This is a genomic window from Burkholderia sp. BDU5, from assembly GCF_001522845.1.
GTDB lineage: Bacteria > Pseudomonadota > Gammaproteobacteria > Burkholderiales > Burkholderiaceae > Burkholderia > Burkholderia mayonis.
Genome location: NZ_LOWC01000173.1, coordinates 57,672 through 115,342 on the forward strand (window position 1 = coordinate 57,672; position 57,671 = coordinate 115,342).

The window sequence follows — 57,671 nt, forward strand, 5'->3', positions numbered from 1 at the left end:
TCTTCCGCACCGCCTACGACGTGACGCTGTCGCCGCTGCAACTGACCGCCGCGCGCTTTCACGGCATGTCACAGGCGCCGCAGTCGTTCCGGCTGCCGCCGAAGGCGGGGGCGCAGATCTCGCTGACGTTCGCGATCCGTTCGCCGCATGCGTCCGTCGCCGACCTGAAGCTCGATGCCGTTCGCCTGTACGTCCGCGGCGAGCCGCTGATGAGCGCCGCGCTGCGCGATGCGCTGTCGATTCGTGCATTGCAGGCGTACGTCGAGCCGGATCACAGCGGGCGATGGGTGGCGCTCGATCGGGTGCCTTTCGCCGCAGTCGGCGTGTCGCGCGAGGACAGCCTGATCCCTTGCCCGGAGACCGTGCATCCCGCGTATCCGCTGCTGACCGAGTATTTCGCGTTTCCGGAGAAGTTCGGCTTCTTCGACTGCGACCTGCGTCAAGCCGGGCGTCTCGGCGGGCGGCATTTCACGCTCCATTTACTGCTGAAAGACATTCCGGCCGATTCAGCGACGGCGAACGTGCTCGAATCGCTGAGCGCCGAGCACGTGCAGCTCGGCTGCACGCCGGTGGTCAATCTGTTCGAAACGTCCGGCAAGCTCGGCCCGCAGCCGAGCGCCGCGTCGGACACGCAGATGTATCCGCTCGTCGTCGACAAACAGAATGCCTATGCGTTCGAGGTCTATTCGGTCGATGCGGTGACGCAGGTCCAGGACACGCCGCAAGGCGACCGGATTACCCCCTTCCCGTCGCTTCATTCGCTGTACCACGGTGGGCACGCGACGCGGGCGTCGTTGTATTGGCGGGTGCATCGCGACGCGCTGATCGCGAGGAGCGAGCCGGGGCACGAGCTGTCGCTCGGCTTCGTCGACGGCGCGCTCGAGCCGGCCGCGCCGCCGCCCGGTCTCGATTTCGAGCTCACGTGCAGCAATCGCGATCTGCCGGAACAACTGCCGCACGGCGTGCCGGGCGGCGATCTGATGATGGAAGGCGGCACGCTCGCGAGCCGGATCAATCTGCTGCAGCGGCCCACGCGGCCGCTTCGTTTCCGGGAGGCGCGCGGCGCGCTGTGGCGATTGATCTCGCAGCTCTCGTTGAATTCGCTGTTGCTGGCGGGCGGCGCGGGCGCCGTGCGCGACATGCTCAAGCTTCACGACCTGCAAGAGTCGCCGGCAACGGCTCGCCAGATCGCGGGTGTCGTCGACGTATCGCAGAAGCCCGTGACGGCCTGGGTATCCGAAAAGCCGTTCGCGAGCGTCGTGCGAGGCCTCGAGATTCGCATCACGGTCGACTCGGACTGCTTCGCGGGCACCGGCGTCAACACGTTCGCGCAACTGATGGATTGTCTGCTGAGCCAGTACGTTGCGCCGACCGGCTTCACGCAGCTCGTGCTCGTGTCGAATCAAACCGGCGACGAGCTGTGCCGATGTCCGCGCCGGTCGGGCGGCGGATTCCTGATCTAGCGGACGTAGCGGGCATGGTGGCGGTCCGTGTGCGGCGGGCCGCCGCGCTCGCTCAGGCCGCGGCTGCCAAGTCGGGCGCGATCAGGGCGGGCGTGACGAGCATCACGCCGCGCGCAACCGGATCGCCGATCGATGCCGCGAAGGTCGGCTGCTGTGCGTCGATCGCGCGCCAACCGGCGACCGCGATCACGCCGAGCGCTAGTGCCGCACCGCTTTCCCCGTTCGTGATGCCGAGGTGGCGGCAGCGTCCGCGGGCGTCGCCGGGCCATGTCCGCTCGGTGACGCCGGCGATTTCGGCGCGGCGACTGCTGCGCTGATCCGCGTCGCTGACGAGTCCGCAGTCGGCCGTCTCGAGGCCGGACGCGGCCGTTTGCACGCGCGCCGCGTCGAGCAATTGTGCGAGCGTATCGGCCGGCGGCTTGGCCGCCGCGTCGCCGGAATCGAGGCGGCGAGCCGCGACGAGCCGGTGGATGCGCGCGGCGTCCGCCGCATCCGCCGACACGGGATGGGCGAGCAGCAGCGCACATGCACCTTCGCCCGGCACCTGGCCGTTTGGTTGATTGTGTCCGAAGAGCCCGCCGGCATTGTCGAGCGCGTGCACGGTCGTCTCGCTCAGCGACGAATCGCACGCCAGCACGATGTGGCTCGCGGCCGACGGCTCGTGATGGCGCGATGCGATCAGCTCGTCGATGACGATCCACGCCTGCACCGGGTCCGTGATCGTTCGCGTCTGCACGTGTTCGACGCCGGGCATCCAGCGTTCGCGCGCGACGTGCGCGTCGAGCCACGCGGCGAGCGTGGCCGCCACCGGCTGCCAGCGCTCCGGCAGCAGCAGATGCAGCTTGAGCGGCTCGGCGGCGCGGTTGGCGTCGCCCATCGACAGCACCGCGTGGCGCTCGAGCAATTCGTCGAGCGTGTCCGCGGCGAGCAGCAGCGCGCGCCAATGTTCGCCGTTCAGCGCAGCGCCGGCGCCGGGCGGCAGCAAGCCTTCGTCGAAACGGTCGAGCGAAACCGATGCCACGCCGCTCGCGAATACGCCCGTGCCGTCGGGTCGCCGTAGTTCGGGGTGCAAACCGACGGCGGTTTCGTCGCGGGCGGCGTCGTCGATTTCGGCGGTCGTCGCGCCCGTCGGGAGTCGCACGGCGCTGTCGAGCAGCGCGATCGTCCATGTGCGCCTGGCTTCTTCATCCGCAGCCTGCGAGGCATCGGCCGCAGGCGCAGCGGAGGCGGTCTCCCGTGGTGCGTCGGCCTGCGATTCGCGCAGCCGGCCGACGGCCTTGCGTCCCCACGCGATGCCCATGGACAGCAGCGACGGCAGCGCGATGCCGTACAGCAGCAGTTCCGTTCCGCTCGGCGGGTGGTAGGTCGCTTTCCAGTGCTCGTCGCCATGCTCGTCAATGCGGCGATCCTGATTTTGGCCGGAGCGGCGTTCCATGCGACCGGGCAGGGCGTCGCCGACATCGAGCAGGCCTACAAGCTGATCACGCCGATCGCCGGCGGCGCAGCGGCCTTGCTGTTCGGCGTCGCGCTGCTCGCGTCCGGCCAGAGTTCGACGCTGACCGGCACGATCGCGGGCCAAGTCATCATGGACGGCTTCCTGCACGTGAAAATACCGTGTTATCAGCGCCGCCTGATCACGCGCGGGCTCGCGTCCCGGTGCTCATCGGCGTGCTGTGGCTCGGCGACGGTGCGATCGGGCAGTTGCTCGTGTGGAGTCAGGTCCTGTTGAGCGTGCAACTGCCGTTCGCGATGTGGCCGCTGATCCGCTCGGTCAGCGATCGATCGTTGATGAGCGACTATGCGATCGGCCGTGGTGCGCAGGTCGTCGCATGGACGTTGTTCGCGTTGATCGGCGGAACGAATCTGTTGCTCATGACAGGCTTTCTGGGCTGACGCGAATGGCAATCGCATCGGAAGACGGATGCATTCGACGTTTTCGGCGGCCGGTCGATTGGATCGATGTGCAGTGTGCGGCGCTCGCTGATTGTAGCGTCGTACTTTCGGATGCCGAATGGATTGTCTGCAACGTTCGGTGCGTCATGAAACGGCGCTGAGCGAGCCTGCCATGACGGTTAAGACGTCGCCGGCTACAAAGCGACATCGCGCGCTTCATTGTGATCACCGAGATGCTGGCGACGCGCTGATGGAACGGCCCGGGTTTCCCGGGCCGCGTCGCTTGTGGACGGTCTGTTTCGTCCAATAGGCGCGGACTATGACCGGCAGAGCCAATCGATAGTTGTCGCGTTCGTCGAATCCGCGTGTAATGGACGATCCCATTGCACGACGCGCATCCATCCAGCTCGGAGACGGAATTGAAAATCCCGGCGCCAGTGAAGAGAGTGGTCGATTACAACGTGAAGGTCCGGGTGAAGACGGACGGCACGGGGGTCGATATCGCGAACGTGAAGATGTCGATGAATCCGTTCGACGAGATCGCGGTCGAGGAGGCGGTGCGCCTGAAGGAAGCGGGCGCGTCGCAGTTCGTGAGCCGCGAGGTGACGAAGCTGGACCGTCCGGAGCTGACGTCGGCGAGCATCATCGTGTCGGGTGGCCGGGGCTTGGGCGGCGGCGAGAACTACACGAAGGTGCTGGAACCGCTGGCGGACAAGCTCAGCACGGCGGTCGACGCGGGCTACGTGCCGAGCGACTACCAAGTGGGCCAGACAGGCAAGATCGTTGCGCCGCAGCTGTACATCGCGGTGGGCATTTCGGGCGCGATCCGGCATCTGGCGGGGATGAAGGATTCGAAGGTGATCGTCGCGATCAACAAGGACCCCGAAGCGCCGATCTTCAGCGTGGCCGACTACGGCCTCGTCGGCGATCTGTTTACGCTCGTGCCGGAATTCGCCGGCGCGTTGCGGTAACCGGCCAGACATCGACCCATCTGAAGCAGGAGGCCAACATGCCGAACAACGCCGCGATTGCGCCGCAGTCCTATCTGTTCGTCCCGGGTAGCCGGCCGGACCGGTTCGAGCGCGCTTTATCGAGCGGCGCCGATGCGGTGATCGTCGATCTCGAGGATGCGGTCGAGCCGGCCGCGAAGGAAGCGGCGCGCGAAGCCGTCGCCGCGTGGGCGTCCCGCAGCCACCCGGTGCTCGTGCGGATCAACGGCCGCGACACGCGCTGGTTCGAACAGGATGCGAAGCTCGCTGCGCTCGACGGGGTGGCGGGCATCGTGATCCCGAAAGCCGAGCGTCCGGACGATGTCGTCGCCGTGGTCGAGCGCGCGCGGCGCAAGGTGCCGATCTTTCCGCTCATCGAGACCGCGCAAGGCATGTGGTCGGCGATGGATGTCGCGAAAGCGCCGTGCGTGAAGCGCCTGATGTTCGGCACGCTCGATTTCATCGCCGAAATGGGGATGGACGACGATCGCGATCCGCTGAATCCGCATCGTGCGCAACTGGCGCTCGTGTCTCGCGTCGCGGGGCTCGACGCGCCCGTCGACGGCGTGACGCCCGACGTGCACGACGTCGGCCGGCTGACCGCCGACACGCTGAACGGCAAGCATTACGGCTTCGGCGCGAAGCTCTGCATTCACCCGGCGCAGGTCGCGGCCGTGCATGCGTGCTACAGCCCGAGCGAGCGCGAGCTGGATTGGGCGGCGCGCGTCGTCGACGCGATGTCGCGCGCCGAAGCGGGGGCGATTACCGTCGACGGGAAGATGGTGGATCGCCCGGTCATGTTGCGGGCGCAGCGGCTGCTCGCTTGCGCGGCATACCGTCGATCGGGAACGTCCGAGTGACGGTCGCGTCCTTCGCAGGCGGAAGTCCGGATGCATCCGCCGCGCGGTCTCGGCGTAGCCAGTCTGTTCGACATTCGACATCCAACATTCACGGTTCGTCGCTCGTCAGGCGACAATGAAGAGCATGCGGCCGACGGCGAGCGACTGTACGGCCCGAATGCATTCCATTTCCGGCGTTGTCCGACGCTTGGTGAAGATCGAAACGTCGATCGGAAATAGCGCATTCCGAAGCAATCGCTGCAACAGCGCAGACTCGAGCGATCCACGCACACGCCCGATTCGAATCACGCAAGCTGCGGGCCAAACGCGATTCCCGTGCGATGAAGCGCGGAGATCGCCATTCAATCAAAAAGCGCCGCCCGAAGCGGCAGCGACACTCCACGACATGTCACGGAGCCGCGGCCCGCGCGGCATCCCGATCGCCCTCGACGGTCGTCGGCGAGATGTCCTCGAGCGCATGCCGGCTCGTCTCGATTCGCAGCATCCCGATCGCGATGCACAACGCGACGAAGATAGCGCTGACCATCGCGATCACACCGCTCACGCCGAAGTGCTGGTAGAGCGTCAGCGCGAGATACGGCGTCGCGATCGACGCGGCGCGGCCGGTCATGCCCGCGAAGCCGGTGCCGCGCAGCCGCACCTCCGTCGGGAACAGCTCGGGAATGAAGCCGAACAGGCCGAGCGTCGTGATCGTGTAGATGCCCGTCACGAGGCAGAAGCCGACGACGACGATCGCCGTGACGTCGCGCAGCGACACGTAGATCCAGCCGAGCACGATGCTGACGACGGCCGCGTAGACGATGCCTTTCGCGCGGCCGATCCGGTCCGCGATCAGGTAGCCGCACACGCCGCCGACGGGCGAGCCGATCGACATCAGCATCACGAAGCCGAGCGACTTCACGACCGACAATCCCTCCGACACGAAGAACGTCGGCAGCCATGCAATGAATCCGTACAGGCCGATGTTGACGGCGATCGCGGTCATCGCGGCGACGATCGTGCGGTTGCGCATGTCGGGCTTGAAGAGCGCGTTGAACGGCGCCGTGCCGACGTTCAGGTCGACGATGCGTTTGACGGGCGGCAGTTCGCCGACTTGCGCGGCGACTTCGCGCTCGATGTCCCGCAGCGTCTTTTCCGCTTCGTCGAGCCGTCCGACGGATTCGAGCCAGCGCGGCGATTCGGGCATCCGGTGCCGCAGGAACCAGACGACGAGCGCGCCGCATCCGGCGATCGCGAACATGTATCGCCAGCCGAGATTCGGGATGACCCAATAGCCGACGGCGAGTGCGAAGAACAGGCCGCTGTTGATGATGATCGCGAGCAGCGACACCCACTTGCCGCGCGTCGACGGCGGCACAAACTCCGCGAGCGTGCCGGCCGCGACGACGAGCTCCGCGCCGAGCCCGAGACCCATCACGAAGCGCAGGCCGACCAGCCAGCGGATGTCGGGGGCGAAGCACGCGGCGAGCGACGCGAGGCCGAACACCGCGAGATTCAGCTGATACGAGTAGCGTCGGCCGAGCCGGTCGCCGACGTAGCCGGCAAGGCCGGCCCCGATCATCATGCCGACGAAGGTCGCCGACACGAAGGTCGCGCCGCTGCGCAGATCGGCGAAGCCCGTCTTCACCATCGCGGCGACGGCGCCGTTCGCGAGATAGAGATCGAACGCGTCGAGGAACGCGCCGGTCGCGATCAGGCCGAGGATTTTCCAGTGGAACCGTGAAACGGGCAGGCGGTCGAGTCGACCGGCCGCGTTGACGATCGGTGTCATGCGTGTCTCCTGATAGGGGTGATGCGTGTCGGCCGGCCCTGCTTCTGGGGCTGGGTCCCGGCCAGGTATCGCCGCTAGACGACGCGCTTGTCGCGCAAGCCGGCTATGCGGTCGTCGCCGTAACCGAGCTCGCGCAGGATCGCCTCCGTGTGCTGGCCGAGCGCCGGCACGGGCGCCATCGCGGGTTCGTCCTGCGCGGCGAGTCCGGGCGGGTAGAGCGCGGGCACCGGGCCCGCCGGCGTGTCGACGTGCGTCCAGCGGTGCCGCGCCTTGAGCTGGCCGTGCTGCCAGACCGCTTGCATGTCGTTGACTTGCGCATTCGCGATGCCGGCCTCGTCGAGGCGGGCGATCACCTCGTTGGCCGTCAGCGTCGAAAAGGCCGTGCGGATGATGTGCTCGAGCGCGTCCCGATGGCTCGAGCGCTGGCTGTTCGTGCAGAAGCGATCGTCGGCGGCGAGGTCGGGCAGGCGCACGACGACGTCGCAAAAGCGCGTCCATTCGCGTTCGTTCTGCAGGCCGAGCATCACGGTCTTGCCGTCGCCCGCCGGAAACGGACCGTACGGATAGATCGTCGCGTGCGATGCGCCGGTGCGTCGCGGCGGCGTCTGGTCGTCGATCGCGTAGTAGAGCGGATAGCTCATCCACTCGACCATGCTTTCGAGCATCGACAGATCGATGTGCCGCCCGCGCCCGGTGCGCTCGCGCTCGATCAGCGCGGCGAGGACGTTCGTATACCCGTACATGCCTGCTGCGATGTCGGCGATCGAGCAGCCGGCTTTCGCCGGATGCTCATCGGTGCCCGTGATGCTGAGAAAGCCCGATTCGCTCTGGATCAGCAGGTCGTACGCTTTCTTGTCGCGATACGGGCCGTCGAGCCCATAGCCCGAGATGTCGCAGGCGATCAGATGCGGATAGCGATCGCGCAGCGACGCGTAGTCGAAGCCGAGCCGTTGCATCGCGCCGGGCGCGAGGTTCTGCACGAGCACGTCCGCGTTCGCGAGCAGCTGATGCACGATATCGACGGCCTCCGGCTGCTTGACGTCGAGCGTCACGCTTTCCTTCGAGCGGTTCGTCCACACGAAATGCGACGCGAGTCCGGACACGCGCTCGTCGTATTGCCGCGCGAAGTCGCCGGTGCCGGGACGTTCGATCTTGATCACGCGCGCGCCGAGATCGGCGAGCTGACGCGTGCAGAACGGCGCCGCGATCGCATGCTCGAACGTCACGACGGTGATGCCGGTAAGCGGGCGCATGGCGGTCCTCCGTCAGAACGAGCGCGGCAGACCGAGGATGTGCTCGGCCACGTGCGACAGGATCAGGTTCGTCGAGATCGGCGCGACCTGGTACAGGCGCGTTTCGCGGAACTTGCGCTCGACGTCGTATTCGCACGCGAAGCCGAAGCCGCCGTGAAATTGCAGGCATGCGTTCGCGGCTTCCCACGACGCATCCGCGGCGAGCAGCTTCGCCATGTTCGCTTGCGCGCCGCAGGGCTCTTGCGCGTCGAACAGCGCGCACGCGCGATAGCGCATCAGGCTCGCCGCCTCGATGTTCACGTACGCGCGCGCGATCGGGAACTGCACGCCCTGGTTCTGGCCGATCGGGCGGCCGAACACGACGCGATCCTTCACGTATTGCGACACCTTGTCGATGAACCAGTAGCCGTCGCCGATGCACTCGGCCGCGATCAGCGTGCGTTCCGCATTCAGCCCGTCGAGGATGTACTTGAAGCCCTGGCCTTCTGCTCCGATCAGGTTCTCGGCGGGAATCTCGAGGTTGTCGAAGAACAGCTCGCTGGTCTCGTGATTCACCATGTTCGGGATCGGACGAACCGTCATGCCCTTGCCGATCGCATCGTGCAGATCGACGAGAAAGATCGACATGCCTTCGCTCTTCTTCTTCACGTCCGACAACGGCATTGTGCGCGCGAGCAGGATCATCAGATCGGAGTGCTGAATCCGCGAGATCCAAACCTTCTGGCCGTTCACGACATAGCGGTCGCCGCGCCGTGCGGCCGTCGTCTTGATCTTCGTCGTGTCGGTGCCCGTCGTCGGCTCGGTGACGCCCATCGACTGGAGCCGCAGCTCGCCGGACGCGATGCGCGGCAGATAGCGCTGCTTCTGCTCGGCGGAGCCGTGGCGCAGCAGCGTGCCCATGTTGTACATCTGGCCGTGGCATGCGCCGGAATTGCCGCCCGAGCGGTTGATCTCTTCCATGATGACCGACGCTTCGGTGAGCCCGAGGCCCGAGCCGCCGTATTCCTGCGGGATCAGCGCGGCGAGCCAGCCGGCTTTCGTCAGCGCGTCGACGAATGCTTCGGGGTAGCCGCGCGCTTCATCGACCTTGCGGAAATACTCGGCGGGGAACTGACTGCAGAGATCGCGGACCGCTTCGCGGATGTCTTGATAGGAATCGATGACGTGATTCATGAGTGTTCGGGGCGACGTTTGACGTTATCGGGCGAGCGACGCGCGGGCGGACATCGTCAGCCAGCCGTCGTGATCTTTTGCCCACAGTTCGACCGAGCTGCCGTCGGGCGCGAGGCGGCCGCACAGCGTGAACGCGTGACCGAAGAACGTCGGCCGCACGGCCCGGTATGCGTAGTCGACGACGACAGCCTCCGGCATGGCGTGCGACACGAGATCGAGCAGCAGCGTCGCGATCAGCGGGCCGTGAACGACGAGGTCCGGATAGCCTTCCGCCTGCTGCGCATAGGATCGGTCGTAATGGATGCGATGGCCGTTGAAGGTCAGCGCCGAATAGCGAAAGAGGAGCGCCTCGGTCGGCGCGATCTCGCGTTGCCACTGCGCGCCGTAGGGCGGTGCTTTCGGCAGCGGCAGCGGCGCGCCCGGTTCGGCGGGCTCGCGATAGACGATGTCCTGCGCTTCGTGGATGACGGTCGCGCCGTTCGACTCGATCACGTGCTCGACCGTGACGAACGCGAGCCGGCCGCTGTGTCCGTCCTTGTGCGTGAGCGACGCGACGCGCGACGTACGCGTCGCGGTATCGCCGATCGCGAGCGGCGCGAGAAAGCGCAGGCGGCCGCCTGCCGCCATCCGGCGCGGCAGGCCGAGATCGGGCAGGAAGCCGCCCGTGCGCCGGTGGCCGTCGGGGCCGAGTCCGGATTGTCGCGCGGCTGTCCAGAAGTACGCCCAGTGCCAGATCGGCGGTAGCGCGTCGCCGATGCGCGGGGGCGCGTCGCGGTCGAGCGTCGCGGCGAGCGCGGCGGCGGGAGCGGGGGAAATGAGGTCGGTGACGATCCGGACCGCGTCGTCGCGGCGGTCCGCGGGTGTAGCGTGCATTGTCGTCTCCATCGCCGGGCGGGCCGGGCTGCTTGGAATAGGATGGAGACGACTTTAGGTGAACCGGCGTCGCGCGGGAAATACCAATTGAATGTGCCTGACATAGGCGTATCCTATGGCTTTTCGATCGACCGGCCTTGCCATGGACGTCCGTCAGCTTCGCTATTTCGTCAGCATCGTCGAGTACGGCAGCCTCGGCAAAGCGGCGGAGAAACTGTACATCGCGCAGCCGTCGCTGAGCCAGCAGGTCGCGAAGCTCGAGGACGATCTCGGCGTCGCGCTGCTCGTGCGCAGTCCGCAAGGCGTGAAGCCGACGGCGGCGGGGCAGGCGCTGTATCGTCATGCGCGGCTCGTGCTGCGGCAGATGGATCAGCTGCGGCAGGAGGTGCGCGAAGGCGCGGGCGCGGAATCGGGGACGGTCGCCGTCGGTTTTCCGACGACGATGGCGTCAGTGCTCGCGATGCCGGTGTTCGAGCGCGTCCGCGCGCGCTATCCGGGTATTCGTCTGCAGTTCTTCGAGAGCATGAGCGGTTACATCAACGAGCTGCTCGCGAACGGCCGGCTCGATCTTGCAATCCTGTTCCGCGAATCCAACACGACGGGCATCACAGCGATGCCCGTGCTCGACGAGGCGCTGTACCTGCTCGGCGAGCCGGGCGGCGCCGTGTCGCCGCGCGCCCGCACCTGTGCGTTCGCCGCGCTCGCGGGCGTGCCGCTCGTCGCGCCGAGCGTGTCGAACGGGCTGCGACTCTTGCTCGAGCGGATCTTCGCGCGCGAGGAGGTGCCGCTCAACATCGTCGCCGACATCGATTCGCTGCCGACGCTGCTGTCGATCGCGCAATCGGGCGCCGCTTGCACGATTCTTCCCGCGTCGGCGCTCGCGTTGCGCGATGCGGCGAACCGGCCGAAGATGCGCCGCATCGTCGAGCCTGAGATACGGCGTCCGGCGAGCTTGTGCTGGTCGAACACGTCGCCCGTGAGCTCGGCTGCGCTCGCGGTGCGCGAGACGATCGTCGAGCTGATCGCGGAGCTCGCGGACAGTGGCGTGTGGGCGGGCATCTCGCTGCGTCCGCGTGCCGAGCCGCCCGCGTGACGGCTGATCGGGCGCGCGGCGCGCGGCGCGCGCAATCGCCGAGGCCGTGCAGGACGCACGGGTTTGATTCGCGATCCTGAAACAGGTGGACATTCGCGCAATCGATGCGTCGCATGTGCTTCGCTCCGCACGCCGCGTTCGACGGAAGCGCAGCGTGACCGCGCGCGTGCGCACGTCGAACGGCGAAGTCGGGCGGCGTCGACGGTCCGGACGAAATCATCGAGCCGAGCCGAAGGTCGCGAAGATGACGCGCGTCGGAGACGCGTTTTCCGAACCGTCCGCAAACGATCGCCCGTCACACCTGCCGTGGCGGCGCTATCGCAACGACGCGACGTGCCGCTCGACGATCGACGCGAACGTGCCGAGACAGCCGGTGAAGAAATGATTCGCGCCCGGCACGACGACGACCGGAAGCCGCTGCGGACGCGCCCATTCCATCACGCTCGCGAGTGCGACGACCGCATCCGTTTCGCCGTGAACGACGAGCGTGTCGCCCGGCACCGCGGGCGTGTCGTATCGACGCTCGCGTTGCACGGTGCCGAACGGAACGCCGGCGAGCACCGCGCAGGCGGGCGGCGCGCCGGCGTCGGTCAGCGTCCGCGCGACCCGCGCCTGAACGAACGCGCCGAACGAAAAGCCGGCGAGCGCGAAAGGCTTGCCCGGATGCTCGCGACGCATCGCTTCGACGATCGCGAGCGTGTCGTCGGTTTCGCCGTGGCCTGAGTCATGCGCGCCTTCGCTGCTGCCGACGCCGCGGAAATTCGGCCGGATCGCGAGCCAGCCGTGCAACTGAAACACACGGGCGAGCGCGCGAGGAATCTTGTGCTCGGCATTGCCGCCTTGCAGCGGATGAGGATGAGTGACGACGACGATGCCGCGCGCGTCGCCGGGCGGCGCGTCGACGAACGCCTCGATCCGGCCGGCGTGGCCGTGCAGCGTCGTTTGGGTCGTGTTCGGACTGAAGAAGTCCATGGCGTACGGATAAGGAGATGCGTCGGAGTGCGTCCGTGGTGCGGACGATCAAGGTCCAAAGAGCGAGCATCGGGCCGGGCTTGCGCGACCGTGACTTTTGACCTTGACCTTGACCGTGCGCCAGACGCCGCAACGGCGGCGAGGAGCGCGGGGCCGATCGGGACTCGCCGATACGTCGATGCTTTCATGTTCTCGGGGATGTCTCGGCAATGCGCCGCCCGATACGATTATTTTCGCGGTCCCGCGGACAATGCGGTAGGACGAGTTTCCTCTGTCCGGCATAGGCGATGCCTATGGAGGGCGTGGCTCACATTGCGTCGTGCGGACACGCGAGCCTCCCTCGTCTTGGGCTGCGGCGTCGCCAGACTTCCGCTGCGCGGCGGACGGCGGCGTGCGCGCATGGTTGCGGACAGCGAGGGAGGGTCGGATGCGTCGCTCGACGACGCCGCGTGCGGCGTGGCGCTCAACCGGGAAGCGCGGACAGAGTCCCGCGTATGCGACACACATTGTTTGCGTTAGTGAAACGGACTGTTAAGCGTGAGGGCAATGATCTATCGCGAAGAGCCGGGCATACTTTCGCGTGTCCCATTGTTCCCAGTCTGCTCGAAGAGCACGCTTTCGAAATTGAAACTACGCGTTCTCAAATCGTCGTCCTTATCGATTGTAGTCAGCGGGCTGCTGCTGGCCGCGTGTTCAAGCGCATCCGACATCAGCGCGACCGAAAAGCCGAACGTCTACACCGTCGATTCGAGCTCGCGCGGCATTCTGCTGTCGTGGGCCCGCGCGCACGAGCGGGCCGTTAACGAAGCGACGAGCTACTGCGCGCAGCGCGGGATGCAAGCGAGCATGAAGCGGGAATCGGTCGATCGCGGCAGCGGGCCTCAAGCGCACGCACAACTCGCGTTCGAGTGCCATCCGGCTTTCTGACAGGCGGATGCCGTTGCGCATCGCCGGCGGCTCGATAACAGGATCGTTTGTTGCTCAGTCGTGATGGCGCGTCATGCGAAACGGCGGCCGCGCTGCACGCACAGCAGAGTCCGTCGAATTTCGCGTGCATCCGCACGATGAAACAACCCGGGCGGACATGATTCGATCATGGCCGCCCGGTCGTTCGGGCATCGGCTTCGATACGCGTGGATCAGGTGAGCGACCGATGGCAGATCGTTTCCCGTCTCGGTGCGCGATTCCCGATACAAACGGCGAACAACGCAGCAGCCGGTCGCGTGCGCTAACGGATAGCGGCAATGAAAAAGCCCACACGGCTCGAACGAGCGGTGCGGGCTTTCTTGTCGCTTGTGCGTAGCGCCCATGGCGCAAGCAAACGTTGTCGTCCGACGCGAAGCGGAACCGGCGTCACACGACGAACGCTGCGCGATCCTTCCCGGCGATCCACGACGGCGGGCGGCCGCGGCCGCTCCACGTCGCGCCGGTTTTCGGATCGCGGTACTTCGGCTTGAGCTTGCCGCGACGGCGCAACGCGCCTGCACGTCCGAACACCTCCTGCGTCGTGAACTCGAATTCCTCGACGATTCGCTTCACTTCGGACAGCGCCGTGCTTCGCGCTTCCGTGCGGGCGGCGTCCAGTTTGATCATCAGGGCTTCTCGTTCAGCCAGAAGGTCGAGATAAGTTTCCATCGAAAAATTGCTCCCTTGCCGGTCGGGATTCGATCGCGTCCCGTATCGGCTGGCAAATGCATGGTTGTGTGTGATTGACGAATGACGATAAGTCGGCCGCCGATCGAAAACAGACGAAATCCGACGCGGCGATCGGCGAGTAAAACGAAAAATGCGACCGTGCTTCGGCGTCGATCGCGCTGCCGTCCGCGGTCAAACGGCGGCGTACTGCAAGCAGGCGAAGCGTCGGCCTGGTCTGCTTGCGGAGATGAAAAACCGGTATCCATTGGCGATGCCCGATGTCCTCGCGATGGCACGCCGATTCGACATCCGCTCGAGCGCGAAGCCCGTCGGACAGGGACTCGGAAGATCGTCATTTGGATGACAAAATTCTAACGGCCGGTGTCGATGCAATCCAGCGGATCGAATTTAGTTATTCATAAATTTCTGACATACATCGGATGTGCACGACGTGATGCATCGATGCCCCGAACGAAGTCGTCATCGATCGAAGCGAAACAGCGCGCGCGCCGAGTCGCAGAGAATGATGCGCCGTTGCGATGGGTCGGGGACCCAGTCATCGAGCGCCGAGCGCGTCGTGCGGAAATCGGTTCGATCGCGATGCTGCGTGTGCGGCCAATCGCTGCCCCAGACGAGACGATGCGGCGGAAATGCGCCGAGCAGCTCGCAGGCCGCACGCGTGCCGAATGCAGTGCCGTCTCCGGAATCGATGTTGCGATACGCGGCGGACAGCTTGACCCACACTTGTCCCGTGCCGGCGATCGACAGAAGAAACCGGAAGCCTGGATCGCGCGTGCCGAGATGCGGCGCCGGCCGCCCGAAATGATCGACGACGACGCGGCAAGACTGGTCGAGCAGCGCTGGAATGATCGCGGGGAGGTCGGCCGCGTCCCGGTGCACTTCGACATGCCAGCCGAGCGCGTTCGCCCGCGCGAGCAGCGCGCGCCAGCGGGGCGAGGTGAAATCCGGAATCGGCGAGCCGACGAGATTCAGGCGGATGCCGACCACGTCCGTTGCTTCGAGCCGCGCGAATTCGTCTTCGGCAGTACCCGGATTCACGACCGCGACGCCGCGAAAGCGCTGCGGATAGCGCGCGAGCACGTCGACGAAGAAGTCATTGTCGGTACCGAGAAAGCTCGGCTGCACGAGCACCGCGTGCGTGATTCCGCACGCGTTCAGATGAGCGACGTACGATTCGAGCGTCGCGTCATACTCCGGCGAGTGCCGCGCGGACGGAATTCGCGGCAGGCTTCGCAAGAACACGTGCGCGTGCGAATCGACGGCTTCGATCGGTGCGGCGCCGTCCCCGTACCACGCGTCGATCAGCGGATCGCACGCGTCGTGCGCGCGAGTGGCGGCGGTGCGGCCCGTCGTTTCGACTGCCGGATCGTTCGATGCCTGATCCATGAGAAATCCACGAAATGACGGACGCCTGAAAATGCCGGTCGACTCCTACAGCGCCGCTTCGCGGATCCGGGACTCGGGCTGCGACGCCTGGAAATCGCGCGCGCGCGTCTCGGGCAGGAACCAGACGGCGACGAACACGAGCCCGTAAGCGATGCCCGCGTCGATGCCGAGTGCGAGGCCGAGCGGCATCGACGTGCCCATGTGCCCGACGAGCACCGGGAAAATCGCCGACGCGACGCGTCCGAAGTTGTAGCAGAAGCCGACGCCGCGTCCGCGCACATTCCTCGGATAGAGTTCGTTGAAGAGCGCGCCGAGCGTGGCCGGGATGCCGGCCGCGAAGAAGCCGAGCGGGAAGCCGAGCAGCAGCATCGCGACGTTGTTGAGCGGCAGCAGCACGTACAGATTGACCGTCACGACGCAGCAGGCGGAGAACAGCATCAGGTTCCGGCGACGGCCGATGCGGTCCTGCAAGTACGCGCTCGTCATGCATCCGATGATGAACGCGACGATGATCACGGCGAGATAGGCGCCGGTGCCGAGCACGGACAGGTGGCGCTCGGTCTTCAGGTAAGTCGGCAGCCAGGTCGTGATCGCGTGGTAGCCGCCGTGCGCGCCGACGCCGATCAGGCCGCCGACGATCGTCATCCTGAGCACCGACGGATCGAAGATGCTCTTGGCCGGCTGCACGGGCGCCGCCGCTGCCGCCGCCGTGCGCGTATCGTCGCGCGCCGGCTCCGGAATGGCGCGCCGGATGTACAGCACGAGGAGGGCGGGCAGCACGCCGATCGCGAACAGCACGCGCCACGCCCATTCGGGCGGCAGCCACGAGAAGATCAGCGTGTAGAGCAGCACGGCGCCGCCCCAGCCGAAGCCCCACGCGCTCTGGACGATACCCATCGCCTTGCCGCGGTGCTGCGCACGAACCGTTTCGCTCAACAGCACCGCGCCCGCCGTCCATTCGCCGCCGAAGCCGATCCCTTGCAGCGCCTTCAGCACCAGCAATTGCTCGAAGTTCTGCGCGAATGCGCTCAGGAACGTGAACAGCGAGAACCAGCACACGGTGATCTGCAGCGCGCGCACCCGGCCGAAGCGATCGGCGATCGCGCCGGCGAGCAGTCCGCCGATCGCGCCTGCGGCGAGCGTCGCGCCGCCGATCAAGCCCGCTTGCCCTTTGCCGATACCCCATGACGTGAGCAAGGCAGGAATGACGAGGCTGAACATCTGCGTGTCGACGCCGTCGAGCGCCCATCCGGAAAAACATCCTTTGAATGTGCGTCTTTCCACGGGCGATATTTCTTTGTACCAGCTCACTCACGCTCTCCAGAATGATGTCGCTTTAAAAGATTGGGAAAAAGCCCGAATCATATCGCCATATTTTATCGATGGGTAAACGACATATGCATCACGAATCCAAGCGTTATTGATAAAAGAAAATTATGATTACGGATTCCGTTGCGGCGTCGATCTTGCAAGTGGGAATGCCCGTCAAGGCCTATGTGGATTTGCTTGCGTCGTCGTATGTCCGATTCGATATGGCTTGAGTGGTCTTGCGAAACGATCGATCAAGCCGTTTCGATTGGTTGAATAGTTGGGCGTTGGAAATCGGGCGGCGAGTTCGTCTATTTTGAATGAGGGCAGAATGAAATCGTGTATTCGCGAAGTTTGTATGTCGATTCGGCGATGCGACGGCGCGACGATCGAAGCGGAGACTCATCGAGCTGCGTGATTATGGAATCCAAGCATCTTCGTTATTTCCTGGCCATCGCCGACACCGGCAGCCTGACCCACGCGGCGATCCGCTTGGGCGTCGCGCAACCCGCGCTCAGTCATGCGCTGACGAAAATGGAGCGGGAGCTCGGCGTAAAGCTGTTCGATCGTTCGAGACGCGGTGCGACGCTGACGATGGCCGGCGAAGCGATCGTCGACGACATTCGCCTGAGCCTCGCGCGGATGGACGCCGCCGCGCGCCGCGCGAGCGAGATCGGTGCGCAGCGAGCCGGGCGGCTCAGCATCGGATTCGTGTCGGCCGCGCTGTTCGGCACGCTGCCGTCCGCGGTATGCGCGCTGCGTGCGGCCGCGCCGCGCGTCGATCTCGTGATGCGCGAGATGAGCAATGCGGAGCAGGTCGTCGCGCTCGAGCGCGGCGAGATCGACATCGGGATTCTCCATACGCCCGTCGCGATCGGTGGTCCGGTCAACGAAAAGCTGATTCGCCGCGATCCGCTGATCGCTGTGATTCCGAAGTCGTTTCCCCGACAGCCGGACGGCACGATCACGCTGCGGGAACTGTCGCGCGCCGGACTCATCTGGTTCCCGCACGAGCAGTTGCCGTCGATACGCGCGGCGATTCTCAGTGCGTTTCGGCTGGCGGGGCATCCGATCGAGGTCGTGCTGGACGCGAACCGCACGCTGACCGTGATCGCCTGTGTCGCGGCGGGCTGCGGCGTGTCGCTGCTGCCGTCGTCGATCCGGACGCTGACGTTCGAGGGCGTCGATTTCAGTACGGTCGCCGACGGACAGGCGCTGCCTGAATTTCCGTTGACGGCGATCTGGCCGAAGCGCTCGCGCCGGACGCTCGCCGACCGGTTCGCGGAGCTGCTGCCGCAGTTCCAGGCGAGCTGACGCTCGGGCGTGCGGCGCGGCCGTTCGACGGAACACATGTGTGACCTGTCGGCGACGCCATTGCGTTACATGTCGCATGCGATCGGCATCGATCATCCGGATGTCGAAATATTCGAATTATCTTATGTGTCGCGATTAAAGGGGAATTTGACATTTTAATTAATGAGATGACGCCGGCATAAGACGCTTATGGCAAGTGTCGTCGGCATGGTGAAATTGAATGGTCGAATAATTCATTAACATCGAAATTATTAATCTACGCGCACACGCAATTTATCGAGATCATTCGTTCGGGATGACGGAATCCGACTGTTCCAGCCGCATGAATCCCGTTTCGATTTTCCCGCTTTCGGTCGCGTAATGCAGCGCCGGTGCCGGATCAGTGCGAGCTGCGGCTGCGCCGATCGTGTTTCAAACGGTCATTCTGACGGCCGGAAAGAATCTTTAAATATTGTCAAATTTTCAGAAAATCGGATTATTCTGATAGTAACAATTACGATGACCATTCATCATCTATTCGATTATATTTTCGATGGAATCGGAGCGCGATTCTGAGATAGCTGCAATCGAGTAGACCAATCTAGTCGGCCGCAACCAATTAAAAACCGGGTCGACCGAATCTGATTTCCGACTTTGCCTCCCGCGGCGGCGGTGCGCGATGCGCAGCCGTTCGCCCGTGCTCGTCCGCAGCAATCGCGGCGCGGGCCGGGCGGCAAGCGTCGGTCACGCATGGCGCGCGCGAGGCGACGGGGCCGCTGCGCGCGGCGATTGGGCCATCGAAACACAACAAAGAGATCAACGGGCGATCGTGTGGAGAGCGAAATGCGCAAGCGTGTGGTGCAGAGGGTGAGCGGGGCGGCATTCATGTTGTTTTTCGCGGCTGTCTCGGCCGGGCAGCTGACCGGCACGATGCAGGTGAATTTGCAAGTCAGCCGCGGATGCGAGGTCGCGGGCGTTGCCGGAAGCGTGGATTTGGGCCGGCTGGAATTCGGCACGCAGGGACCGCTCTGGTCCGACTACCTCACGGCCGATGGCCGCGCGACGTCGAACGGTGCGGTGCGCATCGTGTGCAGCCCGGACGTCAGCGGCTTTCTGGTGTCCATCGACAGCGGTCGCAACGGCGACCAGTCGACCCGCTATCTGGTCAAGCGCGGCGCGGACGGGCGCGTCGTCGGCCGGATTCCGTACAACGTATACCGCGACGCGGCGCGCAGCGTGCCGTACGTGCCGCTTTTGCCGCAGTCGTTTTTCGTCGACGGGCGACAGGACGACGTGACGCTGCCGCTCTTCGGCGTCGTCAACGGCATGACGCGCGCGCTGCCGTCGGGGACTTACGAGGATTTGCTCGGGATCACGCTCGACTGGTGATCCGGGCAGGTAAGCAGCAACAGTTCATTTTCACCACACGGAAGGAAACTATATGAAGGCTCACTGGAAAGTTTGGGCGGCTGTCGCCTGCTTGTCCGCTTGTGCAGGCGCGCAGGCGCAAACCAGCCCGCTCACGGGGACGGTCAACTCGCAACTCGTGCTGACGACGGGCTGCGCGGTCGATACGGGCGGCGGCTCGGTCAGCGCGACGAACTTCGGCACGCTCGACTTCGGCACGCAGCCGAGCGGCTTCACGGGCCAGCTCGCCAGTGCGGCAAACGGCGGCGGCTCGACGACGACGCAAGTCACGTGCTCGCCGGACGTTACGTCGATCCAGGTGACGATCGACGGCGGCCAGAACGCGTCGAAGGGCGCGACGGTCGGCACGGGCACGCGTGCGCTCGCAAACGGCGGCAGCTTCGTGCCGTACGAAGTCTATGCGGACGCGGGCCACTCGCAGCAGTACGTCGCGGGCACGCCGCAATCGGTGTCGGTGCCGACGCCGGGCTCCGCGTTCGCGCTGCCGCTTTTCGGCGTCGTCAACAAGACGAGCTCGTCGGCGCTCGCCGCGGGCACGTACACCGACGTGCTGAACGTCACGCTCGGCTGGTAAGCGCGCGCGCCGAATCCGTTCAGTCCGGCCTCGCGGCCCGCGCGCAAGCGAGCCGCGAGGCGATCCCAGATTTCCGTTCGTCATGTCGACCTTACAACGAGTGGTTTTTCTGCTGTGCGTCGCGTTGCTGCCGGCTCCCGGCCGGGCCGACACGCTGTTGCCCAGAACCCAGGCCTTCACGGTCAGCGCGCAGATCGTCGCGGGCTGCGGCGTCGCAGGCGGCGGGCCGACGAGCGGCCTGAACTTCGGCACGCTCGACTTCGGCGCGCATCCGGCCGTGGCGACGGGGCAGGCGATTGCGGCGGTCGGCGGCGGCGCGCTGCAGATCGAATGCTCGCCCGGCTCGACGCTGAAGATGACGATCGACGGCGGCGCGAACCCAAGCGCGGGCAACACGCAGCGCAATCTGGCGAGCGGCGGCGCACGCGTTGCCTATCGGCTGTATTCAGATCCCGGGCGCACGCAGGCGATCGCGATCGGTCAGGCGGTGTCGCTGCCCGTGTCCGGGACGGTCACGTTGCCGATCTACGGCGCATTGACGTTGCCGGGCGGCAATGCGCCCGCCGGCATTTACACGGACACCGCGCAGGTCACGCTCAGTTATTAATCAATCAGGAATCCGTCATGAATGTATCGAGATCGCCTGGCACGCCAGCGCGCGCCGGCCGTATGCTGCGCCGCGCGCTGCTGTGCGCGGCGGCCGCGGCGTCGTTCGCCGTGCAGCACGCGCATGCGGCGGCGTCCGTGATGATCTGGCCGATCGATCCCGTGATCGAGAGCGACCAACGCGCGGCGGCGCTGTGGCTCGAGAACCGCGACCGCCGGCCGGTGACGCTGCAGGTGCGCGTGCTCGGCTGGCGCGAAGTGAACGGCGAGGATGTCTACGACGAGAACCAGCAGCGTATCGCGGGCAGCCCGCCGATGGCGACCGTGCCGCCCGGCAAGCGCCAGCTCATTCGGCTGACGCGCCTCGCGGACGTCGCGCCTGGCACCGAGGAAGCGTACCGCGTGCTGATCGACGAGATCCCGCAGCCGGACGACGACGCGCAGAACTCGGCGAACGAGGCGTCGCTCGGCGTCAAGTTCCAGATGCACTACTCGGTGCCGCTCTTCGTCTACGGCGGCGGTCTGTGGGCGAAGGAGAACCCGGACAAGCGCCGCGACCCGGCGACGGCGGGGCGGCCGGCGCTCCGCTGGCACGTCGCGAACGGCGGCGGCAAGCGGTGGCTCGTCGTGTCGAACCGCGGCCCCGTGCACGCGCGGATCACGCACGCGGCATTCGAATCGAACGGTGCGCGCGCCGACTTCGCGCGCGGTCTGCTCGGCTACGTGCTGCCTGGCGCGCAGATGCGCTGGGCGCTGCCCGACGGCCTGACGGTCAATTCCAATTCCAAGCTGGTCGCCACCGTCAACGGCGTGGCCGACCTCGCAATCGACGTGGACGGCGCCGCTTCGAACCGGTAATCCGCATCACGACACAAGCGACGACGTCGCGACGGGGAAATGCCTTGAAGCGGTACAACGAACACGGAACGAGAAGACTGCCGCGACGGCGCGCAGCGGCGTGGGCGGTGGGAATTGCGTTCGCGGCGGCGGGGGACGCGCGGGCGGGCGAGCCGATGACGCTCGCGGACAGCTTCGGCCGAGCGCCGCCGCCCGCCGGCGGCGCGGCGACGCACGGCACGCTGTACCTCGAGCTCGTCGTCAACGAGCTGTCGACGGGGCGGATCGTGCCGATCCGCTATCGCGAGGGTGTCTACTATGCGCGCGTAGGCGACCTCGCGCAGGCGTCGGTGCGCATGAACGCCGATCCGGACGCGCTCGTCGACCTGTCCAGGCTCGACGGCGTGCAGGCGGAATACGAGAGCGCCGATCAGCGTCTGAAGCTGACCGTGCCGCCCGACTGGCTGCCGCAGCAGGCGGTCGGCTCGCGGCGGCTGTACGACCGCACGCCCGCAGCCGTGAGCTTCGGGCTTCTGTTCAATTACGACGTCTACGCGAATTCGCCGACGCTCGGCACGAGCTACACGTCCGCGTGGACCGAAGCGCGGCTCTTCGACACGTGGGGCACGGTGACGAACACGGGCGTTTACCGGCGCGATTACGGCGGCAGCGGCGGCGTCGCGAGCAACCGCTATCTGCGCTACGACACGTCCTGGCGCTACTCGGACCAGGACCGGATGCTCACGTACACGGCGGGCGACGTGATCACGGGCGCGCTGTCGTGGAGCAGCGCGGTGCGCTTGGGCGGCGTGTCGGTCGAGCGCGACTTCAAGGTGCGGCCCGACATCGTCACGTATCCGCTGCCGCAGTTCTCGGGCCAAGCCGCGGTGCCGACCGCCGTCGATCTGTTCATCAACGGCAGCAAGACGACGACGGGGCAGGTCAATCCCGGGCCGTTCACGCTGAACAACGTGCCGTTCATCAACGGCGCGGGCGAGGCGACCGTCGTGACGACCGACGCGCTCGGCCGCCAGGTCGCGACGACGATTCCGTTCTACGTCGCGAACACGCTGCTGCGGAAGGGGCTGTCCGATTATTCGCTGTCGGTCGGCGCGATGCGGCGCGACTACGGAATCCGCTCGTTCTCGTACGGCAAGCTCGCGGCGTCGGGCACCGCGCGCTACGGTCTCACCGATTACCTGACGATCGAAGGCCACGCGGAAGGCGGCGAACGCTTCGCGCTCGGCGGCCTCGGGCTCGACGTCGGCGTCGGCATGTTCGGCGTGCTCAACTTCGCGGCGACGCAAAGCAGCCTCGCGGGCACCTCGGGTCAGCAGTACGCGTTCGGCTACAGCTATTCGTCGCAGCGGTTCAGCGTGGCGCTGCAGCGGATCCAGCGCACCGGCGGGTTTCGCGACCTGTCGGTCTACGATCTGCCGTCCGACGTCACGTATCGGCTCGTGCGCAACAGCACGCAAGCGACGGGCGCGCTGAATCTCGGCGCGATCGGCGGCACGCTCGGCGCCGGCTACTTCGACGTGCGCGGCGCGGACGGCTCGCGCACGCGGATCGCGAACCTGTCGTACACGCGGCCGATCTTCCGGCGCGCGACGATCTACGCGTCGGTCAACAAGACGATCGGCGACCACGGGCTCGCCGCGCAAGTGCAACTGATCGTGCCGCTCGGCGACAAGGGCGTCGTGACGGGCTCGGTCGCGCGCGACGAGAACAACGGCGTAAGCGAGCGCGCGCAATACAGCCGCAGCGTGCCGAGCGACGGCGGCTTCGGCTGGAACCTCGCATACGCGGGCGGCGGCTCCCACTATCAGCAGGCGGACGCGACGTGGCGCAACCGCTACTTCCAGGTGCAGGGCGGCGCGTACGGTTATGGCGCGGGACGCGGCTATGCGCGCTGGGGCGAGGTGCAGGGTTCGGTCGTCGTGATGGACGGCGCGATGCTGCCCGCGAACCGCGTCGACGACGCGTTCGTGCTGATCGACACGCAAGGCCGCAAGGGCGTGCCGGTGCGCTACGAGAATCAACTCGTCGGCAAGACCGACGGCGGCGGCCACCTGCTCGTGCCGTGGGCGCCGTCGTACTACGCGGGCAAGTACGAGATCGATCCGCTCGATCTGCCGAGCAACGTGCGCGTGCCGGTCGTCGAGAAGCGCGTTGCCGTGCGCGATCACGGCGGCGCGCTCGTCACGTTTCCGATCCAGCGGGTCGTCTCGGCGCAAATCGCGCTCGTCGACGCCGCGGGGCGGCCGCTCGGGATCGGCTCGCGCGTGCTGCACGAGGAGAGCGGCCAGACCGCGCTCGTCGGCTGGCAAGGCGAGACTTATCTCGAAGGATTGTCCGCGGTCAATCACCTGCGCGTCACGACGCCGGACGGCCGCACGTGCCGCGCGACGTTCGACGCCGACGTCGGCGCGGCGCAGATGAGCCGCATCGGTCCGCTCGCGTGCGGCGAATAACGACAGGGATTCTCGATGAAGCCATTCTGCAATTTCTTCGTGCGCACCGCGGCGGCGCTCGCGCTCAGTCCCTTCGCGGCGCTGCACGCGCACGCGTCGTGCTCGGTCGTGAGCGCGGCGCCCGCGTCGTTCGGCACGGTCACGTCGTTCGTCGTCGCGAGCCAGCCGCAGTCGACTTCGACGACGAGCAGCGGTCTGTCATGCTCGGGCGCGCTGCTCGGCCTCTTCGTGATCGGCGACCAGATCAACGCGACGATCACGTCGGCGAACGGCGGCAAGCTCGTCGGCTCGACGGGCGACTCGGTGCCGTACTCGACGTTCGCCGACCAGAACTACTCGATCAAGCTCGACTTCGGCGTGACCTACAACTGGGCGAGCGGGCAACTGCTGAACCTGCTCGGGATCTTCGGCGGTCCCGCGCAGACGCTGCCGCTGTATTTCCGGACGATCCAGGGCAGCAACGTCGCGGCGGGCACGTACACCGACACGCTGACGATCTCATGGACCTGGAATTACTGCAGCGGGATCGGCATTCTCGGCATCTGTCTCGGCCGCGACCAGGGCTCGGGCACGGCGGTCGTGCCGGTGACGATCACCGTGACCAACGATTGCGTGATCGCCGCGCCCGACGTGAACTTCGGCGCCGCGCCGACAGTCGCCGGCTTCGCGCCCGTGACGGGCAGCGTGTCGCTCACCTGCACGAAAGGGATGGTCTACACGGTCGGCCTGAGCAGCGGCGCGAACCCGCATGCGAGCGGCCGCCGGCAGATGGCGAACGGCGCGAACCGCCTGCAGTACGACATTTTCGGCACGGGCGGCGGTGTGGTGTGGGGACAGTCGACGAACCGCGCCGGCAGCGGCGCGGCGGCCGACGGCCAGGCGGCACAGCAGTTCCCGTATACCGCGCGGATCTATTCGGATCAGCAAACGCCCGCCGTCGGCACGTATACGGACAGCGTGGTCGTCGACGTGCGCTATTAGCCGCGAGCCGGCGCTTTTCGGAAATCGTTTCGGACATTCGAATCGAGCGGGGGACATGGAGGTGAGAAGGCAAAATGGATTAGTTTCTTTCGTTTTCGAACGACGTGTGGATTTGACGACGTGCGAAGCCCGAAATGGCCAAATCGGGCGCGAGAATATCGCATTGCGCAAGCGTTGATCGTCGACATTCGCGAGAGGCCGTCCCACGTTCGTTTCGGGCCGGTTGAAATGCGGACGGCGCCGCTCGCGACTGCGCGCCATCGAATCGAAGAATCGGAGAAAGCGCACGTGCGATGGGATAAACGACCCTACCCATAAACGGAACGCCGACAAGAAAAAGGAGGTGCGGGTTTTTTCCGGAAACGGAAGAGATGCGTATTCTGGCGAGGTTCCAAATGGGATAAAGGTATGAAAAGCGACGGCTTTTGCGGAGGCAAATTCTGTCGACGCATACTGGTGTGCATCTCTGCTGCAGCGCTCGCGTTCTGGACGCTGTCGCAGGCCTCGAATCGGATGCAGGACGGCATGCTGGTCGCGACGGCGCCCTGCAAGTGGTCACACCTGTACCCGTTGCTATGGGGCGGCAGCAATGTGCTCGTCGCGCTGGTGAGCTATGGATGGGCGCACCGCGATCTGAAGCGCTTGCAGGCGGCGCTGCGCGCGAGCCGGGGCTCGCTCGCGACCGCGAGCCACGAGCTGCGCGCGCCCGTCAACGGCATGCTCGCGCTCGTCGAGCTGTTGAAGGAAGGGCTGCGCGCGCCTGAGCAACAGCGGCTGCTGAGTCTCGTGCAGGACTCCGGGCAGTCGCTCGCGCGCGTGCTGAACGACATTCTCGATCACGCGAGCATCGAGGCCGGGCAATTCGCGATCGAGAAGACGCGCGTCGACGTGCGCGAGCTCGTCGACAGCGTGACCGCGATGCTCGCGGTGCGCGCGCATCGCAAGGGCTTGCAGGTCAGGCTGCACGTCGACGCCGACGTGCCGGCTGCCGTGCTGACGGACGGCAACCGGCTGCGGCAGATTCTCGTCAACCTGATCGGCAACGGCATCAAGTACACGGAGCGCGGCAGCGTGTCGGTGCGTGTGCGCGCGGCGGACGACGTCGACGGCTCGGTCGAGATCGCCGCGACGATCGTCGACACGGGGATCGGCATCGCCGCAGACGAACTGCGGCGGCTCTTCACGCCGTTCGTGCGCGCGCGCCGCGGCGCGCGGAGAACGGAACCAGGAACGGGACTCGGGCTTGCGATTGCGCGCAGGCTTGCGAGATTGCTAGGGGGGGACGTGACGCTGGCAAGCGAAGAAGGCAGGGGAACCACGGCGACGGCGCGCATCCGCTGCGGGGTCGTGGCGCGCGGCTATGCGCCGGATGCGCTCGCCGAGCGCGTGGTGTCGATCGATGTCGGCGATGCCGCGCTCGCGGCGACGCTGACCGCATACGCGCGCGCGGCAGGCATGCGGCTCGCCGCGCGCGGCGCGGCGGACGTCGACGCGGTGTTGTGCGACGACGCGCGCGTTGACGCGTCGAGGCCGCGAATCGGCTGGGTCGGCGTGACCGATGTCGCGGAGCCGGCCGGCTGGATCGACGGCGGGACGCACGTGCGGCTGAGCAGCAACCCGCTCGGCTGGCGCGCGTTCGTCGAGAGCTTGCGCGCCGCGCTCGATGCGCGCGATTCGGCGCGCGCGCGCGCGACGGAGGGGGCGCAGTCGCGCGCGTATCGCGTGCTCGTCGCCGACGATCAGGAGATGAACCGTGTGGTGATTCGTTATCAGCTCGACGCGCTCGGCCATCGCGCGCACCTGTGCGGCAGCGGCGACGAAGCGCTGCGCGCGCTCGAGACGAGCGCGTTCGACGTCGTGCTCACCGATTGCCGGATGCCGGGCATGGACGGCGTCGCGTTGACGACGGCGATCCGCGCGCATCCGGATGCGCGCGTGCGCGCGACGCCCATCGTCGGCGTGACGGCGCTCGTGTCGGAAGGCGAGTTCGCGCGCTGCGTCGCGGCCGGCATGACGTTCTGCATCGGCAAGCCGACGACGCTCGATGCGCTCGAGCGCGCGCTCGCCGATGCGATCGAGCCGTCGCCTCCGCTGCGCTTCGATCCGTCGCGGATCGACAAGACGCGCTTGCTGGCGGGATTCGGCGCGTCGCCCGCCGACGGCGCGGCGCACACGGAGATCCTGCTCGCATGCCGCCGCGCGCTCGAGCGCGACCGGGACACGCTGACGCGCCACCTGCGCGATGGCCTGTCCGAACGCGAGCTGCGCGCGTGGGGCCACACGGCGCGCGGCACGTACAGCCTGTTCGGCCACGCGCATGTCGATGCGCTGCTCGACGAATTCCACCATCTGCTAGGGGCGGGAGACGCGCGCGCGATCCGCGGCGCGGCCCGCGAAATTCTCGCGATGGTGAACCATCTGCTGCGCTGCGTTGCGCATCCGGCGCAATCGCGCGATCGCGGCGATCCAAAAGGAGGAACGTAAATGAGCGTTCAAGTGTTGATCGCGGACGACCATCCGCTCGTGCTGTTGGGCGTGCGTCACGTGCTGGCGAGCATGAGCGACGTGTCGATCGTCGGGGAGGCGCACGACCCGGCCGGGCTGCTCGCGCTGCTCGCGACGACGCCGTGCGACATCGTCATCACCGATTTCGCGATGCCCGACCCGCCCACGGCCGACGGCCTCGCGATGCTGACCGCGATCCGCAACGGCCATCCTTCGGTTCGCGTGATCGTCTTGACGATGCTCGACAACCCGGTGCTGATGCGGTCGATGCGTCAGGCGGGCGCGCTCGCGGTGCTGAGCAAGCGCGGCGACCTCGACGAGCTGCCGCGCGCGGTCGGCGCCGTGCGCCAGGGGCGGACGTTCGTCGGCACGCACGCTGGCGCGGCGAGCGGGCTCGCGATGCGCGCGGCGGACGCGCCGCCGCAGCTGAGCCCGCGCGAGATCGAGGTCGTGCGCCTGTGCGCGACCGGCATGACGATGACCGACATCGCGAACCGCTACGGCCGCAGCATCAAGACGGTCAGCACGCACAAGCACAACGCGATGGGCAAGCTCGGTCTCAAGTCCGACGTCGATCTGTTCATGTATGCGTCGGAGAACGGGCTCGTGTAGCGAGTGCGTGGACATGCACGTCGCATCTCGACATCCGGCGGATCGACTGCCCGCAGATCGTCGAAGGCGACAGCCCGGGATTCGACCGGATCGAGTCGCCGGTCCGCGAGTCGTCACCGACAGCCTCACGGCCGACGCGTGCAGCCGCTTGTTCGAACGGTGCGTGCCGTGCCCGCATGCGCTTTCTCTGTGCGCTGCGCGACGAAGGTCATACGCCGCTTCCGTTCAAGCGGCTCGTGATCGTCGCGCAGACGCCGTTGCGTTGATTGCGGCGGCGTGCGGCGTCGTTCCGCGCGGACGCTTGCGACCGCTCGTCCGATTCGCGAATCACTCGATCAGATTCGGAATCCGTACGTTCGGATCGACGTCCGCGTCGTAATCGACGCCGTCGATCTCAAAGCCGAAGAGGCGCAGGAATTCGGTCTTGTAACCGGCGAAATCGGTGAGCGTGTAGAGATTGTCGTCCGTCACCCGGTCCCACAGCGCGAGCACGCGTTCCTGCACGGCGGGATCGAGCTCGAGGCCGTCCGCGCGCAGCCGGCCTTCGGCATCGACGTGCGGATTGGCGCCGTAGAGACTGTCGCGGAACAGGCCGTCGATCTGCTCGATGCACCCTTCGTGCGTGCCGCGCGCCTTCATCGCCTTGAAGAGCAGCGACAGGTACAGCGGCATCATCGGAATCGCGGAGCTCGCCTGCGTGACGACCGCCTTCAGCACCGACACGCGCGCGTCGCCGCCGCGCGCCGCGAGCTTGTCGCGGAGGGCGAGCACGGTCCGGTCGAGATCCTTCTTCGCTTCGCCGATCGAGCCGTTCCAGTAGATGTCGTACGTGACCTTCTCGCCGAGATACGTGAACGCGCTCGTCTTCGCGCCGTCGGCGAGCACGCCCGCGGCGTCGAGCGCGTCGATCCACATCCGCCAGTCCTCGCCGCCCATCACGGCGACCGTGCCCGCGATCTCGTCGGGCGTCGCCGGCTGCAGCAGTGTTTCCTTGATCGCCTCGTTATCGGTGTCGATCCCGCGCAAGCGCACCGCGCGTCCGATCGGCTTGAGCGTCGACTGGAACGTCTCGCCCGTCTTCGGATGCGTTCTGCGCGGCGCGGCGACGCTGTAGACGACGAGGTCGACCTGGCCGAGGTCGCGCTTGATCGCGTCGATCGTCTTTAGCTTGATCTCGTCGGAGAACGCGTCGCCGTTGATGCTCGCCGCATACAGGCCGCGCGCGGCCGCTTCGTCGTGGAACGCGGCGCTGTTGTACCAGCCGGCCGTGCCGGGCTTCGCGTCGCTCGGCGCGCGCTCGAAGAACACGCCGAGCGTCGCCGCGCCCGCGCCGAATGCGGCGGCGATGCGCGCGGCGAGCCCGTAGCCCGTCGACGCGCCGATCACGAGCACCTTCTTCGGACCGTGTTCGATCGGGCCGCGGCCAGCGACGTGGGCGATCTGCTCGCGGACGCTCGCCGCGCAGCCGGCGGGGTGGGTGGTGACGCAGATGAAGCCGCGTACGCGCGGTTTGATGATCATGGCTGTCTCGCTAGGAATGCAGGGGACGGTCAAAAAAGCAGCGTGCATTCTAATCGAGCTGGGCGCCGGGTCGTGCGTTCGTGGGCGGCGGGCGGCGTGCGAGACCGCGCGGGGTTTCGAGCGGACGTGTTCGGTGCAGACGATACCGCATTGCTACGGGTCGTGCGTCGCAAGTCGCGCCGCGCGGCTCGCATGTCGCGCACGCGACGAGGCGCGCGTGGACGGCCCCGTGTGTTCAATCAAGCCCTGACGCGCCGCGCGGCACCGCCGCTCGCCGCACACGCGCGGCATGCGAGCAACAAAAAGGGCGGCCGAAGCCGCCCGAAGAAGCGATGTTGCGTCGTCTCGAATCGGTCGCGTGCTCAGTTGCCCGTCGGCAGCGTGAGCGCGCTCGTCAGGTCGCCCATCGGCTTCAGGCCGTTCGCGGCGAGCGCGTCGTCGCGCTGCTTGAGGCCGGCGAGGCGCGGCAGCGCGTAGCGGCGCGTGATGAAGCGCAGGATCGACGCGGTGTCGTATTGCGTGTGATCGACGAAGCCCTGCTTCGCGAACGGCGAGATGACGAACGCCGGAATGCGCGTGCCCGGGCCCCAGCGGTCGCCCTTCGGCGGCGCGACGTGATCCCAGAAGCCGCCGTTTTCGTCGTACGTCACGATGACGACCATGTTGTTCCACTGCGGGCTCTTCTGCAGGTGCGAGATCACGTCGGCGATGTGCTGATCGCCCGACGCGACGTCGGTGTAGCCCGGGTGCTCGTTCAAGTTGCCTTGCGGCTTGTAGAACGTGACCTGCGGCAGCTTGCCCGCGTCGATCGCCTGGATCAGCGCGGCGCCGTTCGAGCCGGCGTCGAGCAGGTGCTGCGCGCGGTTCGCGGTGCCGGGCGCCTGGTTCGCGTAGTAGTTGAACGGCTGGTGGTGCGGCTGGAAGTTCGGCGCCGTCAGGTTCGGCCCGTAGATCACGCCCGACGTGCCGCTTTGCGCGGCCTGCAGCGCCGCGCCCCACGCGCCGCTATACCATGCCCACGAGACGCCGGCGTTCGTCAGCAGATCGCCGATGTTCTGCTGCGTTTGCGGCGGCAGCGTCGACGGATTCGACGGATCGGCGAGGTTCGGATCGCCGCCCGTCGCGGCCGCGTTGCCGCTCGGCTGATACGGCGGCTGCATCGTGTTGACCGCGTAGAAATCCGGCGTAAGGCCACCCGACTTCACGAACTTCGGCGGGCCCGACAGCGCGGACGCAGGCGAATTCGACGCGAGCGTGAGCGTGACGCCGTCCGGATTGACGGCCGAGATCTGGCTTGCCGCCGGGCTCTTGTCGGCGTTCGGATAGTACGGCGCGCATGCGCAGATCAAGTACTGGTGGTTCAGGAACGAGCCGCCGAACGCGCCCATGAAGAAGTTGTCGGCGAGCGTGTATTGCTGCGCGAGCTTCCAGAGCGGCAGCTTCGACGGATCGGCCGTGTAGTGGCCCATCACGAGGCCGCCCGCGTCGGACCACGCGGCGAACCGGTCGTTCTTGCCGCCGTCGATCTGCATCTGGTTCTCGTAGAAGCGGTGAACGAGATCGCGCGTCGTCACGCTCATCGGCGTATTGAAGCCGTTCGGATCGTCGATCGCGAACGGCGCGTTCGGCAGGTTCGCCGTCATCGCTTCCGTCACCGCGGGCGTCACGCCCGCCGCGGTCAGGCCGTTCCAGATCTTCGGCAGCGTCGCGAGCGTCGTGCCGTCGCGATCGACTTGCGCCGCACTCGCGGCCGTCACGTTCTGCAGGCCGTTCGCGCCCGGGAAGTTGCCGTAGAGGTTGTCGAAGCTGCGGTTTTCCGCATAGATCACGACGACGTTCTTGACTGCCGACAGGCCGGGCGACGTGACGTCGTCCCCGCCGCACGCAGTGAGGCCGATGGCGGCCGACAGCGCGATCGGCGTCACGCGAATCCAATGCTTGTTCATCCGTTTTCTCTCTTGTCGCACGAGGTGTGTGGGTATCGAGGGGCCGGCCAAGCGCGCGCGAACGCGCGCGCCGCATGAATGTCGACTGACAGCCGGTTGCGCGGATTGTGTAAGGTTCGTTTGACAGCAACATGTTGTAATGCTTTCGCCGGGCTGTCGATTCGCCGTCATCGAATTGTCATTTGCATGACATACGCTCGCGCCTTTCCCATTCGACATCGCCGAATCGATGATGCGCCGCCCGCTGCGACACGCTTCCCGCAATCGTTCGCTTTTCCCCGCGCTGCGCGCGCTCGCGGCGGCGGCCGCGCTCGCGGCGGGCGTCGCCGCATGCGATGCGGACGGACCCGCCGCGACGCGCGCTGCGACGCCGGCCTCGCAGGCGAGCGCGCCCGCCGTCGTCGACCATCAGCCGCAGACGCGCGCGCAGGTGTATGAAGCGGTGAAGCAGATGACGGCGCTCGGCCGGCAACTGTTCTTCGATCCGTCGCTGTCGGGCAGCGGCAAGCTCGCATGCGCGTCGTGCCACAGCCCGCAGCATGCGTTCGGGCCGCCGAACGGGCTGCCCGCGCAATTCGGCGGCGACGATCTGCGTCAGCAGGGCTTTCGTGCGGCGCCGACGCTCAAGTACCTGCAGAAAGTGCCCGCGTTCAGCGAGCACTATCACGAGTCGGACGACGAGGGTGACGAGAGCGTCGACGCCGGCCCGACGGGAGGCCTCACGTGGGACGGCCGCGTCGACAGTGGCGCGGAGCAGGCGCGCGTGCCGCTCACGTCGCCGTTCGAGATGAACAGCACGCCCGCGAAGGTCGCGCGCGCGGTGCGGGCAGCGCCATATGCGGACGCGTTTCGCAACGCGTTCGGCCCGCGCGTGCTCGACGACGATCGCGCGACGTTCGAAGCGGTGCTGCAGGCGCTCGGCACGTTCGAGCAGACGCCCGACGTGTTCTATCCGTACACGAGCAAGTACGACGCGTATCTGGCGGGCCGCACGCAGCTGACGAGCGCCGAGTTGCACGGGCTGCAGGTTTTCAACGACGAGAAGAAGGGCAACTGCGCGAGTTGCCACGTGAGCCGGCGCGGGCTCGACGGCTCGCCGCCGCAGTTCAGCGATTTCGGCCTGATCGCGCTCGGCGTGCCGCGCAATCACGAGCTCGCGGTGAACCGGAATCCGAAGTTCTACGATCTCGGCGCATGCGGGCCCGAGCGTCAGGATCTGAAAGGGCGCGACGAATTCTGCGGGCTGTTCCGCACGCCGACGCTGCGCAACGTCGCGCTGAAGAAGACGTTCTTCCACAACGGCCTCTATCACTCGCTCGAGGACGTGATGCGCTTCTACGCGCAACGCGACACGCATCCCGAGAAGTTCTATCCGGTGAAGAACGGCGTCGTCCAGAAATTCGACGATCTGCCGAAGCGCTATTGGAAGAACCTGAACGACGAACCGCCGTTCGATCGCAAGCGCGGCGATCCGCCTGCGATGACCGATGCGGAGATCAAGGACGTGATCGCGTTCCTCGGCACGCTCACCGACGGCTACGACGCGCAAGCGAAGCCCGCGGGCGGTAATCGCTGAGCGGCGCAACGGGCGGGCGGTGTGCTGCGGCTGCATCGCGCTACGCGTCGCCAGCGCACGCAGCCCGTGCGGTTGTGTGGCTTGCATGTGGCGCGTGCGCGATGCTTGTCCGCGTACGTCTGCCGGTTTGCTGCCGCGAGCGGCGAGCCGATCGTCGGATGACGATTCGGGTCGAAGTCCGCGCGGCCGACGCTGAAGCGGATTTCGTAGCCGAGTCCGTCGAGCACGCGGCGCTTCGCGCGCTTGGTGCGCAACCGGCGCACGAACGCATCGACGCCGAGCTCGCGGGCGACACGACGAGCGCCGTGAACGTCGCCCGGTCGAGCCGCCCGGGCGCTCGTCCGGTGCCGCCCGTTTCTAACGAAACCGCCGTATCGCTGTCGCGATCCGCTCGACGTCGCCGTCCGAAAGATGGTGATGGCACGGAATCGTCAGGATTTCCCGCGCGAGCCGTTCGGTGTTCGGCAGCGACACGTCCGGTTGGCTACGCAGCCACGCCCGTTGCCGATGAATGGGAATCGGATAGTGAATTGCCGCTTGAATGCCGTGGTCGTCGAGATGCCGACGCAGCTTGTCCCGATAGCCCGACCTCACGACATAGTGATAGTACGCGTTCCCCGGCCGTCCGCCGCCGAGGTCCGTGCCGGTGGCGGTTCCGGCGAGCGCTTCGTCGTAGAACGCGGCAATGGCTTTGCGGCGATCCAGCCACGAATCCAGTTGCCGGACCTTGACGTTCAGCGCCGCCGCCTGCAGCGAATCGAGACGCGAATTGATGCCGAACGTGACGGCTTCGTCGCGGGTCTGCAATCCGTGATTGCGCACGCTTTTCGCATATTCGGCGATCTCCGGATCGGTCGTGACGAGCGCGCCGCCGTCTCCCAGGCCGCCGAGCGTCTTGAGCGGGTGCAGCGAAAAGGCCGCGGCATCGCCGGCCGTGCCGACTTGCTGGCCATCGATCGTGGTGCCAATCGCCTGAGCGCAGTCTTCGACGACGGCCACGCCGTGCGCGCGGCACAGAGCGACGATCGGCGCGATGTCGACGGGCCGCCCGCGCAAATGGACGGGGATGACGGCCTTGGTGCGAGCGCTCAAAAGCGGCGCGATCGTGTCAATGTCGACGAGTTCGTCGTCGCCGACGTCGGCAAGGACCGGCCGCGCGCCGACGGCGACGATCGCGCCGACCGTGGCGACGAACGTGTTTGCGCACGTGACGACCTCATGGCCGGGCCCGACGCCGAGCGCCCGAAGCGCGATCAGCAGCGCGTCGGTGCCGGAATTCATCGCGATCGCGCAGGCTCCGCCGCAACGCTGCGACATCCACGTTTCGAAGCGCGACACCTCCTCGCCGAGCACGAAATCGCCGGCTTCGAGCACGTCGCGCCAGCGCTCGATGAGCAGACCGGACAAGTCGCGCGCCTGTTCCTGGACATTGTTGCACTGGATCATTGCGTGTTTCCTCCCGATGTTCGTCTGACGGCAATCAGCGCGATAACGGCGGTCCCGACGGCGCTGAGCGCGGCGGCAATCGTCAACGTTTGCGGATAGCCGAGCGCTTCGCCGACGAGGCCGCCGCCGAGATAGATGAACGGATGCACGCCGCTCGTCACGACGGTGTCGACCGCCACGACCTTGCCGAGGTCCTTTTCGGGCGAGTGCGTTTGCATGGCGGTCGCCCATCCGGTAAGCCACGACGCTTCGACGATCCCGACGAACGTCGCGCCGAGCACCGCCATCCACGGCGCTTGGCCCATCCCGAGCAAGATCATCGCGCCGCCGAGGAGCAGCCCGCAAGCTAGCCCCAGCAGCTTTAGGTGGCGATGGCCCGCGACGAGCACCGTAACGACGGAGCCGATGCACGCGCCGAGTCCCGACGAGGCGAGGCATACGCCCCACATGGTTTCGCCGAAGCTGGCGCTGACCGCATAGGGGGCGACCACGAGGAAGATCGGAAAGCACAGCACGTTGACGACGAGCGTGGCGGCGAATCCCAAGAACAGCTCGGCGTTGCCCGCGATCACCGTGACGCCGTTCAGCGCTTCGCGAATGGAGAACTCGTCGTCGGATTCCAGCTTGCCTTTGTCAGGCAACAGGGTGGTATAAAAGGCGGCGCCGAAGAACGTAAGGCCGTCGATCAGCACGCCCCATACCGGGTCCCACAGGATGACCACGACGCCGAGCGTGGCCGGAAAGATCACGGCCACGAGATTGTCGAGGAAGTGCATCGCGCCGTTGCCGGCGACAAGCGCGTGCTTCGGAAGCAGATTGACGAGCAGCACTTGCGTGCACGGGCGCGACACGCCGATGCCGATGCCGAACGCCAGATAGACGAGCACGAGGCTCCACCACGGCGCGCCCGACACGATGAACGCCGCGGCGGCGACCTGCGCGATGCCTCGTGCTGTGTCCGTGGCGATGAGGACGTGCTTGGGCGACTTCCGGTCCGCGAGCATGCCGCCGGCTGCTGCGCCGATGACGGTGCCGATTCCGACGGCGGCCATGATCGCGCCGAAGATCTCGCCGCTGAAGCCGGCATGGATGACCGCGACGGGAAGCGCCGCCAGGCAGACGGCGTCGCCCGCCATCGACAACCCCTGCCCGATCAGCAGTTTTCGAAACGACGAGAAGCGCAACGCAACGCGATAGGGTGACGCTCGCTCGGCGAGTGAGCTCATTCGATTCCTCCAAGAACATAGACGCGTCCATCGGCGCTGCGCTGGGTCGGAAGCGCGTTCCCGTCGCACTCGACGCGGACCGTTCCGTTCGCGGGAACCGTGACTTTCAGCCGTCGCCCTCGAAAATGGACGGCGAACCGATACGCATCCCAATGCGGCGACAGCCGCGGTCGAAAACAAAGCCTGCCGCGTTCGATGCGCAAGCCGGCCAGGCCTTGGACGAGACCCTGCCACGCGCCGGCATAGGCGGACAGGTGCAGCCCGTTGCCGTAGTCCGCGGTCGGCGTGAAGTCCAGGTTGTAGCGGCTTGCTCGGGCGATGAAGTCGGCGCAGTCGCTCGTCTTGCCGATGTCCGCGGCGACCATCGCGTGCGGGCCGTAGCTGAGCGACGATTCGTGAACCGTGCGAGGTTCGTAGAACGCGAATGCCGCCCGCTTGACGTCGGCCGGGAAGTCGTCCGGGAACAAGGACATGAGGAGGATGACATCGGCCTGCTTCACGATCTTGGACGTGAAATTCCGCAACGCCTCCGCCGATTCTCGCTCCGATTCGTCGACGAATTGCGGGCCGCGTTTCTTCGTGATTCTGAGCTCCGTATCGGGAAGTTTCGCGTACCCTTCGAATTCTTCCGGAATGGAAACGCCTCCGACGCTCATCCACGGCAGATAGACGCGATCGCTGATCGCGAGCCAATCGTCCAACTCGGCTTTCGGCACGTCGGGGAAGGCTTCGTGTCCCGCCGACGAGATGGCGAGCCTGATGCACCATCTAAGCAGATAATTCGTGAAAAAGCTATTGTCGACGTGGTAATGATATTCGTCCGGGCCCATCACCGAATTGACGACATAGGCCTGCTTCGCGTCCGACCACTCGAACGCGGATGCGGCAAATCTCGCGCATTCGGCGATGATGCGATAGCCGCGCGTCGTCATGTAGGCGTCGTCGCCGGTGACTTCCCGGTAGCAATGCAGTGCGTAGCAGACGTCAGCCGAGATGTGCAGCACTTCGTCGACGCTCCATTCCCGCGTCGTCTTCGCGTCCGGATACGACAGCACGTAATGCGGCCCGTTTTCGGTTCCACGGTCGTTCGAAGCCTCCGGGAAGCGAGCGCCGGAGAATCCGGTCGATTTGGCGAACTCGATCGCTTGCTCCAGGCGATGGTATCGATAGTCGATGAGCGCGCGAGCGACGCGCGGATCGTTCCAGATCCAGAACACGCACTTGTGCAGTTCGGTGTCGAAGAATGTGGCGCCGGAGTGGTAAGTGCTCGTCAAGCCGCGCGCCGGTGACACGAATCCGCGCGGATGGCGATGCGATGCGATTCCGTGCTGCAAGAGCTGGAAAACGGCATATCGTATGCCGAGTTCGACCGGTTCGCCGCGCGCTTCGATCGTCACGCCATGATCTTCCCAGAATCCGGCCCAGCGGGTCCGGTGCACGTCTTCGGCGACCGCCGGATCGAACGGCGGCGCGGTTTGCGGCATTGACCAGGACGCGGAGCCGGAACATAGTTTCCAATGCGCGTCTATTCGATGGCGATCGGCATTGGAAAAATCGAAAGTCGTCGATATCGTGCAGCCGGGCCCCGGATGCTCCCATGTGGCGGACGCGCTGGCGGAAGGCGGCGAGCGCCGGATGATCACGTCGTAACGGAGCCTTTGACCGGCGACGGCGGCGATGATGCTGAAGCCATCGCTTTCGCAATGGCATCGTTCGAGATTGTAGTGACGAGCCGTCAGCCAAGAGGACGTGCCGAGGTACTCGTTGACCGCGAGCGCGTCAATGCCGTAATCGAGGCGCAATCGCCGCGGGGCGTCGCCGCCGCCGTCCGTCCGGCGCAGTTCGATGACGGTTGCGACCGACGCGCGGTCCGGCGCGTCGACGAACTGCCGCACGGTCAATTCGAACGTCGCTCCCCCGACATGCAGGCGCTCGGCGCTCGTCACGGATGCGCGGTCGAGCGACAGCACGACGGTCGCCGCCGCGCTGCCCGGACGGCGCGCGGGCTCGCCGGTGTCGACGTCGTAGACGTGAAGAATCCTCGGCGCCGGCAGCGACGCAATCTCGCGCGACACGCCGACGCCGGGTGCGTAGACGTCGCTCGCCAGCAACTGGATCCGCTTGCTCCGCTCCGAGGCGCCGGGCACGTGCGGACGCACGCCGATGAACGCATTGGCGAGTGTCGCCACGCACGACACGAACGCGGAGGACGCCGAATCGAGGTCGCTCACGATCTCGCGTCGTTTTCCGTCGGAAACGATCAGCATGGGCCGCCCGCAGGCGACGCGAATGACCAGTCGGAAACGCGCATGTTGATGAGATTGTGGTAACGCGGATCGCTCAGGACGTCGGCGCTGTCCTGGAACCAGCCCGATTGCCATTGATCGCATATTTCCAGTACGGCGTCCCGGATGGTGTACGCGAACTCGAAGCCAAGTTCCCGCCGCGCTAGGCTTGAGTCGAGCCGGTACGAGCGCACGTCGTCGGATGCGGTCGTCGTGATCGGAACGTTCGCCGAGAAGTAGCGGTCGACGACGTCTTTGACTTGCGCCGCGATGTCGGCCACCGTGTGGTTTTCGTATCCGACATTGACGGCGCGCCCGCAGGCTGCGCCGAGAGAATCGCGTCGGACGAGTGTCGTATAGAGCCGGCTGAGATCGCCGACGTGGACGTTGGGCCGGTACTGGCGTCCGCCGAAGACCGTGATTTCGCCGCGCGCGAGCGCGCTCGCCGTCAGGATGTTCACCGTGAGGTCCAGGCGTTGCCGGGGCGACCAGCCGCATACGGTCGCCGCCCTGACCGCGACCGTTTCGAAAGACGGCGAGCTCAGGCCGAAGAGGATGTTCTCGCCCTCGGCCTTGTACCGGTTGTAGTCGGTAATCGGCACGCACGGCTGGCGTTCGTCGACGACCGGCTCGTCGCTGATCCCGTAGACGCTCGCCGAAGACGCGTAGATGAAGCGTCGGCAGCCCTGGCGCTTCGCGCTCTCCATGAGATGTGGCAGGCAGTCGATGTTGATGGAGCGGCTCAGCGCCGGATCGGAGTTGAAGCTCGGATCGTTCGCCACGGCGGCGAGATGGATCACCGTCGTGACGCCTCGCAGCGATCGTTCGACGGTCCGCTTGTCGCGGATGTCCCCTTTGATCGCGTCGAGACGGGGATGACGGCCAAGCTGCTCGAGCCCGTTCGAGAAAAACTGCGCATCGAGCACTCTGACACGGTGGCCGGCGGCGAGCAACCTCGGCACCAGCCGCGATCCGATATATCCCGCGCCGCCCGTCACGAGCACAAATGTGGGTTCGGTCATGTCACGTCCTTACGAAGCCGTTGATGGGTACGGCGAGGGCGTCGAGCGTCGGAAGAATGGTGACGCGCGGATCGGCCGCCGCCGGCTCGAAGGCGTGACGGCGGATCTGGCAGGCCCGGATGCCGAGGCCGCATGCCGCATCGACGGCATGCGGCGCGTCGTCGACGAGCGTGACCGAGTCCGGCGCATGCTTGCCGATGAGGCGCAGGAACAGCGCTTCTTTTGTCTGATCCCGCCGCTGCTGCACGATCGCGTGCGGATCGAACAGTTTACCCGCCCTGCGCAGCGCGGCGTCGAACAGGCCGGGCGCGTTGCGCGACGCCGTGTAGAAGAGAACGCGTTGCTTCGCCGCTTCGATTCTTTCGAGCAATCTCAGCGCGTCGTCGAAAAGCCGGGTATGAGCGGCGAGCCGAAGAAATTCGCGCTGCTTGATTTTTGCGAGTGCGCCGCTGTCGGCCGCAGCGCGCGGATTGGCACGCGCGCGACCTTTCTTGAGGAGGAGAAGGCGAGCGGCGCCGTCCACGCGCGGGCGTCCCGCTATGTGCGTGACATATTCCGGGTAGGTGAGCTCTTCGGCTCCGATGCGGCGCGCGGCGTTGCGCCAGGCTTCGTAGTGCGGGGTATCGACGAGCGTTCCGTCGAGATCGAGCAATAGAAGAGTCGGCATTCCACGCTCCGATGAGTCACGCGCTTTCGGACAGGATGATATGCGCAATTCGCGACGTCGAATCCATGATCGCGTCGTCGGTCAGGACCATGCGACCGCCGTTGTTTTCGACGAGCGCGCGCTCCACGTTTATTCTCGGATCGGAGCTCGACCGGTAGTCGGCGCCCTTGAAGAACACGTCGGGCCGGAGCTTCGAAATGACGGATTCGGCGGTCGGCGAATGATTGACGATGGCGTGATCGCAATATCGGATCGACGCGATGAATTCCGCGCGAACACGGGCCGGAAATATCGGCCGATTGGGTCCCTTATTGACGTGCTCGTCGGCGGTGACCGATACGAACAAGCGATCCACGAGCGCGCTGGCTTGCTGCAGATGGTGGATGTGCCCGAGATGAACGATATCGAAACAGCCGTGACACAGCCCTACGATGAGACCATCCGCCCGATAGCTGCGGGCGAGGCCCTGCAATTCGGTGATTCTCTGTAGAACGGTCATATCAGTGTCGATTCTGAGAAATGAGACATTTCGCCATGATGTTGAGATGCTCGAATTTTCCCCAATAATCGGGAATCTGTCCGACTATTTGGAATCCGTTGCGCAGATGAAAGACGTAGGCGGCGCGTTCGCGATCGATGTTGCCGATGTCGAGGCACATATGGTTTTTTTCGAGACTTCGTGCGAAAGCCTCGATTTCCGCATAGAGCAGCGACGCGATGTCGCGCCGGCGATAGTCGCGATCGACGATCAACCAATCCGCCCACAGTACGTGCTTCGAAGGGATCGGCCCAGGGCCGCAGCCCATCGTTCCCACGATGCGGCCTTCATGAGTGGCGACGAACCGCGCTTCTTCGTCGCCGGGGCATTCCAATTCGCGGATGAATTGGAGGTTCGCGGAGCGAGTCAGGTCGTCCGGCGAGTCGATTTGTGAAACCAATCGGAGAACTGCCTGGATGTCGGCGGCTTCGAGGCGCCGAACGAGAATGGTGCTCTCTTTTTCAGTTGGCATGATATTCCAGTTCGTCGAGTGCGCGATCCAGTCGTTCGCACGCGTCGTCGATCATCTGCGGCGTGTGCGCGGCGGAAAGCGTCACCGGCTCCGGGCAATAGCTCAGAGGCATTAAAAATCCGTATAGCCTGTACTCGGTCGACAATCGGCGGAACAGTTCGTGCGCAAACGCTACAGGGTAGGTGCGCTCGATGTCTCTCATCGTGCGCGGACGTTCCGACGCGCCGATGTGAACGCCGATCCGGCCGCCATATCCGTCGATGTGGCATGGGATGCCGTGCCGGTCGAACACTTCTCTCAGGCCGCTTTCGAGCCGGTTTTCCAAAGCCGCGACATATCGATAGATGGTCCCGTCCGCGAGATGTTCGAGAACCGACAGTGCGGCGGAAACCGCCAGATAGCGTCCGGTATTCGTGCCGCTGATCTGCACGGGGCCTCTCGGTGCGATGACGTCCATATATTCAGCCTTGCCCGCGATTCCCGCAATCGGCATGCCGCAGCCAAATGCCTTGCCGTATGTCGCGATGTCGGGAGTGACGCCGAGCGCTTGCTGAGCGCCGCCGAGATTGGATCGAAAGCCCGTCAGGACCTCATCGAAGATCAGCAACGTTTCGTGCTTCGTCGCAAGCGCGCGCAGGCCTTCGAGGAAACCGTCGTCGGGCCTGATGCAGCCGATGTTCAGCGCGATTGGCTCCAGGATGACGCCCGCGACGTCGCCCGAGTAACGTTCGAACGCGTTTCGAGCCGCATTCAGATCGTTCCACGGCAACGGAACGGTCAATTGACCGAGTTCGCCGGGAATGCCGACGGTGCCCGCGACGCGTTCGAGTTCGCCGTTCTCCAGCATCGCTGCGCTTCGCGGGGACGAGTCGATGTTCCAGGCGAGCGTGTCGTTTAGACCGTGGAAGTGCCCCTCAAACTTCAAGATCAATCGCTTGCCGGTGACGGCGCGCGCGATCCGCGTCGCATACATGGTGGCTTCCAGGCCGGAATTGACGAGGCGCAACTTTTCCGCGCACGGAACCGCGGCGCAAAAGCGTTCGCTCAGAAGTTGATGACGCTCGGTCTCATATTGCTGCAGGAAGCCGCGCGACATGGCGCGAGTGACGGATTCCCGGATGACGGGGCTGTCATGGCCCAGAAAGCACGAGCCCCAGCCCATGATGTAATCGTCGCGCCATTCGCCCGAGCACGTTTGTATTCGGGATCCTAGGGCATTTGAAATTTGAAGGGGGCCGATCCCCGCCAGATGATTCCAGCCGGCTAATACGTTGCCGACTCGCGTTTCGTCGACTTCTCTTTTCATGGCCGATGGTGATCCGATAACAATATGGATTTAAATTAGTTGATATGTGTTGAAACGGCCCTCCGAATTTATGGAGCGGATGGCGGAAATTGCGCATCTCGGGTTGGCGGGCGAAGCCGATGGTTGGCGGAAATCGCGCAAGCCGTATCGGCGCGCGTGGACGAGTCGGGCTCGGGGGCGAGCGCAACTTGAAAAGGTTCTCGAATGTGTCGCGTCGTTGTTTTTCGCGCGATCGGCGAACGATTCCATGCGGCTAAAAGCCGCGCCGACTGGGCGCTCGACGCCATGCACCGCTTCGGTGGCGAACGAACGCGCGCGATGCCCTTCGCCAAGCTTCACGGCGACGTGGGCGTTCGGCCGTCAGCGCGTCGCCACGCTGTGGGCGCGCCAGGCGCGGCCGCATCGCGTCATTCGCGCAGCGCGTCGGCCACGCATGCGGCGCGCGCCGCCGCGTGGCTCGCGTGCGATGCGCGCGCGATGCAGTCCGCGTACGACGCGACATACTGCTCGAACATCCGGCGCGCATCGTCGGGCGACGCATCGACCATCCGCGCGACGAGCGCGCGCGAGCCCACTTCGAAGTGCTGATAATCGATCGGATCGTCCCAATAGCCGCCCCAGCGCAGGAAGCCGTTGCTCGCGAACACACCGACGACGCGCTCGGTCATGCCCGGCCGCACAGGCTTGTCCGGCCGCTCGTCGAGCCGGTTCATCGACGTCTTCGCGGCCGACGACGGCAGCACGCGCGCGCTGCCGTCGCCGCCGAACGACACGTACGGGTTCTGATGCGGATTGACGTCGATCGCGACGCCGTACGCGTGCACCGACCATTCGTCGCGGCCTGTTTTCTGCCGCGAGTTGAACGCCGACGTGTTGTTGTCGTTCATCGACGCTTCGTCGTCACCGCGGTAGCGCTCGATCGGCACCGCCCGGTTCAACGGGAAGCGCATTCGGTATAACGTGTCGAAGATCGTCTGCACGCGTTCGGCGAGCGCATCGAGCACGACGACTTCGCCTTTTTGCGTTTGGCCGTCGAAATTAACGTAATCGAACGACACGTTTTTCAATCGCTCGCATTGAACCGGCGAATGCTCGTTTATTACGCGTTCGACATGCATATTCGCGCATTGCGCGGCCGTGATTCGGCTGATATCGGCAAATGCACTCGTTGCGCCGAAAACCGAAAGCAGCACGAAAAGCACCGTGCTATGCTGCGCGCACTGCCGAATCGGCGAGAATGTTCGCGGCAGAAGTCGCATATCGATCATTGGCTTGATGAATTCGCATTCAGAGTGAATGAATATGCATGAAGTTCCGGAGTACCGATGAACCGAAAGCCGATAGGGATGCCGGATGACGAATGGAATGGCGTAAATGCCGCGGGCATTCACGCGGCAAGGATTCGGTGAAAATGCGCAAGAAAAGCTTGGTTCATTTCCCCGTCGCGCTGGCGGTGACGGCAGCGCTCGGCGCCTGTTCGTCGGGCGACGACGATGCGACGATCGAGTCGCGCGCGGACGCGATCGTCGAGCGGATGTCGATCCGGCAGAAGGTCGGCCAGAAGATCATGATGGCGTTCCGGTACTGGTGCCCAGACGGGCAGCCGACCTGCACGACCGGCATGACCGCATTCCCCGACGCCGCGCGCGACGCGCTGCGCGAGAACGGCATCGGCGGCGTGATCCTGTTCTCGAACAATCTGACGGGCATCGAGCAGACGCGCCGGCTGATCGACGGGATCAAGGCGGCGCCCGCGGCCGACAGCCCGGTTGGCCTGCTGATCGGCATCGACGAGGAGGGCGGCAACGTGTTCCGCCTGCCGCGCGTCGAGGCGACGGCGTTCGCCGGCAACATGGCGCTCGGCGCGGCCTACGAGGCAACGAAGAACGATCGGCTCGCCTACGACATGGGCCGCGTGCTCGCGGCGGAAATCGCGGCGGTCGGCTTCAACGTGAACTTCGCGCCGGACGTCGACGTCAACAGCAATCTGCTCAATCCCGTCATCAACGTGCGCTCGTTCGGCGACGACCCGGCGACGATCAGCCAGCTCGGCCGGCGCATGGCGCAGGGGATGAAGAGCGAGCGCGTGATCGGCACGTTCAAGCATTTTCCCGGGCACGGCGATACCGATACCGATTCGCACTACGGACTGCCCGTCGTGATCAAGTCGCGCGCCGACGCATACGCGATCGATCTCGCGCCGTACCGGCAGGCGATCGACGCGGGCGAGGCGCCCGACATGATCATGACCGCGCACATCCAGTATCCGTCGCTCGACGACACGCGCGTGACGACCCGCACGGGCGAGCCGATGATCGCGCCCGCGACGATGTCGCGGCGCATCCAGCACGACATCCTGCGCGGCGAGTTCGGCTACCGGGGCGTGACGATCACCGATGCGCTCGACATGAAGGGCATCGCCGATTTCTTCGAAGAAGACGATGCGGTCGTCAAGGTGTTCCAGGCGGATGTCGACATCGCGCTGATGCCCGTCGAGTTTCGCACGGCGGCGAACGCGGGCCGCCTGACGGCGCTCGTCGATCGCGTCGCGGCGGCGGTCGAGTCCGGCCGGATCGATCGCGCCGAGTTCGATCGCTCGGTGCGCCGGATCGTGCTGATGAAGCTGCGCAACGGCATCACCGCGGCGGACCGCGGCAGGCCGGTCGACGAGCTCGCGTCGATCGGCGGGCCCGCGCATCGCGCGGTCGAGCGCGACATCGCGCAGAAATCGATCACGCTGCTGCGCAACGAGAACGGCACGCTGCCGCTGCAGGCGCAGGGCCGGCGAATCTTCATCCTGACGCCGTGGGGCGAGCAGGCGGAGGCGATGCGGCGCCGCTTCGCCGAGCTCGGCCATCCGCTCGTGACGGGCGCGAAGCTGAGCGCGATCACGTGGGCCGAGCAGCAGCAGGCGATCGATGCGGCGGACATCGTGATCGTCGGCACGCTGTCGACGGGCGTCACGCCCGTCGAGCACAACGGCGATCCGAACGCGCGCGTCGCGCCGCCCGCGGCCGCGCTGATGCGGCAGACGGCGCCCGCGAACGGGCAGGAAGAAGGCTCGGTGATCTTCGATCACGTCGAGAACGCGGACGCGGCTGCGGGCGCGAACCTGGACGCGGGCGCGCGCAGGAGCGTGCTGGCCGTCGCCGTGCGAAGCGAGGCGCAGCAGATGCGCGACGCGATGGATTACGCGAAGGCGCGGCGCAAGACGGTGATCCACGTGACGATGCGCGCGCCATACGACGTGATCAGCTACGACGACGTCGCGGACGCGACGCTCGCGACGTACGCGTACTACGGCTACGAAGGCGGGCTGCGTGGCCCGTCGCTGCCCGCCGTCGTCGACGCGATGCTGGGCGTCGAGCGGCCGGTCGGCAGGCTGCCGGTCGCGATCCATGCGCTGAACGCGGATGGCTCGACGGGGCCGCTGCGTTATTCGCGCGGCTTCGGGCTGCAGTACTGAACGCCGAGAAGGCGTCGCGACGGAGGCGGGCAGCGGCGCGGCCGATTGCCGCGCATTGCCCGCCGCCTGCCGCGAATTCGCCGCCGAATCCGGGCGGCAAAGCTCTGACGAAGCGGCGCGGCGCTGCCGGATCGGTTTCAAATACGGTTCGTTGCAGTTATCCTTGAGCGCTCTTCCGGCGCGCGAGCGAAGCCGCGCGCCGGACATTCGATCGCTTCCAAAGGAGAACAACATGACGATGCGAGCCCGTGTCTCGATCCTGTCGCGCGTGCTGGCGGGCGCCGTGTGCGCGGCGGCCGCGTTTGCCGCGCACGCGCAGAACAACCTGGGCTTCCTGAACGACACGCCGATCAGCTATTTCAGCAAGGCCGACACCGCATCGCTGACGAAGGCCGTGCAGAAGGTCCGCGACGAAGGGAAGGACGGCGAGACCGTCGACTGGCTGAACCAGGGTCGCGGCACGAAGCTCTCGGCGAAGCTGACGCCGAGCACGACCGAGCAGGCAGGCCGCACGTGCCGCGAGATCAAGACCGAGATCGAGGCGAAGGGGCAGTCGATGACGTTGCGGCCGCTCTATTGCAAGACCGCGGCCGGCATGTGGCAGTTGCAGAAGCGCTGATGCGGGCGTGACGCGCGAATGAGCGCGATGAAGCCGCGCGGCCGGCCGCGCACGGTGTCGTGCGGGGTGGTGTTCCTCGATCCCGCTGGCCGCGTGTTGCTCGCGCACGCGACCGACACGACGCACTGGGACATCCCGAAAGGCCAGGGCGAACCGGGGGAAACCGCGCAGCAGGCGGCGCTGCGCGAGCTGGTCGAGGAGACGGGCATCGTGCTAGATCCCGTGCGGCTCGTCGATCTCGGCCTGTTCGCGTACCGGCGCGACAAGGATCTGCACCTGTTCGCCGCGCGCGCGGCCGAGCACGAGACGGATCTGTCGCGCTGCGAATGCACGTCGATGTTTCCGAGCCGCCGCGATGGGACGATGATCCCGGAGATGGACGCGTTTCGCTGGACCGAGCCGGGCGACGTGGACGCATACGCGAGCCGCAGCCTTGCGCGGCTTTTCCGGACGACGTTGTCGCTCGCGGATCTGCATCGGTCGCTGCCCGTCTGAGCGCGGCAAGCGCGACAAGCGCGGCTGCGGTCCCGCGCCGTTCGCGGATGCCGGGCCGGTGGCGAGTCCGGATGCGAGACTGGAAACCGGCATGAATCGCGGCGGCCGGAGCCGATTGCCGAAGCGGCCGCCACGTCGGCGCGAGGCTCAAACGAAAATGCCCGGCGCAGGCCGGGCATTTTCCTTTCGCATGACGCAAAGCGGCGAGCGTGCCGCAGCCGCCGTCAGGCGGGCTTGCCCCAACTGTCGCGCAGGCCGACGATCCGGTTGAACACCGGCTGGTCGGGCTTCGAATCGACGCGGTCGGCGACGAAGTAGCCGTGGCGCTCGAACTGATAGCGCGCTTCCGGCGTCGCGTCGCGCGCGCCGGGCTCGAGATAGGCGTGGACGACCTTCTTCGAATCCGGATTCAGCGCCTCGAGGAAGTTGCGTCCGCCCGCGTCCGGATGCGGCTCCTTGAACAGGCGATCGTAGATCCGTACTTCGGCCGGGCACGCGTGCGGGGCGCTCACCCAGTGGATGTTGCCCTTCACCTTGTAGTTGTTCGCGCCTTCGGTGCCCGACTTGCTGTCCGGATAGTAGTTGCAGTGGACGGCGGTCACGTTGCCGTTTTCGTCCTTGTCCGCGCCCGTGCATTCGATCACGTAGCCGTATCGCAGCCGCACCTTGTTGCCCGGGAACAGCCGGAAATAGCCCTTCGGCGGATTCTCGTTGAAATCCTCGCGCTCGATCCACAGCTCGCGCGAGATCGGGAACGTGCGCTGGCCGCGCTCCGGATGGTGCGGGTGCACGGGCGCCGTGCATTCCTCGGTCTGGCCTTCCGGGTAGTTGTCGATGACGAGCTTGAGCGGATCGAGCACGGCGACCGTGCGCGGCGCCTTGTCGTCGAGATCGTCGCGCAGCGCGCCTTCGAACACGCTCATGTCGATCCACGAATCGATCTTCGTCACGCCGATCCGCTCGCAGAACAGGCGGATGCCCTCGGGCGTGAAGCCGCGGCGGCGCACGCCGACGATCGTCGGCATCCGCGGGTCGTCCCAGCCGTCGACGTGGCCTTCCGTCACGAGCTGCAGCAGCTTGCGCTTGCTCGTGATCGCGTACGTGAGGTTCAGCCGCGAGAATTCGATTTGCTGCGGCAGCGGTCGCGTGAACACGCCGGCGTCCGCGAGCTCGTTCAGCACCCAGTCGTAGAGGGGGCGGTGATCCTCGAACTCGAGCGTGCAGAGCGAGTGCGTGATGTTCTCGATCGCGTCCGAGATGCAGTGCGTGTAGTCGTACATCGGGTACACGCACCACGCATCGCCCGTGCGGTAGTGATGCGCGTAGCGGATCCGGTAGATCACCGGGTCGCGCATGTTCATGTTCGGCGAGCTCATGTCGATCTTCGCGCGCAGCACGTGCTCGCCTTCCTTGAACTCGCCCGCCTTCATCCGGCGGAACAGGTCGAGGTTCTCCTCGGGCGAGCGGTCGCGGAACGGCGACGGCGTGCCCGGCTCGGTCAGCGAGCCGCGGTTCGTGCGCATCTCGTCGGCGGTCTGGCTGTCGACGTACGCCTTGCCGCGCTGGATCAGCAGCTCGGCGAATTCATAGAGCTTGTCGTAGTAGTCGCTCGCGAAATACTGGTGGTCGACGCCGTCCTTCTGCCAGTCGAAGCCGAGCCAGCGCACCGCGTCGACGATCGAGTTCACGTACTCGACGCTTTCCTTTTCCGGATTTGTGTCGTCGAAGCGCAGGTGGCACACGCCGCCGTAGTCGCGGGCGACGCTGAAGTTCAGGCAGATGCTCTTCGCGTGGCCGATGTGCAGATAGCCGTTCGGCTCGGGCGGAAAGCGCGTCTCGACGCGGCCGCTCCATTTGCTCGTGCGGTTGTCGTCGTCGATGATGTTGCGGATGAAATTGGATGGCGCGGCGGCGTCGTTGCGTTCGGTGCTCATGCGGAACAGGGAAGAAAAGGGGAGAGGACGCGTGCTGCGTCGCTCGAACTTGTCAATTCTACCTGACAGACGACCGTCGTGAGGAGCGCGGCCCCTTGCGGCGGGCGGGCGGCGCGTTTTCCGGCATTTGTGCGGCGTGTGTTGCCGCTGTAACAGGAGGTAAATCGCTTTGCCGGCCGGATTCGGCTTTCATAAGATGCGCTCACCCAGGTTCCATGCCGCCGCGCCGTGCCATGCGCGGCAACGCTTTCGAAGACAGCATCATGATGAAGAAGACCCGCTTTCTCGTTCGCATCACCGTCATCGCCGTGGTGCTCGCCAGCCTCAGCGCGTGCGCGATGACTCACACGCAGCGCAACGCCGGCATCGGTGCGGCGGCGGGCGGCGCGCTCGGCTACCTGATCACGGGCGGCCCGATCGGTACGGTCGCGGGCGCGGCGGCGGGCGGCCTCGTCGGCGCCGGCGTGCGCTAAGCGGCGGGGCGGCCGAACGCCCGGCGTTTCGGCCGTGCCGGTGGGGCTGGTGTCGCAGGCGGCCGCCGGGAGCGGCGCGGGATGCCGGTTCGGCGAGTCGGTTTCGGCGTTTTCGTGGTTGCCGTCGTTCCCGTCGTTTCGATCGCAGGAATATTGACGCAGGCTCGCCGCAACGGTCTAGCCGAAGGGCGCGCCACCGACGCGCCCGTTTTGTTTTGGGAACGGCTTTTGTCGAGCCTTCCGGCTCGGGAGGGCTCGCGGTGGGCGTCTTCGTCGATCGCTCTTTGGGGCCCTTCGTTCGGGGCGTCCGCGGGCGTGGTGTTGCCGCTTCGTGCCCGCGGTTTACGATCGATGCCGTGCATCGGCCATTCGTGCCGCTTTCGTGCTTTCCCGCTTTCGAGCCCACGAGCGATCGCTGCCGAATCAGCCGTTCGGATAGGCAGCCGCGGATAGGCAGCCGCGCTCAGGTTCGCGCGCAGCGTCGCGAGCTGCGCGTACATGTCGTGAACGAAGTACAGGTCGCGGCGGCGCGTCCATGCCTGGCCGGACTGCGGGTCGTACAGCGTCGGCAGCGCGACCTCCGCGACCGCGGCTGCCTTCATCCCGCGCGCCCGTGACGTCTGGATGCAGCGCTTCGCATGATCGCGATGGCCGACGACCACGACGTTGCCCATCGCTGCGCCGCCGCCTTCCGGTGCGATGATCGCGGCTGCGACGCCGTCGGTGCTCAAGTACGTGATCGAGCCGTCCGCGGCGATGACGGGCTCGAGCGAATGGATGTCGGTCATCTGGTACATCGACGCGAGAAAGCGCGCGTCGCGGGTTCGGCGATGCTGTCGTTGCACGCGCTTAGGACCGCGCTGACGAGCGGCAGCGTGGCGGCGGTGGACGTGGTGGGCAGGAACTTGCGGCGCAATGACATGCGGAACATTGGCGGAGAAAGCGGGATAGCCCGCTTTGTACCGTTCGGTTACGACGGGGCGATGTCGCCGCGTGTTCGCGCGGCGTGCTGCGCGCGAGGGGCGAATGATTGATGTTGCGAAGCCACGAAGTTCCGAAGTTCCGAAGTTCCGAAGTTCCGAAGTTCCGAAGTTCCGAAGTTCCGAAGTTCCGAAGTTCCGAAGCGCGGAGTCTCAAAGCCTCGAAAGTTCACCGGTTCGGAAGCTCGAATTCGTGAGGAGCCAAAAAAGCGAAGCGGCCCGCACGGGCCGCCCGCGAGAAAGAACGCGGACACGCGATCCGACGCCGCGCGCCCGCCGGCCGCGCTCACACGACGCGCTTGTCCCGGAGCGCCGCGATCGCCGTGTCGCCATAGCCGAGCATGTCGCGCAGCACCGCGTCCGTGTGCTCGCCGAGGAGAGGCGGCGCAGTGCGCGCGTCGGGCGGCGTCTCGCTCATCCGGATCGGGTTGCGCACGAGCTTCACGTTCGCGCCGCTCGGATGCGGCAGCTCGACCTGCATGCCGCGCGCGCGCACCTGCTCGTCGTCGAACACTTCGGCGAGATCGTTGATCGGCCCGCACGGCACGCCGACCGCCTCGAGCGCGTCGAGCCATTCGCGTTTCGTGCGCGTTTTCGTCATCTCCGCGATGATCGGCACGAGCGTATCGCGGTGGCGCACGCGCGCCGGGTTCGTCGCGAAGCGCTCGTCGTCGGCGAGCTCCGCGCGTCCGCCCGCCTCGACGAACTTGCTGAACTGCCCGTCGTTGCCGACCGCGACGATGATCCACCCGTCGCTCGTCTCGAACGTCTGGTACGGCACGATGTTCGGATGCGCGTTGCCCCAGCGCATGGGCGGCTTGCCGCTCGCGAGGAAATTCGTGTTCATGTTCGCGAGGAGCGCGACCTGCACGTCGAGGAGCGCCATGTCGATGTGCTGGCCTTCGCCCGTGCGGTCGCGGTGCGCGAGCGCGGCGAGGATCGCGATCGTCGAGTAGAGGCCCGTCGCGAGATCGGCGATCGCGACGCCGGCCTTCTGCGGCCCGCCGCCCGGCAGGCCGTCGCGCTCGCCCGTGATGCTCATGAAGCCGCCCATCCCCTGGATGATGAAATCGTAGCCCGCGCGGTGCGCGTACGGGCCCGTCTGGCCGAAGCCCGTCACCGAGCAGTAGACGAGGTCGGGCTTCACGGCTTTCAGCGACGCAAAGTCGAGCCCGTACTTCGCGAGCTGGCCGACCTTGTAGTTCTCGAGCACGACGTCGCACCGCGCGGTGAGCTCGCGGACGATCCGCTGGCCTTCGGGCGTCGCGATGTCGATCGTCACCGAGCGCTTGTTGCGGTTCGCGGCGAGGTAGTACGCGGCTTCGCGGGTGTCGGCGCCGTCCGGCGTCTTCAGGTACGGCGGGCCCCAGTGCCGGGTGTCGTCGCCGACGTCCGGGCGCTCGACCTTGATCACGTCGGCGCCGAGATCGGCGAGTGTCTGAGCGCACCACGGACCCGCGAGCACGCGGCTCAGGTCCAGGACGCGGATATGGCTGAGGGCTCCCATCTTCGATCAGTCTCCTCTGTTGGCTGCTCTGTTGGCCGGCGTGCGCCGGGCGGCGTCGCGCCGGTCGCGCCGGTCGTGGCGCGGCCGCGCGGGTGCGCGGCCGGTCGGTCGTCTCCCGCCGCATCTTAAAGCGATTCGTGCGCGGCTGTCGCGATAGCGGGGCAGCGCGGGCGGCCCGGTCGCGCCTGAATGCGGCGATTGCGGTCGATTCGGCGGCGGGGCGAGTGCGGTTCCGGCGAGGCTTCATCGTGCCACTTACGAGACTCCGGCGAAGCATCAACGAAGCATCAACGAAGCATCAACGAAGCTCCAGCGAAGCTCCAACGAAGCTCCGGCGTAGTGCCGGCGTAGTGCCGGAACGGCTCGGGCGTAGTCTCCGCGTGTCTTTGGCGCGTTCCTGCGTGAATCGGCTGGCGCATGGGCGCATCGCGAGCGGCCGTTCGCCGCAATCCTCACGTGTTCGCCGCGTCATGGTCAAGCCTGTCGCCCCGACGTTCCCCGCGTATTCATCGGACGCTTCCACCGAACGATCCCCCGAATGCACTCCCGAACGCTCCCCCAAAACCGCGCCGCGTCCGCCCGGAGCGCTCGCCGGCCGCGAGCCGGGATCTATCCCGTATAATCGATCGTTTCAGAAACGCGCCGCCGCCCGCCCGCCGGAACGGCCGGCGCTCAACCCCCAGTTTTGGCCTGACCGTCCCCGCACGCTATGAAAGCCGCCGAAATCCGCGAGAAATTCCTCAAGTTCTTCGAATCGAAGGGCCACACGATCGTCCGCTCGTCGAGCCTCGTGCCCGGAAACGACCCCACGCTGCTCTTCACCAATTCGGGGATGGTGCAGTTCAAGGACGTGTTCCTCGGCGCCGAGACGCGCCCATACTCCCGCGCGACCACGTCGCAGCGCAGCGTGCGCGCGGGCGGCAAGCACAACGACCTCGAGAACGTCGGCTACACCGCGCGCCACCACACGTTCTTCGAGATGCTCGGCAACTTCTCGTTCGGCGACTACTTCAAGCACGACGCGATCCACTATGCATGGGAGCTGCTGACGGCCGTCTACCGGCTGCCCGCCGACAAGCTCTGGGTGACCGTCTATCACGACGACGACGAGGCGTACGACATCTGGGCGAAGGAAGTCGGCGTGCCGGCCGAGCGGATCATCCGTATCGGCGACAACAAGGGCGCGCGCTACGCGTCGGACAACTTCTGGCAGATGGGCGACACGGGGCCGTGCGGCCCGTGCTCGGAAATCTTCTACGACCACGGCCCGGACGTCTGGGGCGGCCCGCCGGGATCGCCCGAAGAAGACGGCGACCGCTACATCGAGATCTGGAACCTCGTGTTCATGCAGTTCAATCGCGATGCGCAAGGCAACATGACGCGTCTGCCGAAGCCTTGCGTCGACACCGGCATGGGCCTCGAGCGGATCGCGGCCGTGCTGCAGCACGTGCACAGCAACTACGAGATCGATCTGTTCCAGAATCTCATCAAGGCCGCCGCGCGCGAGACCGGCATCAGCGACCTGACGAACAACTCGCTGAAGGTGATCGCCGATCACATCCGCGCGTGCTCGTTCCTGATCGTCGACGGCGTGATCCCCGGCAACGAAGGCCGCGGCTACGTGCTGCGCCGGATCGTGCGCCGCGCGATCCGCCACGGCTACAAGCTCGGCCGCAAGGAATCGTTTTTCCACAAGCTGGTGGCCGATCTCGTCGCGGAAATGGGCGAAGCGTATCCGGAGCTGAAGGAGGCCGAGCAGCGCGTGACCGACGTGCTGCGCCAGGAAGAAGAGCGCTTCTTCGAGACGATCGAGCACGGGATGTCGATCCTCGAGGCCGCGCTCGGCGACCTCGACGCCGCGGCAGGTGACAAAACCGGCGGCAAGACGCTCGACGGCGAGCTCGCGTTCAAGCTGCACGATACCTACGGCTTCCCGCTCGACCTGACGGCCGACGTGTGCCGCGAGCGCGGCGTGACGGTCGACGAGCCGGCGTTCGACGACGCGATGGCGCGCCAGCGCGAGCAGGCGCGCGCGGCCGGCAAGTTCAGGGCGACGCAGGGCCTCGATTACACGGGCGCGAAGACGACGTTCCACGGCTACGAGGCAATCGCATTCGACGACGCGAAGGTCGTCGCGCTGTACGTCGACGGTTCGTCGGTCAACGAAGCGAAGGCGGGCCAGAGCGCGGTCGTCGTGCTCGACCACACGCCGTTCTATGCGGAATCGGGCGGCCAGGTCGGCGACCAGGGCGTGCTCGCGAACGCGGTCACGCGCTTTGCGGTCGCCGACACGCTGAAGGTCCAGGCCGACGTGATCGGCCACCACGGCGAACTCGAGCAGGGCGCGCTCAAGGTCGGCGACGTAGTCCGCGCGGAAATCGATGCCGAGCGCCGCGCGCGCACCGCTCGCAACCACTCGGCGACGCACCTGATGCACAAGGCGCTGCGCGACGTGCTCGGCTCGCACGTGCAGCAAAAGGGTTCGCTCGTCGACGCGGACAAGACCCGCTTCGACTTCGCGCACAACGCGCCGCTGACGGACGACGAAATCCGCCGCGTCGAAGCCATCGTCAACGAGCAGGTGCTCGCGAACGCGCCCGGCGTCGTGCGCGTGATGCCGTACGACGACGCGGTGAAGGGCGGTGCGATGGCGCTCTTCGGCGAGAAGTACGGCGACGAAGTGCGCGTGCTCGATCTCGGCTTTTCGCGCGAGCTGTGCGGCGGCACGCACGTGCATCGCACGGGTGACATCGGCTTCTTCAAGATCGTCGCGGAAGGCGGCGTCGCGGCGGGCATCCGCCGCGTCGAGGCGATCACGGGCGACAACGCGGTGCGCTACGTGCAGGCGCTCGATGCGTGCGTGAACGCCGCGGCGGCCGCGCTGAAGGCGCAGCCGTCCGAGTTGATCCAGCGGATCGGCCAGGTGCAGGACCAGGTGAAGTCGCTCGAGAAGGAGCTCGCCGCGTTGAAATCGAAGCTCGCGTCGAGCCAGGGCGACGAGCTCGCGCTGCAGGCGGTCGAAGTGGGCGGCGTGCACGTGCTTGCCGCGACGCTCGACGGCGCGGACGCGAAGACGCTGCGCGAGACCGTCGACAAGCTGAAGGACAAGCTGAAGAGTGCGGCGATCGTGCTCGCGGCGGTCGACGGCGGCAAGGTGAGCCTGATCGCCGGCGTGACCGCCGACGCGAGCAAGAAGGTGAAGGCGGGCGAGCTCGTCAACTTCGTCGCGCAGCAGGTGGGCGGCAAGGGCGGCGGCCGGCCGGACATGGCGCAGGCGGGCGGCACCGAGCCGGCGAATCTGCCGGCGGCGCTGGCGGGCGTGAAGGGCTGGGTCGAAGCGCGGCTGTAACGCGGCCGTAACGCGCGGCCGGGTGGCGCGTCGAGGCTCGGCGCGCCGCCTTCGCAGCGGAGGCGCGTGACGCGGCCGGCGCACGGTGTCGTGGGCGGCGGCGGCCGGGCGGCCGAAGGCCGGTATGTTCGGCTCGCTTGCGGTGGTCGCCTGTACCGTCCGTGATCACCACGGCAAAGACCAGATGATCGAATGACCGAGACGGTCCAATCGGCTTGCGCCGGTTGGACCGTTTTCTTTTGGGGCGACGATGTTCGCGGCAGTGTTTTGCATCGTCATGTCTTGCCATGGCACGCCCGTCACGCCACGTCCACGCCGCGTCCGCGCGTCGACCTCGTCAGGCCGGCAGCGTCTCGTCCGCCGTGCCGCGGCGCGTGCGCCGGCGCGAGGCTTTCGCGGCTTCGTCTGTCGCGACGTCGGTCGGGCTCGCCGCGGCGGCGGCGTCTCGCAACGCATCGCGCAGTGCAGCGAGCGCCGCCGACAAATGTCCCTGGCGCCAGACCAGCATCGTGTCGATCGGCGTGAAGTCCGCGAGCGCGTGCACGCCGAGGCTGTCCGGCTCGCGCTGGACCGTGAGCACCGAGCGCGGCGCGACCGCGACGCCCGCGCCCGCCGCGACGCACGCGACGATCGCGTGATACGAGCCGAGTTCGAGCACGCGCCCGGGCTTCAGTCCGTATGCGGCGTACCAGCGCTCGACGCAGCCGCGATACGCGCAGCCGCGCTCGAACGCGACGAGCGTCGGCAGTAGCACATCGCGCGGCGTGCGCACACGCGGATGGCCGCGCGGCGTCAGCAGCACGAGTTCTTCGGTGAATGCGGGCGCGGTCTCGAACGGCTCGCCGAGCGCCTCGGAGCCGGCCGGCGTCGCGACCAGCGCGGCATCGAGCTCGAATTCGCGCACCTGGTGGATCAGTTTGCCGGTCGTGCCGGTGACGAGCTCGAGCGTGACTTCGGGCCACGCCTGGTGATAGCGGGCGAGAAGCGCGGGCAGCCGGCTCGCCGCAGTGCTCTCCATCGCGCCGAGCCGCAATCGGCCGCGCGGCCGGTTCTCGCGGACCGCATGGCGCGCCTCGTCGGCGAGCGCGAGCAGGCGCTCCGCGTACGGCAACAGCGTCTCGCCGGCGGGCGTCAGCACGAGCCGGCGGCCGTCGCGCACGAAAAGCGGCGCGCCGAGCTGTTCCTCCAGTTGCTTGATGCGGGTCGTGACGTTCGATTGCACGCGATTGAGCTTCGCGGCCGCACGCGTCACACCGTTCTCGCGCACGACCGCGCGAAAGATCGCCAGCGCCGCCAGATCCATGATTCTCTCCATGGGATGGATTGAATCTGAATTATTCATTTTTCGAGAACGATTGGTCAAGCTAGCATCGAGTCGACTTTGGCCTTGCCGCGACGCTTCCGACCCTTCGAGTGGGCCGCTTCGCCCCTGAATTCGATCGCCCCTGAATCCGATGAGCTCACTTTCTTCTTCCCGTGGCGAAGCCGGCGCGCCGCCTTATGTGTCGTCCGGCGAGCGCGCGGCGCGCGATGCGGCGCTCGCGTGCGCGGCGGCGCTCGCTGTCGCGCTCGGTGTCGGGCGCTTCGCATTCACGCCGCTGCTGCCGCTGATGCTCGCGGGCGGCGAGCTCGACATCCGGCATGGCGGCTGGCTCGCGTCCGCGAACTACGCTGGCTACTTCGTCGGTGCAATGACCTGCGCGCGCATCGCTGTCGATCCTGTGCGGATGGTGCGCTACGGGCTCGTGGCGACGGTCGCGCTGACGCTCGCGATGGGCATCGCGAGCCCGTTCTGGGTATGGGCGCTCGTGCGCTTCGTCGGCGGCGCGGTCAGCGCATGGACGTTCGTGTTCGCGTCGCAGTGGGGGCTGCGGCGTGTCGCCGAGCGAGGCGCGCTTGCGTGGGGCGGCGTGATCTTCACCGGGCCGGGGGTCGGGATCGTCGTGACCGGGCTGATCGGCTCCGTGTTGGCGGGGCAGCGCGCGGCGCTCGGATGGATCGGGTTCGCGGCGGCGTCGGCGGTGCTGTCGGCGGTGGTGTGGCGCGCGTTCGGGACGACGGCGCGCGAGCCGGTGCGCGACGCGGGCGGCGAGCGTTCTCGCAACGGCGCGGAGAATGGCGGCGACGCAGCCGGCGCGGCAGATGCGAGCGGCCGCGCCGAGGCGAGGCGTGCGATCGGGTTGGCCGGAGCGGCCAACGCGGCCAACGCGACCAACGCAGCGACAGCCATATCCGCGAAAAATTTCACGTCCGCGAACGTCGCCCGCCCGCGTGAGGCGGTTGCGGCATCGACCGGGAGCGCGCCGAACGCATCGCCGGCCGACGCCCGACGCGACGCGTTCTGGCTCGTGCTCCTTTACGGGCTGCCCGGCTTCGGCTACATCGTCACGGCGACGTTCCTGCCCGTGATCGCCCGCGCCGCGCTGCCCGCGCGCTCGCCGTGGCCCGATCTGTTCTGGCCGATGTTCGGTGCGGCGCTGATCGTCGGCGCGCTGCTCGGCGCGAGGCTGCCGAGCCGCTGGGACAACCGGCTGTTGCTCGCGGTCTGCTGCGCGGTGCAGGCGATCGGTGTCGCGCTCGGCATCGTCTGGCCGACGGCGCCCGGATTTGCGCTCGGCAGCGCGCTCGTCGGCTTGCCGTTCACCGCGATCACGCTGTTCGCGATGCGCGAAGCGCGCCGCCTGCGCGGCGAACGCGCGGCGGGCCTGATGGGCTATGCGACCGCGTCGTACGGCGTCGGCCAGATCGTCGGGCCGCTGGCGGCCGCGCCGCTCGCCGCGCATGCCGGCTCGTTTTCGCCGGCGCTGTGGCTCGCGTCGGCCGTGTTGGCCGTCGGGGCGGCG

General features: G+C 66.5%; 43 protein-coding genes and 4 pseudogenes (2 of these 47 cut by a window edge). 22 read left to right on the top strand and 25 right to left on the bottom strand.

All coding sequences use genetic code 11. From position 1 onward, the window contains the following. Window positions 1-1,463: the 3' portion of a type VI secretion system baseplate subunit TssF gene (tssF, locus tag WS69_RS29120; RefSeq protein WP_059474106.1), read on the top strand. 388 nt of this gene lie to the left of the window's left edge; only the last 1,463 of its 1,851 coding nucleotides appear in the window; its start codon lies beyond the left edge, outside the window; the stop codon is at window positions 1,461-1,463. A gap of 52 nt (window positions 1,464-1,515) precedes the next feature. Here tssF and WS69_RS29125 read toward each other — a convergent pair whose 3' ends face one another. Next, window positions 1,516-2,898: a hypothetical protein gene (locus tag WS69_RS29125; RefSeq protein ID WP_059474107.1), complete on the bottom strand. Its 1,383-nt coding sequence runs from the start codon at window positions 2,896-2,898 to the stop codon at window positions 1,516-1,518. Between WS69_RS29125 and WS69_RS29130 the strand changes: the two are divergent. The 3 genes and pseudogenes from WS69_RS29130 to WS69_RS29140 all read left to right on the top strand — a co-directional run. Continuing rightward, window positions 2,842-3,356, top strand: a pseudogene (locus WS69_RS29130) (Nramp family divalent metal transporter); the annotation flags it as partial. The gene WS69_RS29125 and the pseudogene WS69_RS29130 overlap by 57 nt on opposite strands. Window positions 3,357-3,928: 572 nt before the next feature. Beyond that, window positions 3,929-4,327 (top strand): annotated as a pseudogene (locus tag WS69_RS29135) (electron transfer flavoprotein subunit alpha/FixB family protein); the annotation flags it as partial. A 38-nt stretch (window positions 4,328-4,365) separates the two neighbouring features. Next, window positions 4,366-5,205, top strand: a complete 840-nt coding sequence (locus WS69_RS29140) for an HpcH/HpaI aldolase/citrate lyase family protein (RefSeq protein WP_059474108.1) — start codon at window positions 4,366-4,368, stop codon at window positions 5,203-5,205. 388 nt (window positions 5,206-5,593) lie between these two features. Here WS69_RS29140 and WS69_RS29145 read toward each other — a convergent pair whose 3' ends face one another. From WS69_RS29145 to WS69_RS29160, 4 genes are all read right to left on the bottom strand, one after another. Continuing rightward, a complete protein-coding gene (locus WS69_RS29145; protein WP_059474109.1) occupies window positions 5,594-6,976 on the bottom strand; it encodes an MFS transporter in 1,383 nt (460 codons plus the stop codon). Window positions 6,977-7,050: 74 nt separating this feature from the next. Beyond that, window positions 7,051-8,229 (bottom strand): CaiB/BaiF CoA transferase family protein, encoded by a 1,179-nt coding sequence (locus WS69_RS29150; protein ID WP_059474110.1) that lies wholly within the window; start codon window positions 8,227-8,229, stop codon window positions 7,051-7,053. Window positions 8,230-8,241: 12 nt separating this feature from the next. Next, window positions 8,242-9,402 (bottom strand): acyl-CoA dehydrogenase family protein, encoded by a 1,161-nt coding sequence (locus tag WS69_RS29155; RefSeq protein ID WP_059474111.1) that lies wholly within the window; start codon window positions 9,400-9,402, stop codon window positions 8,242-8,244. 24 nt (window positions 9,403-9,426) lie between these two features. Beyond that, window positions 9,427-10,275, bottom strand: a complete 849-nt coding sequence (locus tag WS69_RS29160) for an FAS1-like dehydratase domain-containing protein (RefSeq protein WP_059474203.1) — start codon at window positions 10,273-10,275, stop codon at window positions 9,427-9,429. 142 nt (window positions 10,276-10,417) lie between these two features. Between WS69_RS29160 and WS69_RS29165 the strand changes: the two genes are divergently transcribed. Next, the gene (locus WS69_RS29165) at window positions 10,418-11,368 is read left to right on the top strand and encodes a LysR substrate-binding domain-containing protein (RefSeq protein ID WP_059474112.1); all 951 of its coding nucleotides are present in this window, start codon (window positions 10,418-10,420) and stop codon (window positions 11,366-11,368) included. A gap of 315 nt (window positions 11,369-11,683) precedes the next feature. Here the strand turns inward: WS69_RS29165 and WS69_RS29175 are convergent, their stop codons facing one another. Next, window positions 11,684-12,340, bottom strand: a complete 657-nt coding sequence (locus tag WS69_RS29175) for an alpha/beta hydrolase (RefSeq protein WP_059474114.1) — start codon at window positions 12,338-12,340, stop codon at window positions 11,684-11,686. Window positions 12,341-12,964: 624 nt separating this feature from the next. On the opposite strand from WS69_RS29175, the gene WS69_RS29180 reads away from it, so the two are divergent. Continuing rightward, window positions 12,965-13,267: a hypothetical protein gene (locus tag WS69_RS29180; RefSeq protein WP_059474115.1), complete on the top strand. Its 303-nt coding sequence runs from the start codon at window positions 12,965-12,967 to the stop codon at window positions 13,265-13,267. A 426-nt stretch (window positions 13,268-13,693) separates the two neighbouring features. Here WS69_RS29180 and WS69_RS29185 read toward each other — a convergent pair whose 3' ends face one another. From WS69_RS29185 to WS69_RS29195, 4 genes are all read right to left on the bottom strand, one after another. Continuing rightward, entirely contained in the window at window positions 13,694-13,975 is a 282-nt protein-coding gene (locus tag WS69_RS29185; protein WP_059474116.1) for an H-NS histone family protein, read from the bottom strand. Then, window positions 13,933-14,241 carry a hypothetical protein gene (locus tag WS69_RS32735; protein WP_226382854.1) on the bottom strand — a complete coding sequence of 103 codons (309 nt, stop codon included), beginning with the start codon at window positions 14,239-14,241 and terminating at the stop codon, window positions 13,933-13,935. Before WS69_RS32735 ends, WS69_RS29185 begins: the two co-directional genes overlap by 43 nt. A gap of 214 nt (window positions 14,242-14,455) precedes the next feature. Then, window positions 14,456-15,382 (bottom strand): amidohydrolase family protein, encoded by a 927-nt coding sequence (locus WS69_RS29190; protein ID WP_059474117.1) that lies wholly within the window; start codon window positions 15,380-15,382, stop codon window positions 14,456-14,458. Between the two features lie 45 nt (window positions 15,383-15,427). Beyond that, window positions 15,428-16,666, bottom strand: coding sequence for an MFS transporter (locus WS69_RS29195; RefSeq protein ID WP_059474118.1), 1,239 nt, complete (start codon window positions 16,664-16,666; stop codon window positions 15,428-15,430). A 444-nt stretch (window positions 16,667-17,110) separates the two neighbouring features. Here WS69_RS29195 and WS69_RS29200 point away from each other — a divergent pair, with 444 nt between their 5' ends. The 9 genes from WS69_RS29200 to WS69_RS29240 all read left to right on the top strand — a co-directional run bounded on the left by WS69_RS29200 (window position 17,111) and on the right by WS69_RS29240 (window position 28,000). Beyond that, window positions 17,111-18,004: a LysR family transcriptional regulator gene (locus WS69_RS29200; RefSeq protein ID WP_059474119.1), complete on the top strand. Its 894-nt coding sequence runs from the start codon at window positions 17,111-17,113 to the stop codon at window positions 18,002-18,004. 822 nt (window positions 18,005-18,826) lie between these two features. Beyond that, the gene (locus tag WS69_RS29205; RefSeq protein WP_059474204.1) at window positions 18,827-19,372 is read left to right on the top strand and encodes a Csu type fimbrial protein; all 546 of its coding nucleotides are present in this window, start codon (window positions 18,827-18,829) and stop codon (window positions 19,370-19,372) included. A gap of 52 nt (window positions 19,373-19,424) precedes the next feature. After that, window positions 19,425-19,985 (top strand): Csu type fimbrial protein, encoded by a 561-nt coding sequence (locus tag WS69_RS29210; RefSeq protein WP_059474120.1) that lies wholly within the window; start codon window positions 19,425-19,427, stop codon window positions 19,983-19,985. A gap of 82 nt (window positions 19,986-20,067) precedes the next feature. Continuing rightward, window positions 20,068-20,592, top strand: a complete 525-nt coding sequence (locus tag WS69_RS29215; RefSeq protein WP_059474121.1) for a Csu type fimbrial protein — start codon at window positions 20,068-20,070, stop codon at window positions 20,590-20,592. A gap of 17 nt (window positions 20,593-20,609) precedes the next feature. After that, complete coding sequence (locus WS69_RS29220; protein ID WP_059474122.1) at window positions 20,610-21,449, top strand: fimbrial biogenesis chaperone; 840 nt, start codon at window positions 20,610-20,612, stop codon at window positions 21,447-21,449. Between the two features lie 44 nt (window positions 21,450-21,493). Further along, window positions 21,494-23,902: a fimbria/pilus outer membrane usher protein gene (locus tag WS69_RS29225; RefSeq protein WP_059474123.1), complete on the top strand. Its 2,409-nt coding sequence runs from the start codon at window positions 21,494-21,496 to the stop codon at window positions 23,900-23,902. A 15-nt stretch (window positions 23,903-23,917) separates the two neighbouring features. After that, window positions 23,918-24,883, top strand: a complete 966-nt coding sequence (locus tag WS69_RS29230; protein ID WP_059474124.1) for a Csu type fimbrial protein — start codon at window positions 23,918-23,920, stop codon at window positions 24,881-24,883. A 408-nt stretch (window positions 24,884-25,291) separates the two neighbouring features. Further along, entirely contained in the window at window positions 25,292-27,367 is a 2,076-nt protein-coding gene (locus WS69_RS29235) for an ATP-binding protein (RefSeq protein ID WP_059474125.1), read from the top strand. After that, complete coding sequence (locus WS69_RS29240; RefSeq protein WP_059474126.1) at window positions 27,368-28,000, top strand: response regulator transcription factor; 633 nt, start codon at window positions 27,368-27,370, stop codon at window positions 27,998-28,000. Between the two features lie 327 nt (window positions 28,001-28,327). On the opposite strand, the gene fabV is transcribed toward WS69_RS29240, so the two are convergent. Both fabV and WS69_RS29250 read right to left on the bottom strand, forming a co-directional pair. Then, window positions 28,328-29,521 (bottom strand): enoyl-ACP reductase FabV, encoded by a 1,194-nt coding sequence (fabV, locus tag WS69_RS29245; RefSeq protein WP_059474127.1) that lies wholly within the window; start codon window positions 29,519-29,521, stop codon window positions 28,328-28,330. Window positions 29,522-29,883: 362 nt separating this feature from the next. After that, window positions 29,884-31,467, bottom strand: coding sequence for an acid phosphatase (locus tag WS69_RS29250; protein WP_059474128.1), 1,584 nt, complete (start codon window positions 31,465-31,467; stop codon window positions 29,884-29,886). Between the two features lie 229 nt (window positions 31,468-31,696). Between WS69_RS29250 and WS69_RS29255 the strand changes: the two genes are divergently transcribed. Continuing rightward, complete coding sequence (locus WS69_RS29255) at window positions 31,697-33,043, top strand: cytochrome-c peroxidase (RefSeq protein WP_059474129.1); 1,347 nt, start codon at window positions 31,697-31,699, stop codon at window positions 33,041-33,043. A 357-nt stretch (window positions 33,044-33,400) separates the two neighbouring features. On the opposite strand, the gene WS69_RS29265 is transcribed toward WS69_RS29255, so the two are convergent. The 9 genes and pseudogenes from WS69_RS29265 to WS69_RS29305 form a co-directional block, all read right to left on the bottom strand. Next, window positions 33,401-34,489 (bottom strand): DegT/DnrJ/EryC1/StrS family aminotransferase, encoded by a 1,089-nt coding sequence (locus WS69_RS29265; protein WP_059474131.1) that lies wholly within the window; start codon window positions 34,487-34,489, stop codon window positions 33,401-33,403. Next, window positions 34,486-35,715, bottom strand: a complete 1,230-nt coding sequence (locus WS69_RS29270) for an MFS transporter (protein ID WP_231747253.1) — start codon at window positions 35,713-35,715, stop codon at window positions 34,486-34,488. The genes WS69_RS29265 and WS69_RS29270 overlap by 4 nt, the downstream gene beginning before the upstream one ends. After that, window positions 35,712-37,982 carry a glycosyl hydrolase family 65 protein gene (locus WS69_RS29275; protein WP_331457994.1) on the bottom strand — a complete coding sequence of 757 codons (2,271 nt, stop codon included), beginning with the start codon at window positions 37,980-37,982 and terminating at the stop codon, window positions 35,712-35,714. Before WS69_RS29275 ends, WS69_RS29270 begins: the two co-directional genes overlap by 4 nt. Further along, window positions 37,976-39,004 carry an NAD-dependent epimerase/dehydratase family protein gene (locus tag WS69_RS29280; RefSeq protein WP_159082886.1) on the bottom strand — a complete coding sequence of 343 codons (1,029 nt, stop codon included), beginning with the start codon at window positions 39,002-39,004 and terminating at the stop codon, window positions 37,976-37,978. The genes WS69_RS29275 and WS69_RS29280 overlap by 7 nt, the downstream gene beginning before the upstream one ends. A 19-nt stretch (window positions 39,005-39,023) precedes the next feature. Further along, window positions 39,024-39,689: an HAD family hydrolase gene (locus WS69_RS29285; RefSeq protein ID WP_156438461.1), complete on the bottom strand. Its 666-nt coding sequence runs from the start codon at window positions 39,687-39,689 to the stop codon at window positions 39,024-39,026. A gap of 178 nt (window positions 39,690-39,867) precedes the next feature. Further along, window positions 39,868-40,188: pseudogene (locus tag WS69_RS35770) on the bottom strand (adenylyltransferase/cytidyltransferase family protein); the annotation flags it as partial. A 1-nt stretch (window position 40,189) separates the two neighbouring features. Continuing rightward, window positions 40,190-40,699, bottom strand: a complete 510-nt coding sequence (locus WS69_RS32770; protein WP_082716600.1) for a GNAT family N-acetyltransferase — start codon at window positions 40,697-40,699, stop codon at window positions 40,190-40,192. Beyond that, window positions 40,689-42,005, bottom strand: a complete 1,317-nt coding sequence (locus tag WS69_RS29300; RefSeq protein WP_082716601.1) for an aspartate aminotransferase family protein — start codon at window positions 42,003-42,005, stop codon at window positions 40,689-40,691. Before WS69_RS29300 ends, WS69_RS32770 begins: the two co-directional genes overlap by 11 nt. 407 nt (window positions 42,006-42,412) lie before the next feature. Then, complete coding sequence (locus tag WS69_RS29305) at window positions 42,413-43,273, bottom strand: M15 family metallopeptidase (RefSeq protein WP_059474138.1); 861 nt, start codon at window positions 43,271-43,273, stop codon at window positions 42,413-42,415. Between the two features lie 143 nt (window positions 43,274-43,416). Between WS69_RS29305 and WS69_RS29310 the strand changes: the two genes are divergently transcribed. From WS69_RS29310 to WS69_RS29320, 3 genes are all read left to right on the top strand, one after another. Beyond that, window positions 43,417-45,471 carry a glycoside hydrolase family 3 protein gene (locus tag WS69_RS29310; protein ID WP_082716607.1) on the top strand — a complete coding sequence of 685 codons (2,055 nt, stop codon included), beginning with the start codon at window positions 43,417-43,419 and terminating at the stop codon, window positions 45,469-45,471. Between the two features lie 232 nt (window positions 45,472-45,703). Further along, entirely contained in the window at window positions 45,704-46,090 is a 387-nt protein-coding gene (locus WS69_RS29315) for a hypothetical protein (RefSeq protein ID WP_059474140.1), read from the top strand. A gap of 18 nt (window positions 46,091-46,108) precedes the next feature. Then, on the top strand, window positions 46,109-46,585 hold the full coding sequence (locus WS69_RS29320) for an NUDIX hydrolase (RefSeq protein ID WP_059474141.1): 477 nt from the start codon (window positions 46,109-46,111) through the stop codon (window positions 46,583-46,585). Between the two features lie 224 nt (window positions 46,586-46,809). Here the strand turns inward: WS69_RS29320 and WS69_RS29325 are convergent, their stop codons facing one another. Beyond that, window positions 46,810-48,519, bottom strand: a complete 1,710-nt coding sequence (locus tag WS69_RS29325; RefSeq protein WP_059474142.1) for a glutamine--tRNA ligase/YqeY domain fusion protein — start codon at window positions 48,517-48,519, stop codon at window positions 46,810-46,812. A gap of 233 nt (window positions 48,520-48,752) precedes the next feature. Between WS69_RS29325 and WS69_RS29330 the strand changes: the two genes are divergently transcribed. Continuing rightward, window positions 48,753-48,992 (top strand): ornithine acetyltransferase, encoded by a 240-nt coding sequence (locus WS69_RS29330; protein ID WP_197419331.1) that lies wholly within the window; start codon window positions 48,753-48,755, stop codon window positions 48,990-48,992. Window positions 48,993-49,438: 446 nt separating this feature from the next. On the opposite strand, the pseudogene WS69_RS29335 reads toward WS69_RS29330, so the two are convergent. Both WS69_RS29335 and WS69_RS29340 read right to left on the bottom strand, forming a co-directional pair. Then, window positions 49,439-49,810: pseudogene (locus WS69_RS29335) on the bottom strand (hypothetical protein); the annotation flags it as partial. Window positions 49,811-50,258: 448 nt separating this feature from the next. Beyond that, window positions 50,259-51,479 (bottom strand): CaiB/BaiF CoA transferase family protein, encoded by a 1,221-nt coding sequence (locus WS69_RS29340; RefSeq protein ID WP_059474143.1) that lies wholly within the window; start codon window positions 51,477-51,479, stop codon window positions 50,259-50,261. A 709-nt stretch (window positions 51,480-52,188) separates the two neighbouring features. Between WS69_RS29340 and alaS the strand changes: the two genes are divergently transcribed. After that, complete coding sequence (gene alaS, locus WS69_RS29345) at window positions 52,189-54,828, top strand: alanine--tRNA ligase (protein ID WP_059474144.1); 2,640 nt, start codon at window positions 52,189-52,191, stop codon at window positions 54,826-54,828. A 337-nt stretch (window positions 54,829-55,165) separates the two neighbouring features. Here the strand turns inward: alaS and WS69_RS29350 are convergent, their stop codons facing one another. Then, a complete protein-coding gene (locus tag WS69_RS29350) occupies window positions 55,166-56,131 on the bottom strand; it encodes a LysR substrate-binding domain-containing protein (RefSeq protein ID WP_059474145.1) in 966 nt (321 codons plus the stop codon). A 151-nt stretch (window positions 56,132-56,282) separates the two neighbouring features. Here WS69_RS29350 and WS69_RS29355 point away from each other — a divergent pair, with 151 nt between their 5' ends. Continuing rightward, window positions 56,283-57,671 carry the 5' portion of a YbfB/YjiJ family MFS transporter gene (locus WS69_RS29355; RefSeq protein ID WP_059474146.1) on the top strand. 63 nt of this gene lie beyond the right edge of the window, so the window shows 1,389 of its 1,452 coding nt (coding positions 1-1,389); the start codon lies at window positions 56,283-56,285; its stop codon lies off the right edge, out of view.

Excerpts from the sequence above, each read along its gene's own strand:
- WS69_RS29125 (WP_059474107.1), bottom strand. The coding sequence starts at position 2,898 with ATGGAACGCCGCTCCGGCCAAAATCAGGATCGCCGCATTGACGAGCAT.
- WS69_RS29210 (WP_059474120.1), top strand. The coding sequence starts at position 19,425 with ATGAAGGCTCACTGGAAAGTTTGGGCGGCTGTCGCCTGCTTGTCCGCT.
- WS69_RS29165 (WP_059474112.1), top strand. The coding sequence starts at position 10,418 with ATGGACGTCCGTCAGCTTCGCTATTTCGTCAGCATCGTCGAGTACGGC.
- WS69_RS29160 (WP_059474203.1), bottom strand. The coding sequence starts at position 10,275 with ATGCACGCTACACCCGCGGACCGCCGCGACGACGCGGTCCGGATCGTC.
- WS69_RS29140 (WP_059474108.1), top strand. The coding sequence starts at position 4,366 with ATGCCGAACAACGCCGCGATTGCGCCGCAGTCCTATCTGTTCGTCCCG.
- WS69_RS29145 (WP_059474109.1), bottom strand. The coding sequence starts at position 6,976 with ATGACACCGATCGTCAACGCGGCCGGTCGACTCGACCGCCTGCCCGTT.
- WS69_RS29340 (WP_059474143.1), bottom strand. The coding sequence starts at position 51,479 with ATGGGAGCCCTCAGCCATATCCGCGTCCTGGACCTGAGCCGCGTGCTC.
- WS69_RS29205 (WP_059474204.1), top strand. The coding sequence starts at position 18,827 with ATGCGCAAGCGTGTGGTGCAGAGGGTGAGCGGGGCGGCATTCATGTTG.
- WS69_RS29185 (WP_059474116.1), bottom strand. The coding sequence starts at position 13,975 with ATGGAAACTTATCTCGACCTTCTGGCTGAACGAGAAGCCCTGATGATC.
- WS69_RS29315 (WP_059474140.1), top strand. The coding sequence starts at position 45,704 with ATGACGATGCGAGCCCGTGTCTCGATCCTGTCGCGCGTGCTGGCGGGC.
- WS69_RS29230 (WP_059474124.1), top strand. The coding sequence starts at position 23,918 with ATGAAGCCATTCTGCAATTTCTTCGTGCGCACCGCGGCGGCGCTCGCG.
- WS69_RS29325 (WP_059474142.1), bottom strand. The coding sequence starts at position 48,519 with ATGAGCACCGAACGCAACGACGCCGCCGCGCCATCCAATTTCATCCGC.
- WS69_RS29275 (WP_331457994.1), bottom strand. The coding sequence starts at position 37,982 with ATGCTGATCGTTTCCGACGGAAAACGACGCGAGATCGTGAGCGACCTC.
- WS69_RS32735 (WP_226382854.1), bottom strand. The coding sequence starts at position 14,241 with ATGGATACCGGTTTTTCATCTCCGCAAGCAGACCAGGCCGACGCTTCG.
- WS69_RS29250 (WP_059474128.1), bottom strand. The coding sequence starts at position 31,467 with ATGAACAAGCATTGGATTCGCGTGACGCCGATCGCGCTGTCGGCCGCC.
- WS69_RS29270 (WP_231747253.1), bottom strand. The coding sequence starts at position 35,715 with ATGAGCTCACTCGCCGAGCGAGCGTCACCCTATCGCGTTGCGTTGCGC.
- WS69_RS29175 (WP_059474114.1), bottom strand. The coding sequence starts at position 12,340 with ATGGACTTCTTCAGTCCGAACACGACCCAAACGACGCTGCACGGCCAC.
- WS69_RS29150 (WP_059474110.1), bottom strand. The coding sequence starts at position 8,229 with ATGCGCCCGCTTACCGGCATCACCGTCGTGACGTTCGAGCATGCGATC.
- WS69_RS29155 (WP_059474111.1), bottom strand. The coding sequence starts at position 9,402 with ATGAATCACGTCATCGATTCCTATCAAGACATCCGCGAAGCGGTCCGC.
- WS69_RS29215 (WP_059474121.1), top strand. The coding sequence starts at position 20,068 with ATGTCGACCTTACAACGAGTGGTTTTTCTGCTGTGCGTCGCGTTGCTG.
- WS69_RS29320 (WP_059474141.1), top strand. The coding sequence starts at position 46,109 with ATGAGCGCGATGAAGCCGCGCGGCCGGCCGCGCACGGTGTCGTGCGGG.
- WS69_RS29240 (WP_059474126.1), top strand. The coding sequence starts at position 27,368 with ATGAGCGTTCAAGTGTTGATCGCGGACGACCATCCGCTCGTGCTGTTG.
- WS69_RS29330 (WP_197419331.1), top strand. The coding sequence starts at position 48,753 with ATGCGCGGCAACGCTTTCGAAGACAGCATCATGATGAAGAAGACCCGC.
- WS69_RS29350 (WP_059474145.1), bottom strand. The coding sequence starts at position 56,131 with ATGGATCTGGCGGCGCTGGCGATCTTTCGCGCGGTCGTGCGCGAGAAC.
- WS69_RS29200 (WP_059474119.1), top strand. The coding sequence starts at position 17,111 with ATGGAATCCAAGCATCTTCGTTATTTCCTGGCCATCGCCGACACCGGC.
- alaS (WP_059474144.1), top strand. The coding sequence starts at position 52,189 with ATGAAAGCCGCCGAAATCCGCGAGAAATTCCTCAAGTTCTTCGAATCG.
- WS69_RS29285 (WP_156438461.1), bottom strand. The coding sequence starts at position 39,689 with ATGCCGACTCTTCTATTGCTCGATCTCGACGGAACGCTCGTCGATACC.
- WS69_RS29220 (WP_059474122.1), top strand. The coding sequence starts at position 20,610 with ATGAATGTATCGAGATCGCCTGGCACGCCAGCGCGCGCCGGCCGTATG.
- WS69_RS29265 (WP_059474131.1), bottom strand. The coding sequence starts at position 34,489 with ATGATCCAGTGCAACAATGTCCAGGAACAGGCGCGCGACTTGTCCGGT.
- WS69_RS32770 (WP_082716600.1), bottom strand. The coding sequence starts at position 40,699 with ATGCCAACTGAAAAAGAGAGCACCATTCTCGTTCGGCGCCTCGAAGCC.
- WS69_RS29235 (WP_059474125.1), top strand. The coding sequence starts at position 25,292 with ATGAAAAGCGACGGCTTTTGCGGAGGCAAATTCTGTCGACGCATACTG.
- fabV (WP_059474127.1), bottom strand. The coding sequence starts at position 29,521 with ATGATCATCAAACCGCGCGTACGCGGCTTCATCTGCGTCACCACCCAC.
- WS69_RS29190 (WP_059474117.1), bottom strand. The coding sequence starts at position 15,382 with ATGGATCAGGCATCGAACGATCCGGCAGTCGAAACGACGGGCCGCACC.
- WS69_RS29255 (WP_059474129.1), top strand. The coding sequence starts at position 31,697 with ATGATGCGCCGCCCGCTGCGACACGCTTCCCGCAATCGTTCGCTTTTC.
- WS69_RS29310 (WP_082716607.1), top strand. The coding sequence starts at position 43,417 with ATGCGCAAGAAAAGCTTGGTTCATTTCCCCGTCGCGCTGGCGGTGACG.
- WS69_RS29305 (WP_059474138.1), bottom strand. The coding sequence starts at position 43,273 with ATGATCGATATGCGACTTCTGCCGCGAACATTCTCGCCGATTCGGCAG.
- WS69_RS29300 (WP_082716601.1), bottom strand. The coding sequence starts at position 42,005 with ATGAAAAGAGAAGTCGACGAAACGCGAGTCGGCAACGTATTAGCCGGC.